Genomic DNA, 57,197 nt, shown 5'->3' with positions numbered 1-57,197 from the left:
CGCGGCGCGTCGACTTCACGGTGCGGACGATGACGGCCTTGACCACATCGCCCTTCTTGACGTTGCCGCCGGGGATGGCGTCCTTGACCGTTGCCACGATGGTGTCGCCGAGGCCTGCGTACCGACGGCCGGAGCCGCCGAGCACGCGGATGGTCAGGAGCTCCTTGGCGCCGGTGTTGTCGGCGACCTTGAGGCGGGATTCCTGCTGGATCACTGTTCTGTCTCCTTCTCGAGCCTCAGGCCTACTTGGCCTTCTCGAGGATCTCGACGATGCGCCAGCGCTTCGTGGCGCTCATCGGACGGGTCTCGGCGATGAGCACGCGGTCGCCGATGCCGGCGGCGTTCTGCTCGTCGTGCGCCTTGACCTTCGAGCTCTTGCGCAGCACCTTGCCGTAGAGGGGGTGCTTGACGCGGTCCTCGACCTCGACGACGACGGTCTTCTCCATCTTGTCGGAGACGACGTAGCCGATGCGGGACTTGCGGTAGCCGCGCTGCAGGGCGTCGCCCTGGTTCTGCTCGGTGGTAGCCATCAGTTGTCCTCAGCCTTCTGGTCGTCAGACGCCGGGGCCTCGTCGGCCTTCTTCGACTTCTTCTTGTCCGCGGCCTTCTCGACCGGCGCCGGCGAGGCGCTGATGCCGAGCTCGCGCTCGCGGATCACGGTGTAGAGCCGCGCGATGTCGCGCTTGACGGCACGCAGGCGGCCGTGCGACTCCAGCTGGCCGGTGGCCGACTGGAAGCGCAGGTTGAACAGCTCCTCCTTGGCCCGCTTCAGCTCGACGACGAGACGCTCGTCGTCCATGGTGGCGAGCTCGGCGGGCATGAGCTCCTTGGAACCGATCGCCATTATGCGTCAGCCTCCTCGCGCTTGATGATGCGTGCCTTGAGCGGCAGCTTGTGGATGGCTCGCAGCATGGCCTCGCGCGCGAGCTCCTCGTTGACGCCGGCGACCTCGAACAGGACGCGGCCCGGCTTGACGTTGGCGACCCACCACTCGGGCGAGCCCTTGCCGGAGCCCATGCGGGTCTCGGCGGGCTTCTTCGTGAGCGGACGGTCGGGGTAGATGTTGATCCACACCTTGCCGCCGCGCTTGATGTGGCGCGTCATGGCGATACGTGCGGCCTCGATCTGGCGGTTCGTGACGTACGCAGGCGTGAGCGCCTGGATGCCGAACTCGCCGAACGACACCTGCGTGCCGCCAGTTGCCTGGCCGCGACGCGACGGGTGGTGCTGCTTGCGGTGCTTGACTCGACGGGGGATAAGCATGATTTACGCCTCTGCTCCTGCTGCGGCCGGAGCGGCGTCGCGACGGGGTCCCCGACGCTCGCGCTGCGGCTTCTGGTTCGCCTGCTCGCGAGCCAGCTCGCGGTTGGTGAGCTCACCGTTGTAGATCCAGACCTTCACGCCGATGCGGCCGAAGGTGGTGCGGGCCTCGTAGAAGCCGTAGTCGATGTTCGAGCGCAGCGTGTGCAGCGGCACACGGCCCTCGCGGTACGACTCGCTGCGGCTCATCTCGGCACCGCCGAGACGGCCCGACACGCGGATCTTGACGCCCTTGGCGCCGGCGCGCTGCGCCGACTGGAGACCCTTGCGCATCGCGCGGCGGAACGCCACGCGGGCGCTCAGCTGCTCCGCGATGCCCTGCGCGACGAGCTGGGCCGAGCCCTCGGGGTTCTTGACCTCGAGGATGTTCAGCTGGATCTGCTTGCCGGTGAGCTTCTCGAGGTCGGCGCGGATGCGCTCGGCCTCGGCGCCGCGGCGGCCGATCACGATGCCCGGGCGGGCGGTGTGGATGTCGACGCGAACGCGGTCGCGGGTGCGCTCGATCTCGATGCGGGCGACGCCAGCGCGGTCGAGGCTCGTCGTCAGCATCTTGCGGATGCGGACGTCCTCGGCGACGTAGTCGGCGTAGCGCTGCCCCGGCTTGGTCGACTCGGCGAACCAGCGCGACACGTGGTCGGTGGTGATGCCGAGGCGGAAGCCGTACGGGTTGACCTTCTGTCCCATTACTTCTCGTCCTCCGTGGTCGGCGTCGCGAGCACGACGGTGATGTGGCTCGTCCGCTTGTTGATGCGGAACGCGCGACCCTGTGCACGCGGCTGGAACCGCTTGAGCGTGGTGCCCTCGTCGACGAATGCGCGGGACACGTAGAGGTCCTGCTCGTCGAGGAACTCGTTCGTCGCGTCGGCCTTGACCCGGGCGTTCGCCATCGCCGAGGCGACGAGCTTGTAGACCGGCTCCGAGGCGCCCTGCGGGGCGAACTTCAGGATCGCGAGGGCCTCCTCGGCCTGCTTGCCGCGGATCATGTCGACGACGCGGCGGGCCTTCTGAGGGGTCACGCGGATGTGACGAACGCGAGCGATCGACTCAACCATTGCCTTCTCCTTCTCCCGTCGCCGCTTAGCGGCGACGGCCCTTCTTGTCGTCCTTCACGTGACCGCGGAAGGTGCGGGTGGGCGCGAACTCGCCCAGCTTGTGGCCGACCATCGTCTCGGTGACGAAGACCGGGATGTGCTTGCGGCCGTCGTGCACGGCGATCGTGTGGCCGAGCATGGCCGGGACGATCATCGAGCGGCGCGACCACGTCTTGATGACGTTCTTGCTGCCGGCCTCGTTCTGGCGAACCACCTTGGTGAGGAGGTGGTCGTCGACGAACGGACCCTTCTTGAGGCTGCGGGGCATCGGACTCTCCTACTAGCGCTTCTTCTTGCCGGTCGAACGGCGACGGACGATGAGCTTGTCGCTCGGCTTGTTGGGGCGGCGGGTGCGACCCTCTGCCTGACCCCACGGGCTGACGGGGTGGCGGCCACCGCTCGTCTTGCCCTCGCCACCACCGTGCGGGTGGTCGACCGGGTTCATCGCGACACCGCGGACCGTCGGGCGCACGCCCAGCCAGCGCTTGCGGCCGGCCTTGCCCCAGTTGATGTTCGACTGCTCGGCATTGCCGACCTCGCCGATCGTCGCGCGGCAGCGCGCGTCGACGTTGCGGATCTCGCCCGACGGCAGGCGGAGCTGCGCGTAGGGGCCGTCCTTCGCGACGAGGCGCACCGAGGCACCCGCCGAGCGGGCCATCTTGGCCCCGCCGCCGGGACGGAGCTCCACGTTGTGGATCACCGTGCCGGTGGGGATGTTGCGCATCGGGAGGTTGTTGCCCGGCTTGATGTCGGCGCCGGCACCCGACTCCACGACGTCGCCCTGCTTGAGCTTGTTCGGGGCCAGGATGTAGCGCTTCGTGCCGTCCTCGAAGTGCAGCAGCGCGATGCGCGCCGTGCGGTTCGGGTCGTACTCGATGTGCGCGACGCGGGCGTTGATGCCGTCCTTGTCGTTGCGCTTGAAGTCGATGACGCGGTACTGGCGCTTGTGACCGCCGCCGATGTGGCGGGTGGTGATGCGACCGGTGTTGTTGCGGCCACCCGTCTTGGGCAGCGGCTTCAGCAGCGACTTCTCGGGCGTCGACCGGGTGATCTCAGCGAAGTCCGCGACGGATGAGCCACGACGACCCGGGGTCGTCGGCTTGTACTTGCGAATAGCCATGCTCTGGTTCCTTCCGTCCTCAGCCGACAGCCGTGAAGATGTCGATCGAGCCGGACTTCAGCTTCACGATGGCGCGCTTGGTGTCCTTGCGCTTGCCCATGCCGAAGCGGGTGCGGCGCGTCTTGCCGACGCGGTTGAGGGTGTTGACGCGCTCCACCTTGACGCCGAAGATCTTCTCGATCGCGAGCTTGATCTCGGTCTTCGAGGCGCGGGGGTCGACCTCGAAGGTGTAGCTGCCCATGTCGATGAGCGCGTAGCTCTTCTCCGACACGATCGGTCGGATGATGATGTCGCGAGGGTCCTTGTTGTAGCCGCTCATCAGTTGTCCTTGTCTGCCTTGTCAGCCTTCGAGGCCTTGCCGGCCTCGGTGAAGCCTGCGGCCTCGGCGGCCTCCGCGGTGCGGAACCACACCTCGGCCTCGGTCTGCTCGTACCAGCGGCCGTCGGGGCGGTGGAACTTCATGGAGTTGGCGTTGCCCTTGATCTCGAAGCCCTCGGGCGCCGAGCCGTCGGCGAGCGCGGCGTGCGAGTCGGGGCCGAAGTCGGCCGCGGCAGCGGCCGGCGCCTCCTCAGCGGTCTCGACCTCGACGGCCTCCTCGCCCGCGGGGGCCTCGTCGGAGACGACGGCGGGCGCGCCCGACTTCGCGGCGACGAACGCCTCGTAGGCGGTCTTCGAGAAGACGACGTCATCGCTCACGAGCACGTCGTAGGCGTTGAGCTGGTCCCACGCGAGCACGTGCACCTCGGGGAGGTTGCGCACCGACAGGAACGCGATCTCCTCGGAGCGGTCGAGCACGACGAGCACGTTCTTCGCCACGCCGAGCGCGCCGAGCATCTCGACGACGGCGCGGGTCTTGGGGGTCTCCCCCGCGAACGACTCGACGAGGTGCAGGCGGCCGCCGCGAGCGCGGTCGGAGAGCGCGCCGCGGAGCGCGGCGGCGATCATCTTCTTGGGGGTGCGCTGGGCGTAGTCGCGCGGCACGGGGCCGTGGACGATGCCGCCGCCGCGGTGCTGCGGCATGCGGACCGAGCCCTGGCGGGCGCGGCCGGTGCCCTTCTGCTTGAACGGCTTCGCACCGGAGCCGGAGACCTCGCCGCGGCCCTTGACGGCGTGCGTGCCCTGGCGGGCGGCAGCGAGCTGCGCGACGACGACCTGGTGGATCAGCGGAACGTTCGTCTGGACGTCGAAGATGCTCGCGGGCAGCTCGACCGAGCCGGCCTGCTTGCCCTCGGCGTCGACGATGGCGACCTGGGTGGTCATGCTCAGGCTCCCTTCACAGCGTTGCGGACGTACACGAGACGGCCGCGAGCGCCGGGGACGGCGCCCTTGACGAGCATCAGGCCCTGCTCGACGTCGATCGAGTGGACCGTGAGGTTGAGCACCGACACGCGGTCGCTGCCCATGCGGCCCGGCATGCGCTTGCCGCGGAAGACGCGGCTGGGCGTGGCCGAGGCGCCGATCGAGCCGGGCTTGCGGTGGTTGCGGTGCGCACCGTGCGACGCGGAGACGCCCGCGAAGTTGTGGCGCTTCATGACGCCGGCGAAGCCCTTGCCCTTGGACGTGCCGACGACGTCGATCTTCTGGCCGGCGGCGAACAGGTCGATCGCCAGCTCCTGGCCGAGCTCGTACTCCGCGGCGTTGTCGGTGCGGACCTCTGCGAGGTGGCGGCGCGGGGTGACGCCTGCGGCGTCGAAGTGGCCGGCCGAGGGCTTGTTGACCTTGCGCGGGTCGATCTGGCCGGCGGCGATCTGGATGGCCGAGTAGCCGTCCTTCTCAGGTGTGCGGATCTGCGTGACCACGTTCGGCGTGATCTCGAGCACCGTGACGGGGACGAGCTTGTTCTGCTCATCCCAGACCTGGGTCATCCCGAGCTTCGTGCCGAGCAGGCCGCGAGTCGTCGTGATCTTCGACATGGCGTTCCTTAGAGCTTGATCTCGATGTTGACGTCAGCGGGCAGGTCGAGGCGCATGAGCGAGTCGACCGCCTTCGGCGTCGGGTCGATGATGTCGATGAGTCGCTTGTGCGTGCGCTTCTCGAAGTGCTCGCGGCTGTCCTTGTACTTGTGAGGCGAACGGATCACGACGACCACGTTCTTCTCGGTCGGCAGCGGCACCGGGCCCACCACCGTCGCGCCCGCACGGGTCACGGTGTCGACGATCTTGCGCGCCGACGAGTCGATGACCTCGTGGTCGTACGACTTCAGTCGGATGCGGATCTTCTGTCCCGCCATGGCTGACTCTCTTCCTGTCGACGCAGCCGTTCCGGCTGCTCGCAACGCACTCTCGAGTGCACCGCTGTTCTTCTGTCAATGCCCGCGAGGGGCGCGCACCGCAGACGAGCACGGCTGCGCCGTGCTGGGCTTCGGTGAAGTTCGTGTCGGCTGCCCGCGGCCCAGGTTCGTGTGCGACCTGTGCACTGCCAGGGCAGTGAGCGACGGGGTGACCGCCGCGTTTGCAACCTGACGATTCTCGCACGGATCCCGATGTCCGTGCAACCCGGGCGTGTCGCGTCGACTCGCGCGTCGTGGCGCGGAAGTCGGCTGCGCGTGACGGCGCTTGCTACCGTCCCAGCATGGCACCGTCGCCCGCGCTCCCCCACGACCCGAGCTGGCCGCGCGCCGGCGACTGGCCCGCCCTCGGCGACGAGGGAGCGCTCGACGCCGTGCTCGTCGGCGTCGGCACGCACGCGACGTCGCTGAGCCCCACCCGGGCGCACACGACGCCGGCCGCCGTGCGCGAGGCGCTGCGCCGCTACTCGCCCCACGCGAGCGGGCCGGGCGCCCCGCTCGCCGGACTCCGCGTCGCCGACGCGGGCGACGCATCCGACCCCGACGGCGACGAGGCCGCGGCGACCGCGCTCGTCGCGCGCGCCGCGCGCCGCGCCCGGCTCACGATCGTGCTCGGCGGCGACAACGCCGCGACCGTGCCCGCGGCGCTCGGCGCGTGGGGCGACGACCTCGGCAGCGCCGGCCTCATCACGATCGACGCCCACCACGACCTGCGCGACGGCCGCTCGAACGGCTCCCCCGTGCAGCGGCTGCTCGACGCGGGGCTCGACGGCCGCCGGGTCGCGCAGATCGGCATCCAGGACTTCGCGAACTCGCGGCACTACGCCGAGCGGGCGCGCGACGCGGGCGTGCGCGTGTTCCCGCGCGACGAGCTCGAGTCGCGGGGCGTGCGCCAGGTGGCGTTCGAGGCGCTGCGCGTCGCGGGCGCCGCGGGCGGCCCCGTGCACCTCGACGTCGACGTCGACGCGTGCGACCGCGCCGTCGCGCCCGCGTGCCCCGCCTCCCTCCCGGGCGGGATGAGCGCGTGGCAGCTGCGCTCGCTCGTGCGGCACCTCGTCGCCGACGCCGCGGTGCGCTCGATCGACTTCACCGAGGTCGACGCCGCGGCGGACGCCCCGGACGGCCGCACGGTGCGGCTCGTCGCGCTCGGCGTGCTCGAGTCGCTCGCGGCCCTCGCCGCGCGCGAGTGACCGCGCGCGCTCGCCTCAGAGCCCGCGCATCGTGAACGCCCGCGCGAGCACCGAGCGCGCGGGCGGCAGCGCGAGCGCGCGCACCGCGGCGAGCCGCAGGGCGAGCGCGGGGCCCCGCGCGGGCGCGCCCATCGACATGTTCCACGCGGCGCGGCGCATCGCGCGCTGCGCGGCGCGGCGGCGGTCGCGGTCGTAGGCGGCCAGCGGGCCGTCTCCGGGTGCGGGCCGCGAGAGGGCGCGGTCGAGCGCGAGCGCGTCGAGCCAGCCGAGGCTCATGCCCTGCCCGCCGATGGGGCTCACCTCGTGCGCGGCGTCGCCGGCGAGCGCGACCCTGCCGCGCACGAGCGCCGACGCGAGGCGCTGCCGCGCCGTGAAGGCGCTCGGCACCGCGGTCGAGGGCAGCCGCGGCGGCTGCCGCAGCCGCGCGTCGAGGATCGCCTGCAGCTCGCCCGCCGACATCTGCGCGACGGGCTCGTCGAGGCGCACGACCCAGCGGCGCAGGCCGCCCGGCATGGGGAACGCCTCGACGATGCCGTCGGGCTCGAGGTGCAGCGCGGCCGCGTCTGCGACGCCGCCACCGCCGTGCACCGCGTCGTCCGGCGCATCCGCCATCGCGTAGCCCGCAGTGCCGGGGCGCGGCTGCCAGCCGATGCCGAGCAGCGCGCGCACCCTGCTGCGCACGCCGTCGGCGCCGACCGCCCACGCGGCCTCGACCACGCCGTCGGCGAGCTCGAGGACGACGGATCCGGGGCGCTCGGCGAGGCCCGTCACCTCGGCCCCCTCGCGCAGGGCGTCGGGCGCGAGCGCCGCGAGGCGCCGCCGCAGGAGCGCCTCGGTGCGGTGCTGCGGCAGGGCGAGGATCGGCTGCGGGGCGAAGCGCATGCGGGCCAGCTCGCGGGCGCCGCTGAGGGCGATGCCGCGGCGGATCGGGATCGCCTCGCGCCGCACGGCCTCGCCGATGCCGACGGCGTCGAGGGCGGCGAGCCCGGGCGGATGGATGCCGATCGCCCGCGCGCCTGTGGGCTCCGCCGTGCGGCGCTCGAGCACGACGACGTCGGCCCCGCGCTGGGCGAGGAGGCACGCGAGCAGCACGCCCACGGCGCCGCCGCCGACGACCGCGACGTCGTGGCGCGGGCTCATGGTGCCAGCCGCACGAGCTCGAGCCGCCACGGGATGCCGCGGCGCACGTGCCACCCCTGCGGTGCGGCGGCCGCGAGCTCGGACGCGGTGTGGCTGCGGCGGATCGACACGAGCCCGTCCGGCCGGATGAGCGAGCCGCGCAGGAGCGTGCCCTCGAGCGGCAGGGTCGCGAGCGCGAACGCGCCGTAGGCGAGCGGCGACCGCGCGATGTCGCCATGCACCGCGACGCCGCCGGGCGCCGTGAGCCGTTCGGAGTCGACGAGGATCGCACCGAGCTCGCGCGGCGTCAGGTGGTGCAGCACGTGGCCCGAGACGACGACGTCGAAGCGCTCGCCGGCGGCGACGAGCTCGCGCGTGGTCGCCTGCACGAGCGAGAGGCCGGGCATCGGGGGCAGGCTGCGGGCGTAGGCGATGGCGCGCGGGTCGGGGTCGAGCGCGACGACCTCGAGGCGGCCGGGCTCCCGAGCCGCCCAGCGCAGCAGCCGTCGCGGCAGGTCGGCGCCGCCCGTGCCGATGTCGAGCAGGCGCACGGCGTCGCCGGCGCGCAGCCGGGGCCGGATCCAGCGGCGGTAGAGCGCTCGGCGCCCCGACACGACGGCGTTCACGAGCTCGAAGCGCTCGTAGGTGCGCTCGAGCACCGCGGGATCGCACGCGGGGTCGTCCATCGCCTCCCGCGCATGCGCGTCGCGCTCCCGCAGCCCGGGCAGGCGCACGCGTCAGCCCCGCACGGTGAGCAGCGCCGACTCGACCGTGAGGCCCGGCCCGAACGCCATCGCCGCGACGCGGTCGCCGTCGGCCGCCGCGGTGTCGCGGAGGATGCGCTGCAGCACGAACAGCACGGTCGCGCTCGACATGTTGCCGTAGTCGCGCAGCGTCTCGCGCGCCGGGGCGAGCTGCGGCTCGGAGAGCGCGAGGGTCGACTCGACGCGGTCGAGGATGCTGCGGCCGCCCGGGTGGATCGCCCAGTGCTCGATGGCGCCGCCCACCTCGCCGTCCGCGAGCGCCGCGGCGAGCACAGGCTCCGGCTCGAGCAGCGGCGCGATCGCGCCGGTGATGTGCTCGCCGATGAGGGAGGGCACCGCGTTCGACAGCACCATCTCGAAGCCGTGGTCGCCGATGCGCCACGCCATCGCGCCCTCGCCGCGGGGCGTCGTCCGCGTCGCGAAGCCGTCGAGCTGCAGCGCGCGCTCGCCGTCGGCGGGAGGACGCGCGGTGACGAGCGCCGCGCCGGCCCCGTCGCCGAAGAGCGACGTCGCGACGATCGTGTCGGGGTCGTTCGAGGTGCGCAGGTGCAGCGTGCACAGCTCGACGCTCACGACGAGCACCACGGCCCGCGCATCCGCCTCGCAGAGCTGCCGCGCGAGCCGCAGCGCGGGCACCGATGCGTAGCAGCCCATGAAGCCGAGGTGGTAGCGCTGCACGCCGGCCGGCAGCCCGAGATCGCGCGCGAGCACGAAGTCCGGGCCCGGCGCGTAGAACCCGGTGCACGAGACGGTGACGACGTGCGTCACGTCCGCCGCGTCGAGCCCGTCGACGGCATCGAGCGCGGCGCGGCCCGCCTCGACGTAGAGGCGGCTCGCGTGCGCCTCGTAGCGGTCGTTGCGCAGCCGGGTGCCCGGATCGAGCAGCGCACCGCTCGCGCGGTCGAAGAACTCCGGCTCGGCCGGCGCGTCGCCGTCGAGGGTGAGCTCGTCGATCACCGTGTAGCGGCGCTCGATGCCGGAGGCCTCGCCGAACGACGTGGTGACGATGCGCTGCGAGAGCCGCGAGAGCCCCGGCTGCGCCGCGAACACCTCGGCGACGGCGGGCTGCGAGAGCTCCGTCGCCGGCACCACCGTGGACAGGCCCCGCATCGTCACCGTCATGCGGCGAGGCTAGTGCTGCGCTCCCCCGACGCACCAGGGCCGGTTCCGGCTCACACGACGCGCGCGCCCGCCCGCCACACGGCGCTCGTGAGCGGCACCCCGGGGCGGTAGGCGAGGTGCGTGATCGAGGGCGCGTCGAGCACCTGCAGGTCGGCGCGGGCGCCCGGGCGGATGCGGCCCACCGGCAGGCGGGCCCGGCCGGCGCCGCTCGCATCCGGCCCGCCGCCCGCGGGCTTCGCGCCGTCGAGGCCCAGCGCCACGGCGCCGCCGAGCGTCGCCGCGCGCACCGCCTCCTCGACCGTGAGCCCCATCTGCAGCACCGCGGTCGCGACGCAGAAGGCCATCGAGGTCGTGTAGCTCGTGCCCGGGTTGCAGTTCGTCGCGATCGCCACCACCGCGCCGGCGTCGACGAGCCGCCGCGCTGGCGCGAGCGGCATCCGGGTCGAGAGGTCGCACGCCGGCAGCACCGTGGCGACCGTGCCGGTGCCCCCCTGCCAGGTGTCGGCGAGCATCCGCACCTCGTCGTCGTCGAGGAACGCGACGTGGTCGACGCTCGCGGCTCCGAGCTCGACCGCGAGGCGCACGCCGGGGCCGGGGCCGAGCTGGTTGCCGTGCACCCGCAGCGCGAGGCCTCGGGCACGGCCCGCCTCGAGCACCCGTCTCGACTGCGCCTCGTCGAACGCGCCGCGCTCGCAGAAGACGTCGATCGCGTCGACGTGCGGCACGACCGCCTCGAGCATGTCGCCGACGACGAGGTCGACGTACGCGTCGGCGTCCGCTCCCTCCGGCACGAGGTGCGCGCCCAGGTACGTCACCGCATCCGCCCGGGTGCCGGCGATGCGGGCGCTGCGCAGCTCGTCGTCGACGGTGAGGCCGTAGCCGGTCTTCGTCTCGAACGCCGTCGTGCCGCCGCGCAGCAGCTCGTCGGCGAGCCGGTCGAGGTTGGCCGCGAGCGCGTCGTCGCTCGCCGCCCGGGTCGCGGCGACGGTCGTGGCGATGCCGCCCGCGGCGTAGGGCTCGCCCGCCATGCGCGCCTCGAACTCGGCGGTGCGGTCGCCGGCGAAGACGAGGTGCGTGTGGCTGTCCACCCAGCCCGGCAGCACCGCGCGGCCGCCGACGTCGACGCGCTCGTCGGCCGCGGGGGCGTCGGATGCGGCACCGACCCACGCGATGGCGTCGCCCTCGAGCACGACGGCCGCATCCCGCATCCGCCCCGTGGTGCCGCCGCGCGCCTCGTCGTTCGTGGTGAGCTCGCCGATGCCGGTGACGAGCGTGCTCATCCCGCGTCCCGCATGGGCACGCGCACGCCGTGGGCCGCCGCGTAGGCGGCCGCCTCGTCGTAGCCGGCGTCGACGTGGCGGATGACGCCCATCTCGGGGTCGTTCGTCAGCACGCGCTCGAGCTTCTCGGCGGCGAGCTCGGTGCCGTCGGCGACGGTGACCTGGCCCGCGTGGATCGAGCGGCCGATGCCGACGCCGCCGCCGTGGTGGAGCGAGACCCAGCTCGCGCCGGAGGCGGTGTTGACGAGGGCGTTGAGCAGCGGCCAGTCGGCGATCGCGTCGGAGCCGTCGCGCATCGCCTCGGTCTCGCGGTAGGGGCTCGCGACGGAGCCCGAGTCGAGGTGGTCGCGGCCGATCACGACGGGCGCCGAGAGCGTGCCGTCGGCGACCATCTCGTTGAAGCGCAGGCCGGCGCGGTGCCGCTCGCCGGCGCCGAGCCAGCAGATGCGGGCGGGGAGGCCCTGGAACTGCACGCGCTCCTGCGCCATGCGGATCCAGCGGCGCAGGTGCGCGTCGTCGGGGAAGAGCTCGAGGATCGCCTCGTCGGTGCGGCGGATGTCCTCCGGGTCGCCCGAGAGCGCCGCCCAGCGGAACGGGCCCTTGCCCTCGCAGAAGAGCGGGCGGATGTACGCGGGCACGAAGCCGGGGAACGCGAACGCGTCGTCGAAGCCGCCGAGCTGGGCCTCGGCGCGGATCGAGTTGCCGTAGTCGAACACCTCGGCGCCGGCGCGCTGGAAGCCGACCATCGCCTCGACGTGGCGCGCCATCGACGCGCGCGAGCGCTCCGTGAAGCCCTCGGGGTCGCGCTCGCGCTCGGCGTGCCAGTCGTCGAACGCGATGCCGCTCGGCAGGTACGCGAGCGGGTCGTGGGCGCTCGTCTGGTCGGTGACGATGTCGATCGGCGCGCCCTGCGCGAGCAGCGCCGGCACCACATCGGCGGCGTTCGCGTGCAGGCCGATCGAGAGGGGGCGCCCGGCGTCCCGGGCCTCGACGGCGCGCGCGAGCGCATCCGCCGCGTCGTCGGCCTCGACGTCGAGGTAGCGGTGCTCGATGCGGCGCTGGATGCGGCTGCGGTCGACCTCGACGCAGATGGCGACGCCGTCGTTCATCGTCACGGCGAGCGGCTGGGCGCCGCCCATGCCGCCGAGGCCCGCGGTGAGCGTGATGGTGCCGGCGAGGCTCTCGCGGCCGAGCTTCCGCGCGACGGCCGCGAAGGTCTCGAACGTGCCCTGCAGGATGCCCTGCGTGCCGATGTAGATCCAGCTGCCGGCCGTCATCTGGCCGTACATCGTGAGCCCGGCGGCCTCGAGTCGGCGGAACTCGGGCCACGTCGCCCAGTCGCCGACGAGGTTGGAGTTGGCGATGAGCACGCGCGGCGCCCACGCGTGCGTGCGCATGACGCCGACGGGGCGGCCCGACTGCACGAGCAGCGTCTCGTCGTCCTCGAGCCGGGTGAGCTCGCGCACGATCGCGTCGAAGCTCGCCCAGTCGCGGGCGGCCCTGCCCGTGCCGCCGTAGACGACGAGCTCGTCGGGGTGCTCGGCGACCTCGGGGTCGAGGTTGTTCATGAGCATGCGCAGGGCCGCCTCCTGCTGCCAGCCCTTCGCGGTGAGCTCGGGTCCGCGCGCTGCGCGGACGGGGCGTGCGCCTTCCATCATGCGTCTCCTCCTCGTGCGCCGAACATCGTCGTCTCGGCGGTGTACGTGTCGCTGCGCCGGGGCATCCACGCCTCGGCTCGCTCGCGCAGATCGGCTGCGATGAGCGCCCCGCCGCCGACGGCGAAGGCGACGGATGCCTCGATGTCGCGGGCGAGGAACCGGTCGGGCCCGCTGCCCGGCACGCGCTCGCGCAGCGCCTCGACGACGCGGCCGGTGCGGGGGCCGGGAGCGTCGTCGCGCAGCTCGATGCCGCGCGCGGCGGTCATGATCTCGATCGCGAGCACGCGCCCGAGGCCGTCGACCGCGCGCCGGAGCTTGCGCGCGGCGCCCCACCCCATCGAGACGTGGTCCTCCTGCATCGCGCTCGAGGGGATCGAGTCGACCGAGGCGGGCACCGCGAGGCGCTTGAGCTCGCTCACGATGCCGGCCTGCGTGTACTGCGCGATCATGAGGCCCGAGTCGACGCCGGGGTCGTCGGCGAGGAACGGCGGCAGCCCGTAGGAGCGCGCGGGGTCGAGGAAGCGGTCGCTGCGCCGCTCGCTCATCGAGGCGACGTCGGCGATCGAGATGGCGAGGAAGTCGAGCACGGCCGCGACGGGCGCGCCGTGGAAGTTGCCGTTCGACACCACGCGGCCGTCGGCGAGCACGACGGGGTTGTCGATCGCGCTTGCGAGCTCGAGCTCGGCGACCCGCGCCGCATGGGCGGCGGTGTCGCGGGCGGCGCCGTGCACCTGCGGTGCGCAGCGCAGCGAGTAGGCGTCCTGCACGCGCGTGTCCTCGGGGCCCTTGTGGCTCGCGACGATGGGGCTGCCGGCGAGAAGGGCCGCGATCTGCGCGGCGCTCGTCGCCTGGCCGGGGTGGGGGCGCAGCGCCATGAGCTCGGGGGCGAACGGCGCGTCGGTGCCGAGCAGCCCCTCGACGCTCATCGCGGCGGCGAGGTCGGCGGTGTCGAGCAGCTTGTCGAGGTCCGCGAGCGCGAGGCACAGCATCGCGAGCATGCCGTCGGTGCCGTTGACGAGCGCGAGGCCCTCCTTCTCGGCGAGCACGACGGGAGCGAGGCCCGCGCGCTCGAGAGCGACGGCCGCATCCATCGCCTCGCCGTCGGCGTCGCCCGCGCGGCCCAGCCGCACCGTGCCCTCGCCCATCGCCGCGAGCGCGACGTGCGAGAGCGGTGCGAGGTCGCCCGAGCAGCCGAGCGAGCCGTACTCCCCGACGACGGGGGTGATGCCGGCGTTCAGCATGCCCGCGTAGAGCTCGGCGGTCGCGCGGCGGATGCCCGTGCGGCCCGTCGCGAGGGTCTGGAGCCGCAGGAGCATGAGCCCGCGCACCACCTCGCGCTCGACCTCGGCGCCGCTCGAGGCCGCGTGCGAGCGGATGAGCGACTGCTGCAGCCGCGTGCGGTCGCCGGGGGCGATCGCGGTGTTCGCGAGCGCGCCGAAGCCCGTCGAGATGCCGTAGTGCGGGCGCACGTCGGCGGCGAGCCCGTCGATGACCGCGCGCGCGTCGTCGATGCGCTCCAGCGCTGCCCCGCTCAGCGCGACGGGCGCGTCGAAGCGTGCGACCTGCACGACGTCGTGCCGCGTGAGGGGGGCGTCTCCGATGACCACTGCCATGCCGCCATTCCAGCGCCCGGGGCGACCCGGCGCATCCGCTCGCGGCATACTGCTGTCTGAGATCTCAGACTCACTGGGAGCGATGCGGAGGCGATCGATGGGGACGCCGCGGATGCCCGCCGCGCGGAGCGCGCTGCGGGTGCTCGCGCTGCTGGCCGAGCAGCCGGGGCCCGTGCGCGCGGCGACGATCGCGCGCGAGCTCGCGCTGCCGCGCTCGAGCGCGTACCAGCTGCTGCAGGTCATGCGCGACGAGGGCTTCCTCGTGCACTACCCCGAGCTCGGGGCGTGGGGCGCGAGCGCGCGCGTGCAGCAGCTGGGCTCGCGCGTGGCCGCGGCGACGCGGCTCGAGCGGCTCGCGCAGCCGCTGCTCGACGGGCTCGTGCGCACGGCGCCCGTGCCGGTCACGAGCCACCTCGCGGTGCTCGCCGGCAGCGACGTCGCGTACGCCGGCCGAGGCGAGGGGCCGCGCTCCCCCGCGACGGTCTCGCGCGTCGGCGTGCGGCTGCCCGCGGTGCGCACCGCGACGGGCCGCGCGATGCTCGCGGCGCTCGGCGACGACCAGGTGCGCGCGATCATCCCCCACGACCGCGACCTCGCGGGCGAGCGGCCGGGCACCCGCGCGGCGCTCACCCGCCTGCTCTCCGCGGTGCGGCGGCGCGGCTGGGCGACCGAGGAGGGCGAGGTCGACGCCGCCTACGGCTCGGTCGCCGCCGCGGCGCGCGACGCGGCGGGCTATCCGTCAGCCGCGGTCGGCCTCACGTTCCGGCTCGCGGCGATCGAGCCGGAGCGCTGGGCCGAGCTCGGCGCGCAGTGCGCGGCAGCCGCCGCCGAGCTCACGCGGCGCCTCGGCGGGTGACCGCCGCGATCCGCCTCGCCGGCGGCTAGACGGGGCGGTCGTCCGCGTCGGGGCCCGGCGTCGACGACGCCGCCTGCGCGGCGACGGATGCGTCGTCGGGCTCGAGCTCGGGCTTGTCGAGGTCGTGCGCGCGGTCGATGACGGCCTGCGCGCGGTCGGCCTGCTCGTCGTAGGAGCGGCCGGTCACGTCGCCGACGAAGTCGGCGCTGCCGTCGACGTCCTCGCCCGGCACCACGATGTCCGGTGCCTCGTCGTCCTCTCGGCGGTCCTGCTCGGGCAGCTCGTAGTTGGCCATGGGTCCCACCTCCTGTGCGTCGCGGGCGGCGCGCCGCCGCCCTGCTGACAGCGAAGCATGCGGCGGCGCGCCGGGCAACGGGGCGGGATTCAGGAACCGCGCCTCAGCCCGCCAGGCGGGTCGTCACCGGCGTCGGGTTCGAGAACAGGTCGTGCACCGGGCAGTGCGCGTCGACGACGGCTCGCAGCCGCTCGTAGTCCTCGCGCGCGTCGGGCCCGTCGATGTCGATGACGACCTCGACGCCGGCGAAGCCCGCGCGCACGTCGTCGGCGCCGAAGAGGCCGCGCACGTCGAGCTCGCCCTCCGCGCGCAGCTCGAGCCGGTCGATCGAGAGGCCGAGCCGCTGCGCGTACAGCCGGTAGACGACGGTCTGGCACGCGAGCAGCGCGCCGAGCGCGGCCTCCACCGGGCTCGTGCCCGCATCGTCGCCGGCGAGGCCGGCCGGCTCGTCGATGAGCCACTCGTGGCGGCCGGCGCGGATGCGCGTCGCGACGGCGCCCTCTGCCGCGCCGGAGGCCGCGAAGACGAGCCGCGCGGCTCCTTCGTCGGCGGCGAGGCGCTCGCCCCAGGCCTGCTCGGCGCCCTCGAGGCGGGCGGCGCGCTCGGCGGCGGTGATGGCGGCGGCGGATGCGGTGGTGGTGGTCATGCGGATCTCCTCGGGTCGGGGATCCACACGGTACGAAGTGACGCGGCGGGCCCGGAAGCCCGCCGCGTCACGGGAAGTCACACCGCGTCTCGGCGCGTCACGCGGGGCCGCAGGACGTCACGCGGGCGCGCGACGTCAGCGGATCCACCCGCCCTCCTCCGGCGCCGTCTCCGGCTCCGGCTCGGTCGGCTCGGGCGGCGCGGTCGGCTCCATCGGCTCAGGACGCCCGGGATCGGGCGCCGTCGGGTCGGTCGGGATGCCCGGCACATCGGGCAGCATCGGCACGTCGGGCGCCCCGGGTGCACCCGGTGCCTCGGGCGCGCCGGGCGCCGTCGGGTCGATCGTCATGCCCGGCTCCTCCGCGCGGCCGGCGTCGCCGCTCACGCGGCACCGCCCGCGCCGTCGAACGGGTCGTCCGAGCCGCTCGCGCCGCCGGGCGGCGGGGCGATGCCCGTGTCGCTCGCGCCCGCGTCGTCGGCGTCGGCCCAGTTGCCGCCCGAGAGGTCGGAGTCCGTCGCGCCGGCGCCGAAGGCGTCCTCGCCGCCGAGGTCCGAGCCGAGCGGCTCGTTCGCCGGCGACTGCGCGCCCGGCGGCACGGCGTCGTCGTCCGCATCCAGCTGCTCGCCCGCAGCCTCCGCCTCCTCGCGCGCCTCCCAGTCGGGGCGCTCCCCCGGCCGCTCCACCAGCCGGTGCTCGTCGTCGAACGCCTGCATGCCCGCATCCGCGATGTCGTCGGCTCCGGTCATCGTGCACCTCCTGTCGCTCGCGAGCGACGGTCGCCCGCGCCTGTCACCCAATCCCATCGCGCGCGGCTGTGCCACCCCTGAGCGCGGGCGAGCGGTGCGCGGCTCACGCCGCGAGCCACCAGATGCCGACGGCGACCTGCGCGATGGCGATGACGAGCGCGATCGCGACGAGGGTCACGTGCACGGTGAGGAAGCGGGTCGGGCGCCCGTCGGCATCGCGCGCGCGGTCGTCGCGCGCGACCCGCCGGAGGAACGCCGGCCACACGACGAGGCTGAACGCGCCGCCGATCAGCAGCAGCACGGCGCCGGCGACGCCGACGGCGTCAGCCACGAGCGGGAGCGGGGTCGTCGTGCATCACGCCCCCAGGCTAGGGCAGGCCGGCCCGCCGAGCGCCGGCTCAGCGCCGGGGCGGGTCGTCCTGCCTGCCGTGCGCGATGCGCACGAGCCGCCGCAGCACCGCTTCGTCGATCGCGTCGAGGCGCTTGACGTAGACGCAGCCCGCGCCCTCGGTGTACTCGCCGAGGCCGGGCAGCAGCGCCGCGCCCTCCGGCAGGTCCTTCAGCCCGTAGAGCGAGATCGCGGCCTTCCGCGGCGAGAACGCGACCTTCGGCCACTCCCCCTCGGTGCGCGACGTCCTCGACGGCGAGACGTAGCGGTAGCTGCCGAAGCCCACCATCGACGGCCCCCACATGACCGGCTCCTCGCCCGTCTCCTCGCGCATGAGCGCGGCGAGGCGATGCCCCTCCTCGACGCGCCTGGCGGGCTGCGCGGCGTCGAGGAACGCCTCGACGGACGCGTCGGTGGGCAGGGTCTTCTGCGCGGCCATGGCCTCATCCTCCCCCGGGCGGTGCGGGACGTCCAGCCGCACCGGGCACGCGAAAGGGCCCCGCCGGAGCGGGGCCCTTCCTGGCAGTCGAGAGGACTACTTGATGATCTTCGTGACCGTGCCGGCGCCGACCGTGCGGCCACCCTCGCGGATGGCGAAGCCGAGGCCCTCCTCCATGGCGATCGGCTGGATCAGCTCGACCGACATGTCGGTGGTGTCGCCGGGCATGACCATCTCGGTGCCCTCGGGCAGCGAGATGACGCCGGTGACGTCGGTGGTGCGGAAGTAGAACTGCGGGCGGTAGTTCGTGAAGAACGGGTTGTGGCGGCCGCCCTCATCCTTGGCGAGGATGTACGCCGTGCCCTCGAAGTTCGTGTGCGGCGTGACCGAGCCCGGCTTCACGACGACCTGGCCGCGCTCGACGTCCTCGCGCTTCGTGCCGCGGAGCAGGAGACCGCAGTTCTCGCCGGCCCAGGCCTCGTCGAGCTGCTTGTGGAACATCTCGATGCCCGTGACCGTGGTCTTCTGCGTCGGGCGGATGCCGACGATCTCGACCTCGGAGTTGATCGCGAGCGTGCCGCGCTCGGCGCGACCCGTGACGACCGTGCCACGGCCGGTGATCGTGAAGACGTCCTCGATCGGCATGAGGAACGGCTTGTCGCGGTCGCGGACCGGGTCCGGGATGTTGTCGTCAGCGGCCTGCATGAGCTCGAGGATCGCGTCGACCCACTTCTCCTCGCCCTCGAGCGCCTTGAGCGCCGAGACGCGGATGACCGGGGCGTTGTCGCCGTCGAAGTCCTGGCTCGAGAGCAGCTCGCGGACCTCGAGCTCGACGAGCTCGAGGATCTCCTCGTCGTCGACCATGTCCGACTTGTTGAGCGCGACCATCAGGTAGGGCACGCCGACCTGCTTGGCGAGCAGCACGTGCTCGCGCGTCTGCGCCATGGGGCCGTCGGTGGCCGCGACCACGAGGATCGCGCCGTCCATCTGGGCCGCACCCGTGATCATGTTCTTGATGTAGTCGGCGTGACCCGGGGCGTCGACGTGCGCGTAGTGGCGCTTCGGCGTCTCGTACTCGATGTGCGAGATGTTGATCGTGATGCCGCGCTGGCGCTCCTCAGGAGCCGAGTCGATCGTCGCGAAGTCGCGCTGCACGTTGGTCGCCGACGGGTACTTGTCAGCCAGGACCTTCGAGATCGCTGCCGAGAGCGTCGTCTTGCCGTGGTCGACGTGACCGATCGTTCCGATGTTGACGTGCGGCTTGGTCCGCTCGAACTTGGCCTTAGCCACTGTGTCCTCCTAGGACTGTTCTCATGAGTGCACCGCCGCGTCCGCGGCGATCCTTCGGGGTGGTGTTGATCTATCGTACTTCGGCCACGGAGTCTACGAAAAACCGTGGCCCGGCGGTGGCCGGGGCGCCGTCCTGGCCGCCCCGGCGGATCACTCGCCCTTGCTCTTCTGGACGATCTCGTCCGAGACGGCCTTCGGCACCTCGGCGTAGGTCGAGAACTCCATCGAGTAGACGGCCCGGCCCGAGGTCTTCGACCGCAGGTCGCCGACGTAGCCGAACATCTCCGACAGCGGCACGAGGGCCTTGACGACCTTCACGCCCTGGGCGTCGTCCATCGACTGGATCTGCCCGCGACGCGAGTTGAGGTCGCCGATGACGTCGCCCATGTACTCCTCGGGCGTGCGCACCTCGACCGCCATGAGCGGCTCGAGCAGCACCGGCTGCGCCTTGCGGGCAGCCTCCTTGTACGCCATCGAGCCGGCGATCTTGAACGCCATCTCCGACGAGTCGACGTCGTGCGCCGCACCGTCGAGCAGCGTCGCCTTGACGCCGACCGTCGGGTAGCCGGCGAGCACACCGACCTGCATGGCGTCCTGGATGCCCGCGTCGACCGAGGGGATGTACTCGCGAGGCACGCGCCCGCCGGTGACGGCGTTCACGAACTCGTAGGTCTCCTCGCCCGAGACCTCCATCGGCTCGAGCTTGATCTGCACCTTCGCGAACTGACCGGAGCCACCGGTCTGCTTCTTGTGGGTGTAGTCGTACTTCTCGATGGTGCCGCGGATCGTCTCGCGATAGGCCACCTGCGGCTTGCCGACGTTCGCCTCGACCTTGAACTCGCGCTTCATGCGGTCGACGAGGATGTCGAGGTGCAGCTCGCCCATGCCCTTGATGACCGTCTGGCCCGTCTCCGGGTTGTTCTCGGTCCGGAAGGTCGGGTCCTCCTCCGCGAGCTTCTGGATCGCGGTCGAGAGCTTCTCCTGGTCGGCCTTCGTCTTGGGCTCGATGGCGACCTCGATGACGGGCTCGGGGAACGTCATCGACTCGAGCACGACCGGGTTCGCCGGGTCGGCGAGCGTGTCGCCCGTCGTCGTGTCCTTGAGGCCGATCACCGCGTAGATGTGGCCCGCGGTCATCGACTCGACCGGGTTCTCCTTGTTGGCGTGCATCTGGAAGATCTTCCCGATGCGCTCCTTCTTGCTCTTCGACGAGTTCGTCACGGCGGCGCCCGAGTCGACGTGGCCCGAGTAGACGCGCACGTAGGTGAGGCGGCCGAAGAACGGGTGCACGGCGACCTTGAACGCGAGCGCCGCGAAGGGCTCGTCGCGGTCGGCGTGGCGCTCCACGACGATCTCCTCATCCTTGACGTCGTGGCCCGGGATGGCCGGCACGTCGAGGGGGCTGGGGAGGTAGTCGACGACGGCGTCGAGCATGGGCTGCACGCCGCGGTTCTTGAAGGCCGAGCCGCACAGGACGGGGTAGATCTCCGAGTTCACCGTCATCTTGCGGATGGCGGCCTTGATCTCGGCGACCGTGAGCTCCTCGCCCTCGAAGTACTTCTCCATGAGCGCGTCGTCGGCCTCGGCGACCGTCTCGATGAGGGCCGCGCGGTACTCCTCGGCCTTCTCCTTGAGGTCGGCCGGGATCTCCTCGATCGCGTACTCGGCGCCCATCTTCACGTCGCCCTTGGCGTCGCCGCGCCAGGTCTTCGCGTTCATCTCGACGAGGTCGACGATGCCCTCGAACTCGCTCTCCGCACCGATCGGCAGCTGGATGACGAGCGGGCGGGCGCCCAGGCGGTTGATGATGGTGTCGACCGTGAAGTAGAAGTCGGCGCCCAGCTTGTCCATCTTGTTGACGAAGCAGATGCGCGGCACGTCGTACTTGTCGGCCTGGCGCCACACCGTCTCGGACTGGGGCTCGACGCCCTCCTTGCCGTCGAAGACGGCGACCGCGCCGTCGAGCACGCGGAGCGAGCGCTCGACCTCGACCGTGAAGTCGACGTGACCGGGGGTGTCGATGATGTTGATCTGGTTCTTGTCCCAGAAGCACGTCACGGCGGCGGACGTGATCGTGATGCCGCGCTCCTGCTCCTGCTCCATCCAGTCGGTGGTCGCGCCGCCGTCGTGCGTCTCGCCCATCTTGTGGTTGACGCCCGTGTAGAACAGGATGCGCTCGGTCGTGGTGGTCTTGCCGGCATCGATGTGCGCCATGATGCCGATGTTGCGGACCTTGTTCAGGTCGGTGAGCACGTCCTGTGCCACAGGGTTCCTCCGATGGGTGGATGGATGCGTTGAGTTCGGTGGATGCGGGCCGCCGGACGGCGGCCCGCACCGTGATCACCAGCGGTAGTGCGCGAAGGCCTTGTTCGACTCGGCCATCTTGTGCGTGTCCTCGCGGCGCTTCACCGCGGCGCCGAGGCCGTTGGAGGCGTCGAGGATCTCGTTCATGAGCCGCTCGGTCATGGTCTTCTCGCGACGCGCCTTGGCGTAGGAGACGAGCCAGCGCAGCGCGAGCGTGTTCGCGCGGTGCGGCTTGACCTCGACGGGGACCTGGTAGGTCGAGCCGCCGACGCGGCGCGACTTCACCTCGAGGGTCGGGCGGATGTTGTCGAGCGCCTTCTTGAGCACTGCGACCGCGTCCTGGCCCGACTTGGCGCCGACGCCGGTGAGGGCACCGTAGACGATGCGCTCTGCGAGGCCCTTCTTGCCGTCGAGGAGGATCTTGTTGACGAGCTGCGAGACGATCGGCGCGCCGTAGACGGGGTCAGCAACGACCGGGCGCTTGGGTGCGGGTCCCTTGCGAGGCATTACTTCTTCTCCATCTTCGCGCCGTAGCGGCTGCGAGCCTGCTTGCGGTTCTTCACGGCCTGGGTGTCGAGCGCGCCGCGCACGATCTTGTAGCGCACGCCGGGGAGGTCCTTCACACGACCGCCGCGGACGAGCACCATCGAGTGCTCCTGGAGGTTGTGGCCCTCACCGGGGATGTAGGCCGTGACCTCGGTGCCGTTCGAGAGCTTCACGCGGGCGACCTTGCGGAGCGCCGAGTTCGGCTTCTTGGGGGTGGTGGTGTAGACGCGGGTGCAGACGCCGCGCTGCTGGGGGTTCGCCTTGAGGGCGGGCGCCTTGGTCTTCGAGACCTTCGGCGTCCGGCCCTTGCGGACCAGCTGCTGGATTGTGGGCACGTTGCTTCTTCCTGCTGCACGGTGACAGCGTTTCGATGTGGTCTGCCGGCGGGGCCGGCGTCCATCGGTGATCCACCGAGCACGCGCTCGCGCGCCTGACGGGAGTGGTGGATATGCCGTGGGGGTCTCGGATGGTCCGGGACCCGAGTGAGCTCTCCCGCGCCTCGCGCATGACGCAAGGCGCGCTCGTGCGCACACCCGATCAAGGATAGGGCCAGCGCCCATGCACGGTCAAGCAGTCGCCCGCAGCCGCTCGGCGAGCCCGGCGGGTCGCTCGAAGCGCGCCGCGAACGCGATCGCGTCGGCGAGCGCGAGCAGCAGCGGCTCGGGTGCGACGAGCGGCAGGTCGAGGTGCAGCAGCACGACCCGGCGCGCCCCGGGCACCGTGATCCAGCAGTCGACCGCGAGCGACGGCGGCGCGCCCTCCTCGCTCTCGCCCTCGCCCTCGCTCTCGCCCGCGCGCACCGTCGCGCGCCGCAGGATGCGCGAGTCGCGGGTGCGCAGGATGCGGTCCCCGGGCCCCCGCAGCGGAGCACCGCCCCCGGCCACGTGCGCGGCCCGCAGGACGACGGGCTCGAGCGCGGCGAGCACCCCGTCGGGGTCGGCGCCGACGCCCGCGGCGGGCGGCACCGGCACGGCGGGGTAGACGGATGCGACGGCCGGCATCGGCACGCCGGTCTCGAGCGCGATCCCGAGGTGCACCTGCTCGGCGCGCGCCGCCTCAGCGCGCTCGAGCGCGGCCTCGAGCCGCCGCCGCAGCGCGATGCGGGCGCCGGCGCGGTCGTCGGCGGTGCCGTGCAGCTCACGCGCGAGCCCGGCGATGCGCTCGCGCGCCGCCGGCTCGCCGAGCGGGAGCGCGAACCAGCGCCCCGGGAGCGCGAGGACGAGCCTCACCGCACGGTCCAGCTCGTGCGCGGCCCGAACAGCACCTCGTCGCCGGCCGCCGCCGCGTCGAGCAGGCCGGCGGCCGCGAGCACCGCGCGCGGGGACAGCGGCTCGCGGGCGCCGCCGGCACCACGCCGCGCGAGCGCGATGCTGCCGGTCACGCCCGGCCCGTGGACGGCGCGGAGCGCGTCGATCGCGGTGCGCACGACGGCGCCGACCGCATCCGCACCCGTCTGGGCCGCCGGGTCGGTGCGCTCGCCCGCATCGGCTGCCTCGAGCAGCACGGCGACGCGCGCCGCGCGCGTGCCGGGCAGTCCCGCGACCGCGATCGCTGCCTCGACCGCGACGACGCCGTCGAGCGGTGCGAGCGCCGCCTCGGTCACCGGGTCCCTCCCGATCGCCGCCACGTCAGCCGTCCCCGCCGCGCGAGAAGACGGATGCGTGCGGTCGCTCGACGCCGACGAAGAAGCGGTCGAGGTCGTGCAGGGCCATCCACGTGCTCGCGCTCGAGCCGGGCAGGTCGCCCTGCTCCTGCATCGTCTGCTGGTAGCCGAGCGCGTGGTGCGGCACGACGCCGGCGATCGCGGGCGGCGCGACCCGCACGACGGTGCGGTTCGGATCGCCCGACCGGTCGGCGCGCGAGGGGTCCTCGGTGAGGGGCACCGGGTCGGCGATGCTCCCGGTGCCGCCGCTGTGCTCGAACGAGAGCATCGGGACGTGCGTCGGGACGCGGATGTCGTCGATGCTCGAGCCCGCGACGATGACGCCGTCGACGTCGTACGTGCTCGCGAACTCGGCGTCGGCGGCGAGCTCGGCGGCGACGATCCCGCCGAGGCTCCAGCCGCTCAGCAGCACGCTCGCGCCCTCGGGCACGCCCGCCTCCTCCATCGCGAGCACGACCGCCCGCTCGAGCTGCGTGCGCGTGTCGCCGAGCTTGACGGCGGCGTCGGCGTGCAGGTCGTTGATCGACTCGGTGCCGGGCAGCCACTGCTGCGTGCTCGGCACGCTCACCCGCCACACCGTCTCGCCGCCGGGTGCGGTCACGGCGGTGACGGCGACCATGCTCGAGCGCGCGGGGTCGCTGCCGGGGCCACCCGCGTGCGCGTCGACCGCGCGGTTGTCGGCCTGCAGCCGCGCGAGGTGGTCGCCCGCGGTCCCTGCCGCGCCGAGCCGCGGCTCGAGCGCGCCCGACCACTGCAGCACCGGCGCGCCCCGGTCGCCGTCGACGAGCCATGCCGCCGCCCACGGGAGCGTGCCGCGCAGCCAGCCGATCGTGCCGGCCACGAGCGCCGCATCGAGCGACCCGGTGCGGACGAGCGTGGCGACGAACGCCTCGGCGCCGCCGCCGGCGACCCACGTCGCGAGCGTCAGCAGCAGGAGGCCGCCGAGCAGCATCCCGATGAGGCCCGTGGCGATCAGCGCGATCGCGAGCGCCGCGGCGACGAGCGCGGCGGCCGCGACGAGCACGACCGCCCCGAGCCATCGCAGCGCCGTCAGGAGCGCATCCTCGACCGCCTCCATCGCATCCGTGATCGCGCCCCGCACGTCGTCCCACAGCGAGTCGTTCACGTCGGCGCCCGCGATCTCGTCGCGGATGCGCGCGGCCGCGAGCTCGGCAGCCTCCTCCTTGTGGTCGCGCGCGGCGCGCCAGGCCTCCTCCGCGGCCGCCATCGCGGCGGCGTGGGCGGCGAGCGCGCGCTGCTGCTCGGCGAGCGCCGAGGCCGTGCGGGCGGCGGCGGATGCGTCGTCCCCGGTGTCGAGGGACGCGAGCCGGCCCTGCTCGGCGCGCGCGTCGGCGGCCCGCGCCGCGGCCTCGCGCCAGTCGTCGATCGCGTCGTCGGCGCGGGCCTGCGCGAGGCGGAGGTCGTCGGCGTACTCGACGAGCGCGCGCCCGGTCGTGGCGTAGCGCGACGTCGCGCCGTCGAGCTGCGCGGCGACCTCGGCGGCCGACTCGCGCACGCGCTCGATCGAGCGGGCGACCGTCGCGTCCTCGTCGCGGATGGCGGCGAGGTGCTCGATCGCGCGCTCGATGGCCTCGGCTGTGCGCAGGTAGCCGTCGCCGTGGCCCTCGACGGCGGGCCAGTGGCCGGTGAGCGGCTCGAGCGTCATGCGTCGCCGACCAGGCGCACGTCGAGGTCTCGGAAGGCGGCGGCGATGCCCGCGACGGCGTCGGCGAGCTCCTCGGCCGCCTCCTGGAAGCGCTCGCGGTTGTCGTCCCAGCTCTCGGCAGCCTCCCGAACCCGGGCGGCGAGCCCCTCGTGGCCGGTCGCCGCCGCCGCGTCGCGGCTCGTGAGGTCGGTGCCCTCGAGCTGCTGCGCGACGAACCGCAGGTGCGAGACCGCGCCGTCGAGGTCGCCGTAGTCGATGCGGACGTCGTGCACGGTGCCTCCCCGCCGCCGGGGCCGGCCGTGGCGCCGCGCGGCACGGTCGACGCTACGTGCGCCGCCGCATCCGCAGAATGGGCAGGACTGCCCATCGCCGCGCACGCGTCAGGCGTCAGGCGTCGCGCGTGGAGCCCGCCCGTGCGTCGAGGAGGTACCACTCGCCCATCGGCGCGGCGGATGCGCGCACGGCGAGGCCGTCGTCGATGAGGCCGCGCTCGCGCAGCGCCTCGAGGATCTGCTGCCGCTCGTCGCGCAGCGCCTGCTGCTCGGCCTCCGGCAGCGCCTGCATGCGCTCGGCGATGCGCGCGCGGCGCGCGAGCCTCGCGTCGCCGCCGGTCGAGCGCGTCAGCCGCGCGACGAGCGCGACGAGGCCGACGAGCCCCGTGAGCACGATGGGCGCCAGCAGCGCGGGCAGCTGCGCCGGCTCGGCGCGGTCGACGTGCCACCAGGCGGCGAGCGCCGCGCAGACCACCGCGAGGGCCGCGGCCGCGGTGCCGAGCCCCGACCGCATCCGCCCGCCGCGCCACCACGCGACGAGGCCGACGAGCTGCCCGAGCGCGGCGACCCAGAAGCACAGCACGACGAGCGTGCGCGCCATGGCGGGGTCGAGGTTGCCCGTGCCGGCGAACGCGTCGACGTCGGCGCCGCCGAAGGGTGCGAGCACGCCCCCGAGCGGTGCGACGAGCGCGATGCCGAGGATGAGCGCCACGACGGCGTCGCGAGCCGCGCCGCCGCGCAGCGAGGGGGTCTCGACGGCCTGCTGCAGCTCGAGCGAGCCGAGGTCGACGCCCGCCGGGAAGTCCTCCTCGCGCGCCTGGCGCACGGCTTCGCTCACGCGGCTCATGCCCGCGCTCCCGCCCACCGGAGGCTCGACGCGCAGACGTCGAACAGCACGTGCAGGCCCTCGACGCGCTCGTCGTCGCGCGGCATGCTCTCCGGCCGCCCGTAGGTCGCGAGCAGCTCGACGGCCCGCTTGCGGCGCGAGCCCGGCATCGGTGTGAGGTAGTGCGTCGTCGAGAGCACGACGGGTGTGTCGTCGACGTCGCGCGTCGACTCGGTCTCGAACCGCAGGGTGCGCAGGTCGCCGTAGAGCGGCGCCGCCCCGAACCGCTGGATCACCTGGCGCGCGTAGTCGTCGAGCTCGGCGCCCGGCTCGCCCTTGCGCAGGTACGCGGTGATCGAGGTCGGCGCGCCCGTCTGGCCGAGGCCGCCGGGGTCGAGCGGCATGAAGAGCGCGATCGCGCCGTGCTCGGCCATGACCGAGAGGTTCTCGCGCAGCATGCGCCGCAGCTCGATCATGAGGTCGAGCCTGCCGACCTGCATCATGCGGCCGCTCAGCCGCTGCTCGAGCTGCGCGCGGCCGCCCTCGTCGACCGGCACGCGCTCCCAGCCGCGCGGCACGGCGATCGTGAACTCGGGCGGCGCTCCGGCGCCGAGCTCCTCACGCAGCGAGACGCGCTCGCGCGTGCCCTCGGCGGCGCCGGCCTGCGCGCTCACGCGGCGTCCTCCGGTCCGTCGGCGAGGCCCTCGGCCTGCATCCGCGCGGCCGGCCACTCGCCGTCGTCGTCCTGCAGCGCGAGCGCCGACGGACGCGCCGCGAAGGGCTCGCCGCTCGGCAGCGTCACCCGCAGCGACGTCACCATGCCGTGGAGCCCAGCGAGGATCTGCTGCAGGAAGAGCACGGGCACCGTGTCGACCTGCACGAAGAGCGCCCGTTCGCCGTCGTCGAAGACCGCGCCCCAGTCGATGAGCCGCAGGCCCTCCTCGGACTCGGAGTCGCGCTGGCGCGACACGGCGAGCCCGGGGCCCACCGCGGCCCCGTCGTACGGCACGACGTCGCAGCCGATCGCCTCCCAGTCGGGCAGCGAGGCGCGATCGACCATCGACACCTGCACGCGCGCGCGGGCCGGCAGCGCGAGCGGCCACACCTCGAACACGACGTGCGCGTCGGGGCGCTCGTCGAGCGACGCGCGCAGCATCTCCGGCACCATCTGCGCCGCGCGCGCATCCCACTGCTCGCCCCACGCGTCGCGCAGCTCGGCGACGCTCTCCTCGACCCATGCGGACCGCGCCTCGGGGGCGAGATCCTCGGGGATCCGCAGCCAGCCCGGCACGGTCGTCGTGGCCTCGATCTCGCCAGCTCCCGTCACGTCGGCGACCCTAGCAGCGCGGCCTGATCAGAACAGGAACCGGAGGACCGGGTTGCTGTTGCGCCAGCTCTCGATCTCGCCGCCGCTGATCGTCGACGTCCAGTTCTGCAGCTTGAAGCCGTTGTTGACGACGGTGAAGCCGCCCTCGAAGAGCACGCCGTTGAAGCGGATGACCTTCTCGGCAGCCCGGTCGATGAGGCCGGGGTTCGTCGCCGCCCGCCACGCCGAGGTGTCCATGTTGTCGGTCCAGAGCTTCGACCAGCCGGAGCTGTTCTTGCCCGTCACGAGCGCGAGCGCGCCGTCGCGGATGCCCTTCGACGCTCCCTCGCCGAAGCCGTCGAGCTTCTTGAGCGCGTTCCAGCCGTCCTTGTAGGTCTTGGGGTCGAAGTTCTTCCCCATCTCCTTGACGAACTTCATCTTCTCGCCGGCCTGGAACAGCTTGCCGAGCTTGCCGACCGGGATGACGTCGATCACCGCCCACGCGACGTCGCCCCACGAGCGATCCCCCTCGAACGCGAGGATGAGGGTGCCGACGAGCGCCACGACCGCGATCGCGGCGGCGATCGCAGCGAGGATGGGCCCGCCGATGACGAGGGCCAGGATGCCGACGATGAGGCCGGCCCACTTGAGCACCTCGAGCGCGACGTCGAGGAACTGCTTGAACTTCTCCCAGCGGGAGTCCTTGAGGTCGTCGCTGAAGCCGTCGTCGATCTCGTCGACGGCGGAGTTCCACGCCGTCTCCCACGTGTCGTACGCCGCGTCGTACGAGTCGGCCGCGTCGATCCAGTCGTTCCACGCCTGGAGCTTCGCCTGGTCCTCGGCCTCGTGCTGCTCCTCCTCGGGGCTGCCCTCCTCGGGCTTGCCGATGCCGAGGAAGTAGCTGCGGCCGTCCTTGTCGCCGGGCAGCGCGACGTACGTGTTCCAGGCGTCGCTCGCGGTCTGGTGCCGCGTGTTGATCTGCGGGCGGATGGTGTCGCGGACCTCGGCGCCGTAGTGCTTGAGCGCCGAGCCGATCGGCATGTAGAGCTCGCTCGCGAGGTGCAGCTGCACGTGGGCGTCGCCCACCTTCTTGCGTAGCTCGTCGACCGCCTCGCCCTGCTGGCCGTCGTCGCCGCTCGCGAGCTTCTGCATGATGTCGGCGGCGGTGTCCATGTAGAGCCCGAGGTACCAGATGTCCCAGCCGAGCGAGACGATGTCGCTGCCGTCCTGCTGGAACTCGACGATGTGCCGTGCCTTCGTGGTGTACGGCCAGGTGCTCATGTGCTCTTCCTCTGCGCTGGGTGGTGCCGGATCAGGACGACGGCGGGTTCTCGCCGGCCTCGAACTTCGCGGCGGCCTCGGCGTCGAACTCCTGGAACGCCTCGTAGACGGCCTGGCCGTGGTCGCGGATGCCGATGAGGGACTCGGTGAGCTTCGCGCGCTTGTAGCTCCAGCGCGACTCCGCCTCGCTCGCCTTCTCGGTGAGCTCGCTGCGGCCCCACGGGTAGCCGACCGCGCTGCGGATCTCACCGGTGCGGTCGCCGGCGCTCTCGAACTCGTCGATGATGCTTGTGAGCCGCTCGACCAGTCGCTCGAGCTCCCAGTACTTGATGAGCACGTCGTTCATCGGACTCCCTCTCCAACCGCAGGCCCGACGGGGCCGCGTGGTTCCAACCTAGGCACGCCGTCGGCGGCGGCCAATGGGGAGACCTCCCCATGCCGCACCGCGTCGGGACGCGGGAGGGGGGCCGCCGGGCGGCCCCCCTCCTGACGTGTGTGGGATCAGCCGCCGGCGAGCGCCGTGTCGGTGTCCTTGATCGCCTGCGACATGTCGCGCAGCGCCTGCGCCATGTCCTCGACGCCCTGGGCGGCCTCCTTGAGGCCGTCCGTGAGGTCCTGGTAGCCGTCGCGGAACTTGCCGGAGGCCTTCTCGGTCTTGAAGCCCTCCTCGACGAGCTCGTCGACGTAGCCCTGGAGCTTGTCGAGCAGGTCGTCGATGTCGGTCTTGCCCGTGTCGAGGTTGGAGGCCGTGGTCTCCATCTCGTCATATGTTGCACCGAAGTCGCTCATCGGTTCTCACCCTTTCTCAGCTGGAGTCGTGGCCCCGGTGAGGACCAACAGGCACAAATCTAGGAATCGCCCTCTGGGAGTTCAATGGGGAGACCTACCCATGCCCGAGCGCGGTCACGCGTCGGCGAGCACCTCCGCGGGCGCGGTCGGCAGCTGCATCGTGACGGATCGGCCGTGCTGCACGAAGATGCCGCGGCCGACGGGGAACTCCGAGCGCTTGACGCGCGGGAACGGCACCTTGAAGATGCTGTCGCCGTCGTAGGCGTCCGGCTGCAGCGCGATGCCCTGGCGGCCGGCCTTCCACTCGCCCATCGCGCCGCTGCTGCTGCCGGCGCGCGAGATGTCGGCCTCGCCGAAGAGCACGTGGTCGCTGTTGTTGACCGCCGACATGAGCGCCCGGATCGCGCGCTCGGCGGGCCCGTCGTTCAGCTGCGCGACGTCCTCGACCACGATCGCGATGCGCCCGGGGATCGTCTCGTCGACCACGAGCTCGGCGAGCTCCTTCGCGAGCGCCTCGACCTCGTCGGGGCGCACGGCGCTGCGCACCCACGGCCGGTCGTCGACGAGCTCGGCCCTGCGCCCGCCGAGGTGGAAGAGCTTGACGTCGGGATCGAAGCGCACCATCGCCGCGACGAGCGAGCGCAGCGCCGTCGTCCGGCCCGACTGCGGCGGCCCGACGATCGTGAACGTGCCGAGCGGCTCGAAGCCGCGCGGCGCGAGCGTGTCCTCGGCGACGCCGAACACGGGCATGCCGTCGACGGATGCGGGCAGCTCGGCCTGCGAGAGGCTCGTCGGCAGCGCACCGATCTCCTCGACGTCGACGGCGCCGCGCTCGCGGAGGCCCGCGCCGAGCTCGTCGAGCATCGCCGCCTGCTCGGCGACGTTCGCGGTGCCGCCGATGATCGCGAGCTGCGTCTCGGCGCCGTCGAAGAGCGCGCGGCCCGCGGGCGACGCGTCGTCGAGGACGTCCCGGTCGACGCCGAGGAAGAGGTAGCCGTTCGGGTCGGCGAGCCGGAGCACCACGCGTCGCGAGATGTTCGACGAGACGTTGCTCGAGAGCGAGCCCGGGCGGTCGGCCGAGATGACCGCGTGCACGCCGAGGTTGCGCCCCTCGCTGATGATGCGCATGAACATCCGGTAGTAGGTGGATCGGCCGGTCTGGATCTCCCAGTCCTTGCGGAACTCGGGGAAGCCGTCGACGAGCACGAAGATGCGCGTGGCCTCCGGATCGGCGATGTCGCGGTACTCGGCGAGGTTCGCGGCGTCGGCGGCGGTGAACGCGCGGGCGCGGCGATCCATCTCGCGGTCGATCGAGCGCAGCAGCCGCTGCACGCGCTCGACGTCGTCCCCCTCGATGACCGAGCCGACGTGCGGCAGCCGCTCGATCGCGCGCAGCGACCCGGAGCCGAAGTCGAGGCCGTAGACCTCGGCGCGGCCGAGCTCCGGCCGCATGCCCGCGACCGTGCCGATCGTCTTCAGCAGCGCCGACTTGCCGGCGCCCGATGCGCCGAAGACGAGCATCGAGCCGTCCTTGTCGGGCTCGAAGTAGGCGGGCAGCTGCTGCTGCCGCTGCGGGAGGTCGGAGAGCCCGAGGAGCACCTTCGAGTCGCCCTCGATCGGCAGCTGCCGGAGGTCGATCGTCGTCGGCAGGTCGTCGAGCCACGGGCGCCGGGGGGCGGGGATGCCCGCGTGCTCGGCCGCGCCGATGAGCGTCTGCACGATGCGCTTCTGGTCGTTGGGGCCGAGGTCCTCGTCGTGCGCGTCGGATTCGGCGACCCGCTCGACCTCCCACACCGAGATCGAGCCGAAGCGCAGCTCGGCGACCCGCACCTCGGCGGCGACGACCTCGTCCTTGGACGACCAGCCGCCCGCGTAGGCCGACTGGAAGGGCACGAGCCTGCCGGGACCCGTCTTCGCGATGCCGCGGCCCGGGATGCGCGGGTCGAACGACGCCGCGACCGGATCGTCGACGACATCCTTCGAGTCGGCCTCGTCGGCCATGCGCAGGGCGACGCGCAGGTTGGTGTTGGCGCGCAGGTTGTCCTTGATGACGCCCGCGGGGCGCTGCGTCGCCATGATGAGGTGGATGCCGAGGGAGCGACCGCGCTGCGCGATGTCGACGACGCCGTCGACGAACTCCGGCACCTCCTTCGCGAGCGCCGCGAACTCGTCGATCACGAGCACGAGCGCCGGCGGCGTCTCGGGGTCCTGCCGCTTCTCGAGCTCGAGCAGGTCCTTCGCCTTCTTGCGGTTGAACAGGTGCTCGCGGTGGTGCAGCTCGGCCTTGAGGCTCGTGAGCGCCCGGCGCACGAGGTGCGGGCTCAGGTCGGTGACGAGGCCCACGCAGTGCGGCAGCTCGACGCAGTCGGCGAAGGCGCTGCCGCCCTTGTAGTCGACGAACAGGAACGTGACGCGATCGGGGCTGTGCGCTGCCGCCATGCCGAGCACCCACGCCTGCAGGAACTCGGACTTGCCGGCGCCGGTCGTGCCGCCGACGAGCGCGTGCGGTCCCTGCGTGCGCAGGTCGAGGGTCATGACGTCGCTCGCGCCCTGTCCCATGACCGCGCGCAGCGTGCCCGCCCGCTTGAGCCGCGGGAGCTTCGCGCCGCTGCGGTCGATGATCGTCGAGTTCTGCCGCCAGCGGTCGACGACCGCCGCCGGATCCTCGGCGACCTCGTCGCCCACGAGCGAGAGGAGCATGACGGCGTTCGGGATGTCGGAGCTGTCGTTGATGACGATGCTCGAGTCGACGACGGGCGCGAGGCGCTTCGCGAACACGCTCATGTACTCGAGCGAGACGCCCTCGACGGCGACGCCCTCCTTCGCCTCGCCCGCGCGCACGGACCCGGCCCGCGCCGCATCCAGCCCGCCCGTGACGTCGACGAAGCTGCGGCACGCGGCGGGGAGCGACTCGACGGTCGGAGCGACGAAGACGCCGTGGACGCCGACGTCGGCGCCGCGCTCGAGGATCTGCGTGAGGCGCGGGCGGTCGACGGGCGCGTCGTTCGTGATGATGACGATGACGCTCGTGGGGATCTTGGTCTGCGTGACGCCCGCGGCGCGCTCGACGTCGGTGCCGAAGTCCATCGGCGTCCAGCGATCGGCCATCGGGCCGCGGTGGTCGGGCGTCTGGGTGCGGCGCATGATGTGCTCCTCGAGCGCGTTGAGGAGCGCGGCGCCCGCGGGCGCGGAGTCGGCGAGCGGCAGCTGCTGGAAGGGGCTCGTCTCGCTCGTGGTGTGCGGGAGCCACTTGAGCCAGTCGAGCTCGGCCGTCCAGTCGGGGTCGCACAGCGCGACCGCGACGACCTCGTTCGGCGCGTGCAGGCCGAACAGCTGCACCGAGATGCCGCGCAGCACGTCGGCGGCGAGCCCCTTGGGGCCCGCGATGCCGATCGAGCCCGACACCGGCAGGGACTCGAACACCGGCACGCCGTCGACGTAGCGGAAGCGCTCGCGCAGGCGCTCGACGCGCTCGATGTACTGCGGGAGGCCCTGGCCCTCGTCCTCCTCCGACTCGCGGATGGTGAGGCGCGACTCGTCGCGACACGTGCCGAGGCGGAGGCCGAGGAAGTTCCAGTGCTCGGGCCGGCGGGTCCAGAGCATCGGGCCGAGGCGCATCGCCTGCTCGAAGACCTCCGCGACGGGCGGCGCCTCCTGGCCCCGCACCTCGACCTCGTGCGGCTGCTCGCGGTGGAATCGCTCCTCGAGCGCCTCGAACTGCTGCTCGAAGACCTGCACCTCGACCTTCTGGCGCTGCCCGGACTGGCGGCGAGAGTTGATGAAGTTGCCGAGGAACATGAGCGGGGTCATGAACGCGATGAGGATCGAGCGCGCGCGGCCCGTCATCGCGTAGAGCGCGCCGGCCATGAGGATCGGCGTCATGAGCATCGGCCAGGGGAAGAGCTTGTCGGTGATCTCCTTGGGGATCCTCGGCGGCTTGAGCGCCTCGCCCGGGTAGCGCGGCTCGACGCGCGGGCTGCGGTTGAACATGAGCGCGCCGCCGCGCTCGAGCACGGGGTCGTCGCCGGAGGCGTCGAACGAGCCGACGAGGTGCACGACGAAGTCGGACTCGCCGATCGTGAAGGGCTGGCCGGGGATGACGGTGAGGCGCGTGATGTGCTGGCCGTCGACGAGGATGCCGTTGGACGACCCGAGGTCGACGACCTCGATGTGCGCGCCGACCTCGATGCGCGCGTGCCGCTTCGACACGAGCGGATCCTGGAGCACGACGTCGTTCGCCGCGTCGCGGCCGATGCGCCAGTGCCCGCGGGCGAGCTGGAACTCCTGGCCGCGCAGGGGGCCGCGCACCGCGCGCAGCACGGCGACGGCGTCGACCGCGGAGCCCGCCACCCCGCCGCGCCGCTTGCCCGCGCCGAGGTTGACGACCTGGGCGTGGAAGCCGGAGCCGATGGGCGCCTCGGCCATGAGCGCGTCGGACTGCAGCTCGACGAGGCGCGACTCGGTGGGCGGCGCGACCGCGAGCGAGAGCGTGTCGTGCTCGCCGAAGACCGTCGAGCGGGTCGGGTCGGCGAGCGCGATCTGCCGCGCGACATCCTCGACCGTCGCGGTCGAGTCGGCCGTGATGACGACGTCGGTCGGCTCGGCGGCCGGCCGGTGGAGGGTGAGCTTGACCTTCATGGAGCCTCCGGGTCAGTCCTGGCTGTCGTCGGCGTCGCGCAGCGCCGGGTCGTCGAGCAGCGCGAGGTCGGAGCGGGTGACGAGCTGCGACGAGACCGCGTACTCGACGAGCCGGGCGCGCCGGTTGCTCGCGAGCTTCCCCACGCCGCCCCGCAGCCCCTGCACGCCCATCCGGTCGAGCTTGTCGCACACGTTGTCGAGCTTGCGGTTGAAGCGGCTCATCGTCCAGCCGAGCCGCTCGGCGGCCGCGCCGCTCGAGGGCAGCTCGCTCACGCCCACGCCGTCCCGGCGCAGCATCGGCTCGGCGAGCGCGACGATGAGCAGCTTCTGCAGCTGCGTGAGCCCCACGGGCATCACTGTCGTCTCGCCCGACGAGCGGCGGCGGTGCTCGGTCGACATCGCGAAGGCCGCCTCATCGGAGTGGACGCCGATCTCGTAGGTGGTCGGGCCCGCCGTGAACACGATCGAGCACTCCGAGAACACGATCGGCAGGCGCGCGCCGGGCGACAGCCACGACTGCACGGCGCCGCCGCCCGAGGATACGGTCGCCGAGAGCCGCGTGCCGACGTTCGAGAGCCACCAGAGGCCGTCCTGGTTGCGGATCTCGAGGAACTGCCGGTGGAGGTACTGGTTGTCGTCGACCGTGAGGTCGCCCTCGCGGCCGATGACGAACGGCCGCTCGGGGTCGAGCGTGATCCACTCCCCCGCGAACTCGATCTGCAGCTCGGTCACCTGATCACCCATCCACGCATCCCGTCGCATCGTTCGACGACCGGCCGTCGGCGCGCACGAGCCTCACCAGGATGCACGACTCGCCGTCGGCGTCCCGCTCGAGCACGACCTCGGGCGTCGCCACCTGGGCGGTGACGGGGTCGGCGTCGCTGCGCTCGTACCGGTACTGGAACGCATCGCCCTCCTCGGGCTGCGCGTTCGTCCACGAGAACGCGACGGTGTCGCCGTCGACCGCTCCCGTGATGTTGATGGGCGCGGGCGGACGCTGCGCGGCGGGCGGCGGCGCGACCGTCTGGCTCGGGTTCGCCTGCGGCTGCGAGCGGTCGCCCGCGGTGAGCGCGAGCCACACGATGCCCGCGCCGGCGATCGCGACGACCGCCGCTCCGGCGACCGCGAGCGCCGTCGCGCGGCGCGAGCGCCGGGCGCGCGGCGCGGCCTCGGCCTCGGCCGGCGCTGCGGCGGACGCTGCGGGGAGCCCCGGGGCGGGCGCGCGGCGGATCGTCGCGTCCGAGAGGCCCGTCGGCTGCGGCTGCGCCGGCTCGCCCGCATGCGGGTCGATCGAGACGACGCCGCGGATGCGCGTCGCGCCGCCGTCCTCCTCGTCGACGACGTCGGGGTCGACCGAGTCGTCGAGCACGTCGAGCGGCGTGACCGGCAGCGCCATCTCGGCCTCGACCTGCTGCAGCGCGCGGCCGAGCGCCATCGCGCTCGCGTGCCGGCGCGACGGCTCGGGATCCATCGCCGACGCGAGCACCGCCTCGAGCCGCTGCGGCACGTCGTGGCGCGCGAGCGGCGACACCTCGCCGCGCTGGATGCGGTCGATGAGGTCGACGCTCGTGTTGCTGCCGCCGGGCAGCTCGAACGGCGTCCGGCCCGCGAGGAGCGTCCACAGCGTCGCGGCGAGGGAGAAGACGTCGGATGCGGGGCTCGAGCGCGGCGGCTCGAGGAACGACTCGGGCGGGGACCACGGGATCGACATGCCGCTCGCGTCGTCGGCGACGCCCGACGTCGTGGCGATGCCGAAGTCGGTGAGCGCCGGCCGGCTGTACGCGGTGACGAGGATGTTGGCCGGCTTGATGTCGCGGTGCAGGATGCCCGCGCGATGGGCGGTCTCGACCGCGCCCGCGATCTGCACGCCGAGCGCGAGCACCTCGGGCACCGAGAAGCGCTCGCGCCGGTACCGCACGCCCAGGTTGGGCTTCGGGCAGTACTCCATCGCGAGGTACGGCCGGCCGTCGGGCGCGACCGCGGCGCCGAAGATCGTCACGATCGACGGATGGCTCGAGAGCTGGGCCATGACGTTGGCCTCGTGCCGGAAGTTCTCGATGAGCTGCCGGTTCACCGCGTCCGGCAGCAGCACCTTGATCGCGACCTTCCGCGACGGCAGCAGCTGCTGGTAGAGGAACACGTCGGCGAAGCCGCCCGAGCCCAGCAGCGACACGTAGTCGTAGCCGGGCAGCTCGGGCGGCGCCGAGGGTGCGCGCTTGGGGCTCACGGCGCCGCCTCGATCGTGAGCACGACGCCGTCGCCGAGGTCGAGGCGGTCGCCGAGCTGCAGGATCGTCGACGCCTCGGGCCGCAGGCGCTGCGGCGCCGTGCCCTCGCGCAGCAGCAGCGTGCCGTTGGTCGAGCTCAGGTCGACGGCGACGAGGTTCCAGTCCTCGACGCGCAGCTCGAGGTGGCTGCGCGAGATGTCCTCCCCGGGGCTCTCGACGGTGACGAGGCGCGGCACCCGGCCGTCCTCGACGCGGCGCGAGCGGGGCCGCCGGCCGATCACGACGCCGCGGCCGAGCGGCACGCGCTCACCCGAGGGCAGCACGGCGACCGCGATCTCGGGACGGTTGCGCTGCGCGGCCGTGCGCTCGTCGACGGGTGCGCCGCACTGCGCGCAGCTGCCGCCGCCGGGGGCGTTGACGTGGCCCGCCGGGCACAGGGTCGAGAGCACGAGCGGTCCGGTCGCCGGGGCCGGCTGCGGCCGCTCGCGCTCGGCGAGGAGCTCGCGGGCGCGCTCGGCGGTGACCGTCATGCCGTCGTGGTCGCCGAGGTCGGGCGCGGAGGCGGCAGGGGGCGCCGGCGCGGCGGCCGGGGCGGGAGCCGGGACCGGAGCGGACGGTGCCGGGACGGCGGGCGACGCGGCGGCGGGCGACGCGGCGGCGGGCGGGACGCCCGCGTCGCCGTCAGGCTCGTGGTGGCCGACCGTGTCGCCGTCGACCGCGCGCACGTCGACCGCGGGCTTGATGAAGCCCGGCACCGAGTCGATGAGGCCGCCGATGGGGTTGCCGGTGTCGGCGAGCGGATCGCCGTGCGGCGCGGGCGCGGCGGCCGGCACGGGCGCGGCGGTCGGTGCGGGGCGCAGCGGCGGGGCGGGCGCTGCGGCGGGCTCCTCGGGCACCGGGATGCCGCCCGCCGAGTCGTCGAGGGGCGTCGCGCGAGGCGGCTGCGTCTGGCCGAACGCGCCGAGCGCCGCCTCGGGCTGCGGGGCGGCCTCGGCGTCGGGGCCGGGCTTCGCGGGGACGGGACCCGACGCATCCGCGGGCCTCGGTGCGACGCGCACCGCCGCGACCCGGGCGACGCCGCCCTCGAGCGGCAGGGTCGGCCCGTCGAGCGCGGCGAGCCCGCCCGCCGCGACGACCGCGCCGAGCGCGGCGTCGTCGCGGCCCCACGCCTCACCGAACCGACCGGGCAGCGCGGCGTCGTCGGCGGAGGCCGGGACGCCGTGGCGGCGCAGCAGCGTCCGGCCTCCCGCGACGTCCACGAGCCCGAGGAGCGCTGCGGGCTCGGCCTCGACGAGCGCCGCGAGCGCGGCAGCGGTCTCGACCGCCGCGGCCTCCCTGTGCAGGGCAGCCGCGCGCTCGGGCGCGAGGTCGCGCTCGCACACGAGCACGACGCGGCCCGATGCGACGCACCACGCCTCGCCCGGCGCGTACTCGATCCGCGCGCGCAGCGGCTCTGCGGTCATCGCCGCACCTCCCCCGGGATGGTGTCGTCGAACGACGGCACGTTGGTGTCGAAGAGCTCCTCGTCGGCGAGGGCCACGGCGTCGACGTCCACGACGACGACCGAGACGTTGTCGGGCGCCCCCGCGTCGAGCGCGCGCCGCATGAGCAGCGCCGCGGCCGCTGCGGGCGAGGCGACGTCGCCGAGGACCTCGGCGATCTCGGCGTCGTCGACCTCGCCGGTGAGCCCGTCGGAGCACACGAGCAGCCGCTGCCCGCGCTCCGCGGGGCGCAGCCACACGTCGGGCGGCTGGCGCTCCCCCGCGCCGAGCGCGCGCGTGATGACGTTGCGGCTCGGATGCGTGCGGGCGTCGGCACGGCGCAGTGCCCCGGCCTCGACGAGCTCCTGCACGACCGAGTGGTCGACCGTCACCTGCTGCAGCGCGCCGCGCTCGAACAGGTAGGTGCGCGAGTCGCCGATGTTCATGATCAGCCAGTGCGCGACGCCCCGCACGTCGACGAGCACCGAGCCCGAGAGGGTCGTGCCGCCGACCGGCTCGCCGGCTGCGCGGGCGAGCACGTCGTCGAACGCGCGCTGCACCGCCGCCTCGACGCACTCGACGTCGGCGAGCGTGCGGCCCTTGAGGCTGCGGAAGGCCTCGACCGCGAGCGCACTCGCGACGTCGCCCGAGGCGTGGCCGCCCATGCCGTCGGCGACGACGAAGACGGGGAAGGAGGCGAAGACGGAGTCCTCGTTCACGGTGCGGCGCATGCCGGGGTGCGTCGCACCGGCCCAGCGGAGCGAGATCGAGGGATGGCTGAAGCGGAACTCCCCCACCGCGCCCAGGTCGCTCACCTCGGCGCCTCGACGGTGAGGCTGCGGTCGCCGAAGCGCACGACGTCGCCCGCTTCGAGCTCGAACGCCTCGCCCGGCGCGAGCGGGTGCTCGGCCCCCGCGCGCACGACGCTCGAGCCGTTCGTCGAGGCGCGGTCGACGGCGGCGAGCGGCTGGGCCGTGATGAGCAGGTGGGTCTTCGAGATCGAGCGCGTGTCATCGGCGATCGGCAGCAGGTGCTCGACGACCTCGCCCGCTGCGGGCGCGGGGTTGCGGCCGACGAGCGCGGCGCCGGTGATCGCGAAGCGCTCGCCGTGGTCGAACGCGAGGGTCGCGACGGATGCGGCGGGGCGCGGCCGCGCACGCGTCGCGTCGAGATCCTCGTCGGCCTCGACGACCTCGACGCGCCGCACGGTGCGGTCGTCGATGCCGCCCTCGAGCTCGGGATCCATGATCGTCTCGTCGCTGATGGGGCTCGGCTCGACGGGCCGATGCGCCGGTGTCGCGGGCGCCGGTGCCGCGGGCGCGGGGGTCGCAGGCGCGGGCGCGGACGCGGGCGCGGGCCCACCGCCAGCCGCGGCGGGAGCGGCCACCGGCGGCGCGGGCAGCCGGCCATCGCGCCCCGGGATGCTGTCGACGATGCCGCCGGCGAGCGGGGCGGCCGGCGGCTCGGGCGCCGAGGCGCGCGGCCGGCCGCTCAGGTCGCCCGGGCGGTAGCCGCCGAGGCGCGCGCCGCCGGGCGTGGCCTGCGGCGAGGGAACGGCGGGCTCGGTGCCCGGCGCGCCGGTCGCGACACTCGGCGCCGCAGCGGGCTGCGCGGGCCGGGCGACGCCGACGACGCCCGAGCTCAGCCGCGCACCGGGGCGGTAGCCGGTCGCGTCGCCCGCGATGGGGGTCGCGAGCGACGGCAGCTGCGACTTCGCCGACTCGGGCTCGGCAGCGACCGTCTTCCGCGCGATGCGCATCCGTTTCTCGTGGTACGGATCGAGCCCGTGCCGCACGTCGACGAACCACGTGCCGGCGGCCTTGTCGAGCCAGCCTCGGCCGCGCTTCTCGCCGTCGAGGAGCGGCGAGGCGAAGAAGAGCGCCGGTCCGATCACGGGCACGAGGAAGCTCGCCCACAGCAGCACGCCGCGCAGCAGCGCCCGGCCGAACCCTGGCTTCGCGAGGCGCTTGACGTCGACGCTGCGGATGCCCGTGAACGCCTTGCCGAGCGTGACGCCGCGGCGGGCGTGCAGCGCGAGCTGGGTGATGACGAACGCGAGCGTCAGGACGAAGGAGACGCTCGCCGCGACGATCATCCACACGAGCGATGGATGGTTGAGGAGTCCGTAGAGGCTGAGCGATCCGGTCGCGACGGCGACGAGCGACGGGAGCGCGACGAGCCAGTACGGCAGCTGCAGCACGGCGTAGACCGCGAACTCGATGATTGACGCGAGCGCGCGGCGGCCGAGCGGGGCGGGGCGCAGCCCGAGCGCCGCGGCGTAGGCGGGGTCGGGCCGGCCGTCCTCGTCGAGTCCCTCGATGACCTCGCGCTCCTCGTCGATCTCCCAGATCATCGGCGCCTCCGCTCTCTCCTCCGCCTCGCGAACGACCGCAGCGAGAGCCTGCCCAGCAGCCGCTGCATCGGCGTCGCCTCCGCACGCATGCCCTTGACGCTGCGGTCCACGTCGCGCCAGAACGCGTCGACGTCCTCCTTGACCGGCTCCCCGGGGCCGAACACGCCCTCGTCGACGAACTCGCCGATCTCGGTCGCCCGCGATCGAGGGTAGCGAGCCTCCACGGCTCCGGCGACCTCGCGCCGCGTGACGCCCGCGGGCACGGGGAGGCCGAGGTCGACCGCGTGGTCGACGACCTCGTGCCAGCCGCCCGAGAGGCGGTCGCTCTCGCGCGCGGCCCGGTAGCGTCGGCGCCAGCGCGCGGCCTTGATCGCCCCGACGACGAGGAACGGCGAGGCGAGCAGCAGCACGAGGAGCAGCGAGCCGCCGCCGATCCACAGCCACAGCATCCACGAGGTGTCCTCGACCTCGTCGTCCTCCTCCTGGCCCTCGTCCGCGACGGTGTCGGGCGACATGTCGGCCGGCTCCTCGGGCGGCTGCGGGGGCTGCAGCACCTGCGGCTTCGGGTCGGGCTCCGGCTCGGGCTCGGGCTGGATGTCGTCGTTGTCCTCGGGCGGCGTGGGGTCGAACCGCACCCACCCGTGCCCCTCGAACGGCACCTCGACCCAGGCGTGCACGTCGCCGCCGGTGAGCTCCACCGGGTCGCTCGAGCCCGTGAACCCGTCGTCGGGGTAGAGCCCCATGACGACGCGCGCCGGCACGTTGATCCGCTCGAGCGCGAGGGCGAACGCGGTCGCGTACTGCTCGTCGTCGCCCACGAGCACGTCGCGCTCGAACATCGCCTGCAGGCGGGCCGCCCCGTGCCCGGCGAGCGACGGGATGGTGTCGTCCTCGAGCCCGTGGCTGAAGCTGCCGTTCTGCATGAGGCGCTGCATGTTCAGCAGGTTCTCGAGCTGGTCCTGCCCCTCGTTGCCCCACGTCGAGACCCACGCCTGCAGCAGGTCGGGCACGACGACGGGGTCGGGCAGCTGCACGTCGGTGATCCTCGCGCCCTCGAGCTCCTCGTGCTCCGGCTGCGCCGGCACGATCGCCTCGAGCTCGTACGAGTCGCCCGGGCCGAGGCCCTCGAGCGCGATCGCCGTGCCCGTCTGGCCGTTGTAGTGCAGCGAGGACTGCAGCGCCGCCTCGCGCTCGCCGCCGAAGCGCAGCGACTGGATGTAGCCGACCTCGGGCACCCAGATGCCCGAGTAGTCCTGCACCTCGACGCGCACGGTCGCGGGCGTGCCGGACTGCTGCACGAGCACCTCGTCGCCGATGCGCGCGAACGATCCCGAGCCCGACGACTGCTGCGAGCCCGCGACCGCGTAGACGGTGCCGTCGTAGTAGTCGAAGGTCGCGAGCCGCAGGCGCGAGCCCTCCGGCATCCCGCTCACCGTCATCAGCGGCGTGTCCTCGTAGTTCTTGTACCAGTTGCGGAAGCCGGCGAGCGGGCTCGGGTACTCGGCGAGCTCGATCGGCGGCTCGACCGTGTCGCGCAGCACCGCGCGGCTCTGCGGCTGGATGGGCAGGCTGATGAGGCCGCCCACCAGCAGGGCCGCGGCCACCATGCCGACCGCGCCGCGCGTGCGCTGCCTGCGCGCGCGACCGCGGAACCGGGAGTCGTTCGTCACCTCGACGTCCTCGTTGAGGCCGCTGCGCCACGAGGCGCGGCGCCACGCGCACCACCCGACGATGACCCCGGCGACGACGATGCCGAGCGCCGCGGGCCAGAACGCGATCTTGGTGCCGAACGCGATGCCCACGACGAGCGCGACGACGCCGGGGAGCATCGCGAAGGGCGCGCCGCGTCGCAGCCGCAGCGCGAGCACGGTCGCGACGGCGGAGCACACGAGCAGCGTGAGGAACGGCACGACGAGCAGGCTCGGGAAGCCCTCGGCGGGCGGCTCGGCGGTCAGCAGGCCCTTCCACGAGAAGACGACGCCGAGCAGCAGCTCCTGCCACGCCTCGAGCGTCGGCAGCACGCCCCCGAGCGCCTTGCGCGGCACGGCGAGCGCCGGGCCGAACAGCACGAGCGCGAGCACGACGCCCGCGGCGGTCAGCAGCCAGCCGCGCAGCGGCCGCAGCGACGTCACGACGCCGACCGCGATGCCCAGCAGCGTGCCGCCGAGGCCCGCGGCGAGGTAGGCGACGCCGCCGAAGACCGGTCCGAACGACAGCGTCGCGGCGAGCCCGACGATGAGGATCGCGCCGCAGTCGATGAGCGCCTGCGCCGTGGTGCGCGGCAGCATCCGCTCGTCCTTCACTGGAGCGCCACCCCTCGCATCACGCGCGGCAGGTCGCTCACGCTGCCGATCGTGGCGAGCGCCGTGTCGCCGATCGGCTGCAGCCTGGGCTTCGCGTCCTTGACGACCGTGAAGACGATCACGCGCGCCTGCGACGGCAGCAGCGTGCGGGCGCGCCGCACGAGCGCGGGATCGACCGTCGCGCCCGCGTGGAGCATGATGACGGATGCGCCGGCGTGCGCCTGCGCGACCGTCGCAGCGAGGTCGAGGAAGCGGTCGTCGCGGGACGACCACTCGACGCCCGAGAGCGCGTCGAGGAGGCGTTTGCCGGTCGTCGCGGGGAGCGTCTGCCGCGAGGTCTGCACGACGACGTCCATCTCGTCGCGCACGGCCTGCACGCCGAGCGAGCCGAGGATCGAGATCGCGGTCTCGAACTCGGCGGCGTCGGCGTAGTCGTCGGGGCTCGTCGAGAGCCCGAGCGCGAGCACGCTGCGGCGCGTCTGCTCGAACTGGCGCACCATGAGCGTGCCGGTGCGCGCCGACGACTTCCAGTGGATGTAGCGGCGGTCGTCGCCCGCGACGTAGTCGCGCAGCGCGTGGAACGCGATGTCGCTGCTGGTGAGGTCGCGGGTCGTGATGCCCTCGAGGTCGCGGATGAGGCCGGGCGCCGTCTCGTCGAGCTGCACCGTCTTCGGGTGCACGAAGAGCTCGACGGGGTCGGTCCACTTCACCTGCCGGCGCAGCAGCCCGACGGGGTCGCCGCGCACCGACCGCACGGGGCCGACCTGCAGGATGGTGCGCCGGCTCGTGGGGATGGCGAAGACGTCCTCGTGCACGTCGCCCGGCTTCATGCGCGGCAGGTGGAACGAGGCGAGCGCCTTGCCGACCGGCACCTCGATCGTCGCGGGCAGCAGCGGCTTCTGCGCCGCAGAGTGGATCTCGATGCGGCCGAGCGCGCGCTCGCCGACGACGACGCGGGTGTAGGCGAGGTCGAGCTCGATGCGGTAGCGGTTGCGCCCGACGATGAAGACCACGGCGGCGCCGAGGAGGAGCGCCCCGACGAGCCCGATGACGATGAGCTCCTTCCAGCCGAGCAGCACGCCGGCGGTGAGCATCGCCGCGGTGCCGACGAGCACCGCCCACCCGAAGCCCGTGATGGGCTCGACCACCGGCAGCAGCGTGCGGCGCGCCCAGCCGGCGGCCGATTCCGCCCACGCGCCGACGACCGACTGCTCGCCGACCACGCGGTCGACGACCCGCTGCACGGGCGTGCGCTCGCGCTCGACGACGCGGCGCAGCCGGGTGGTGCCGGATGCCGCGGTCGAGTCGCCGGGCCTCGTGCCGGTGTCGGGGTCGGGGGCGGGGGTGGACGTCGCCCGCTCGGGCGCCGTCGTCATGCCGCGTTCTGCCGGTCCTGCGGTGCTGCGACGTCGGCGATGGCGCGGTCGATGATGCGATCGCCCGTGACGCCCGAGAACTCGGCCTCGGGGTCGATGACGACGCGGTGGGCCCACACCGACTGCGCGAGCTCCTTGACGTCGTCGGGCAGCACGAACGCGCGGCCCTTCGCCGCCGCCCAGACCTTGACGGCGCGCATGAGCGCCATCGCGCCGCGCACGGACACGCCCAGGCGCGTGTCCTTCGAGTCGCGCGTGTGCTCCGAGAGCTGGGCGACGTAGTCGAGCACCGCGTCGTCGACGTGGACCGTCGCGGCGAGGTCGATCATCTCGGCGATCGCGCCGGTCGTGATGACGGGCTGCACGCCCGCCGACGCGTTGCGCTTCGAGGCGCCGGCGAGGATCCGCACTGTCTGCTCGCGGCCGGGGTACCCGATCGACGTCTTCATGAGGAAGCGGTCGAGCTGCGCCTCGGGGAGGCGGTAGGTGCCGGCCTGCTCGATGGGGTTCTGCGTCGCGATGACCATGAAGGGGCGGCCGACCTCGTAGGGCGTGCCGTCGACCGTGACCCGGCCTTCCTCCATGACCTCGAGCAGCGCCGACTGCGTCTTGGGGCTCGCGCGGTTGATCTCGTCGGCGAGCACGATCGAGGCGAAGATCGGGCCCTTGTGGAACTCGAACTCGCCCGTCTTCTGGTCGTAGACCGTGACGCCCGTGACGTCCGACGGCAGCAGGTCGGGCGTGAACTGGATGCGGTGGTTGGTGCCCTGCACCGTCGCGGCCATCGACTTCGCGAGCTGCGTCTTGCCGGTGCCGGGCGCGTCCTCGAGCAGCAGGTGGCCCTCCGAGAGCATCGCGGTGAACGCGAGCCGGATGACGTCCTCCTTGCCGAGCACGACGGATCCGACGTTGTCGACCAGTCGCGTGAAGGTCTCGGCGAACCAGGCGGCCTGCTCGCGGGTCATGGTGCTCGTCATCGTGTTCCCATCTTCGTCATGGCCAGTTCACTCTCGGGGTGTTGAGGTCGACGCCGTTGCCCCACACGCGCATCCACGCCTGACCGGCGAAGCCCGAGTAGCAGGTCCTGTCGTCACCGGGCTCGCCCTGGTACTCGGCGATCGTGCTGCCGTTGCGCGACGTGATGTTCACCCGGCCGGTCTCGAACGGGTTGTTCGCGCCGTTGGCCGAGCCGGTGTTGTGGCACGTGAAGTTGTAGATGCCGGGCTCGAAGTCTTCCCAGTTCAGCTGGTACCACTGGCACGTCTCGCCGTTGTTGCCGCGGCACTCCCCCGGGTACGCGGGCCCGCCCTTGCTCAGCGTGACGCCGGGGTTGAGCCGCCGCTCGGCGGTCGCCTGCGCGGTCGCCGTGCGGGTCTGGGTGCCGTGACCGGCCTCTGCGGCGCCCGTCGACGACTCGACCGTGATCTGCACCGTCTGGCCGCCGCGCGCCGCCTGGGTGACCGCGCCGCCGGTCCACGTGACCCAGCCGCCGTTGCCGATCCGGTAGCGCGTCGTGATGTCGCGCCCGTTCCGGCCGGGCGGCGAGATGGTGAAGCGCACCTGCTCGACCTCGCCCGTCCCGCTCACCGAGACGCCGCCGATCTGCCCGTAGGGGCGCACCGCAGCGGCTGCCGCCGTCCAGTCGCTCGCGTAGCTCGTGCCGTCGACGATGGCCGTCGCACGCACCTCGAACGTGTAGGGCCCGCCGTTGTTGTTCATGCCGGTGTAGGTGCCACCGGGTCCGAACGACTGCGTGCCCGCGCCGCCGCCGCGGATCTCGAAGCGCACCTCGTTCTCGCGCAGGCCATTCGACGAGCCCGGCGTCCACGTCACGACCGAGTTCGTGTCGCCGTCGGTCGCCGTCACGTTCGTCGGCGCGTCCGGTGCCGTGTACGTGCGCACCGCCGCGGAGGGCGCCGAGGGCTGGCTCGTGCCGGGCTCGTTCGTCGCGGTGACGGTGAAGGTGACGTTCTCGCCCTGCGCATCGAACTTGAAGTTCGCGGTCGTGCCCGTCACCTGCGCGGGTGCCGCGCCGTTCGACGGCGTCACGGTGTAGTACCGGATGGTGTCGCCGTTCTCGCTCGCGGGCTGCCAGGTCACCTGCACCTGCACCTCGCCCGGGATCGAGCGGTCGGGCGTCGCGGAGACGCCCTGCACCTGGGTCGGCGGACCGGCGGGGATGGCCGGGGCAGAGTAGCCGGAGAACTCGCTCGGCTCGAGCGCGCGGTTCACGGCCTGGATGCGGAAGGTGTAGGCCGTGCCGTTCGTCAGGCCCGTCCACGTGTGGTTCAGGCCCTGCACCTGCGCCTGCACCTGGCCGTTCGGCGCGGGCGGCGAGATCTCGACGACGTAGTGCTGGATGCGCGAGCCGCGGTTGGCGGGCTCGGCCCACGTGAGCGCGACCTGCGTGTCGCCGCGCACGGCGGTCGGCGCCGCCGGCTGCTCGGGCGGCACGTCCGGCCGCGCCTCGTTCGACGGCGTCGACGGGTCGGAGTCGCCGACCTCGTTCTGCGCGAGCACCTGGAACCGGTAGGTCACGTCGTTCTGCAGCCCCGTGATGACGCAGGTCGTCGACGCGCACGCCTGTGAGAACCCGCCGTCGACGGAGCGCACGACGTAGCCGGTGATCGGGGCGCCGTTCGAGGGAGGCGGCGCCCACGTGAGCGTGACCTGCGAGTCGCCGACGGCGTCGACGTTCGGCCGCGGCGGCGCGTCGGGCCGGCCCTTGACGTTGAGCGTGAGCGTGCCGGTCACCCGCCGCTGCGTCAGCTCGGTCGCGTCCTCGACGGTGTAGCGCACCGTCAGCACGCCCGAGAAGTCGCCGCCGGGCGTCACGGTGACCTCGCGGTCGGTGAACGACGACGCGCCGTCGCCCGAGACGACCTGCGCGTCGACGACCCGCAGCGGCAGGCCGTCGTTCGCGAACGGGTTGAAGTCGTCGCGGATGACGTCGGTCGTCGTGGGGATGCCCTGCGTCGCCTCGCCCGTGTTCGGCCGGGCGATCGCGAGCGGCCGGTTCGTCGCGACGACCTCGACGACAACCGTGCCGGCCGCTTCGTTGCCGTGCGGGTCGATCGCGGCGATCTGGAACGAGCCCGTCGTGCCCGGCGGGGTGTTGACGGCCGCCTCCGCGGTGAAGATCCCGTCGCGCAGGGTCGTCGTGACGCCCGCCATCGACCCGCCGCGCGCCTCGAAGACCATCGCCTCGAGGTCGCCCGGGTCGGGGTCGCGCGTCGCGCTGCGCAGGTCGAAGCTCGTCGAGCCCTCGCCAGCCTCGGGGCGCACGACCGCTCCCGCGAAGGTCGGCGCGATCACGCTCGAAGGGATGACGTCGATCGCGATCGTGAGCGTCGCCATGTTGCCGTCCTCGGGCCCGTCCCCGTCCGTCACCTCGAAGGTGATGGAGGCGGGGCCGACGTAGCCCTGCGGCGAGCGGAACTGCAGCGTGCGCTCGTCGGCGACGAGGCCGCTGTCGTCGGCATTGACGGCCGTGACCTTCTCGCCCGACGTGATGCGCGGTGCGGCGCCGTTCGACGTCGTCACGTAGTCGCGCAGCGGCAGCTCGAGCAAGATGCCGGAGCCGACCTGCACGGGCTCGGTCCGCGCGAGGAACGGCGCGCGGTCGCGCACGGGCGGCACCGCGACGAACGCCTCGGCCGTGAGCCCGTCGAGGTCCGTCACGCGGTAGGTGACGACCTGGAACTCCTCGCTCGGCACGACCTGCACGGCGCCGTCGACGACCGTGCCCGGGCCGGTGACGATCGAGAGCTCGAGCTCGCTCGGGTCGCCGTCCGGGTCGAGGTCGTTCTCGAGCACGGGCACGTCGAGCGGCACGTCGAGCTCGACCTCGTCGCGCGGCAGCGCGTCGTCGCGGGCGATCGGCGGCAGCAGCGGCGCCTCCTCGGCGACCGTCAGCAGCACCGTGCCCGTCGTGGACGCGCCGCGCGCATCCACCACCGCGTACGTGAACTGGTAGTCGCCCTCGGCCGACGGCGAGCGGAGGTCGACGGTGTGGCGCTCGCGGTTGACGACGGCGCCGGAGAGCTCGTCCGGCAGCTCGAGGCCGTCGGAGACGAGGGTCAGGGCGTCCTGATCCGGGTCGGAGTCGTTCTCGAGCACCGGGATCGCGACGGCCCGGTCCGGGCGCACGGTCACGAGGTCGGTCTGCGCGAACGGCGTCTGGTTCACGTCCGCGGCCTGCGCGATGCCGATGATCGCCGTCGCCGTGCCCTCGGCGCCCCAACGGTCGCGCACGCGGTAGGTGAACTCCACCGTGCCCGCGGCATCCGGGTAGGCCTCGAAGTCGAAGTAGTCGGGCCCGACCTCGGGCAGGATGCGGCCGCCCTCGGGCGCGGTGTCGTAGCCGACGAGCTCGACGCCGTCGCCATCGGGGTCGATGCCCTGGAGCGGGATCGGGATGCGCACGGTGGCGCCCGCGAGGACGCGGCTCGTCACCGTCTGCGGCGCGGGCGGGGTGTTGCGCTCGGCGTCACGCGGCACGATCGTGAGCGCGACCGTCGCGGAGTCGCGGTTGCCGTGCTCGTCCTCGATCTCGTAGGCGACCGTCGCGCGCGTCGGCGCGTCGACGAGCGCGTGCACGCGCAGCTTGCCCTCGGCGACGAAGGCGACGCCCTCCTCCTCGGAGGCGAAGCTCGCGTCGACGATGCGCTCCGAGAGCGTGAAGGGCGTGCCGTCGGGCGAGAAGTCGTTGCGCAGCACGTCGATCGTGGCGTAGTCGCCCGCGCGCACCGTCGCGCTGTCGTCGACGGCCTTCGGCGCCCGCGGCTGCGCGGGCGGCGCGACCGGGATCACCTCGACGGTGCCGGTCTCGGAGAAGCGGCCGTTCGAGACGGTGTAGGTGAAGCGGTACGGCTCCTCGAGCCCGTTGTCGACGATGCTCACGACGCGCCGATCGCGCAGCTCGACCGTGACGGGCGCGGCGTTCTCGATCGTCACCTGCTGCACGACGAGCACGCCGCCGGCGGGGTCGACGTCGTTCGCGAGCAGGTCGACGAGCGCGGAGCCCTGCTGCGGCAGGAGCGCCGTGTCGCGCACCGCGACGGGGCGCGCCTCGTCGTCGGGCGTGCGGATGTCGACGCGGATGCGCCCCGACTTCGAGTGACGTCCCTCCGCGATCATGTACGTGAGGTAGTAGGTGCCGACCGCGCCGTCGAGGATGCGGACCGTGCCCGTGGTCGCATCCCACTCCGTCTCGAGCCCGGGCGCGGGCTCGACCGAGGCGAGCCGCAGGGGCCTGCCGGAGGGCGAGAAGTCGTTGAGCAGCGGCCGGATCGTCGCCTCGCGACCTTCGATCGTGCTGACGAAGTCGGCGTTCGCGAGCGGAGGGGCATCGCCGCGCTCGAGCACCTCGACGTCGATCTCGCCGGTCGTCTCGCCGAAGCCGTCGGAGATCGTGACGGTGATCGACTGCGGCCCGGCGTCGCCGGTCGCGGTGTAGACGAGGCGGCCCGACGGGTCGGTCTGGATGGTGTCGCCCGAGTCGGTCACGGCACCCGTGAGGTACATGTCGTCGCCGTCGGGGTCGATCCAGTCGGCGAGGACCTGGTACTCGTACTCGCCGCCCTGCTCGACCGCGAACGCCTGCGCGCGCAGCAGCTCGGGCACGGAGTTCTCGCCCTCGCCGCGCACATCGACCCGCACCGAGGCCGTGTCGGTGCCGCCGCGGCCGTCAGCGACCTCGTAGTTGAAGGAGAAGCCGCCGCTGAAGCCGTCGGGCAGCTCGAGCTGCAGCTGGGAGTCGTTCGCGACGGGGGCGAGCTGCACCCCGCTCGGCACGTCGCCCACGACGCGGACGGTCAGCACGTCGCCGTCGGCGTCGCTGTCGTTCCAGAGCACCGGCAGGATCGTCGAGCGGCCCGCGCGCGCGCCGAACCGGTCGTCGTTCGCGTCCGGTTCGGTGTTCTCCTCGTTGACGGGCGGCGGCTGGTTCGTCAGCAGGTCCTCGGTCGACTCGGAGTCGTCGCGATCGGTCGTCTCGTCGGACTGCTCGGGCAGCAGGTCGTCCCAGTTGTCGACGAGCACGAGTGTGTCGGCGAGCAGCCACGACGAGCCCTCGACGTGCTGGTTGAGCACGACCGCGTCGCGGTTGATGCGGAAGGTCGCGGGCGAGCCGTCCATCTCGGGCACCTGCTGCTCGACGCGATCCTGCCCCGCGCACTCGCGCAGGTACTGGGCGCTGCCGGGCCACACCGCGTGCACGCAGCCGCCGAGCTGCACGGGGCGCACGGCCTCGCCGCCGCCCTGGCGCTCCTCGACCGTCGCGTCGCCGCCGCCCATCGGCTGGCGGATGAGCTGGGTCGGGGTCGCGAGCACGACGTCGCCGGAGTCGTCGCCGACGAGCTGCACCGCCGCGCCCTCGGGCACCTCGACCGCGCCGCCCGGCACGAGCAGCGCATCCGTGGCCGCGTCGTGCACGACCGCCTGCGAGCCCACGACCGTGACGAGCGGGTCCTCCATCGCGCGCAGCTCGCCGCGGTCGCGCATGCTCGGCTCGGCGAAGCCGCCCTCCTCGAGCCGCTGGATCGTGAGCTGGCGACCCTCGCTCGGCGAGACGGCGTGCACGGTGCCGTCGCGGCCGACGGCGACGGCGGCGCCCTCGCCGAGCTCGGCGACGGGCTCGGTGCCGTCGGTCGAGAACGAGCCGATGTCGACGAAGTCGGTGATCCAGAGCATGCCGTCGGCGGGGTCGAGGATCGCGACGGTGCCGGCGCCCATCGCGATCTCGCCCTGGGGCGGCAGCTGCACGCTCGTGCCGGTGACGACCTGCACGGGGTCGACGACGATGACGGCGGATGCCTCCTCGTTGTGGAGCAGCACGTCGTCGCCGTCCTGCAGCACGTCGAAGCGCGCAGTCGGCGAGATCAGGCCGCCGTCGAGCTCCTCGGCCTGGATGTTGATGCGGCCGAGCTGCTGGCTCGACTGCTTGGTGACCCACACGCCGCCGTCGTTGAGCTCGACGTCGGTCGTCGTGAAGCCGTCATAGGTGAGCGCGAGGATGCCGAGCGCGACCGAGATCGCCGTGACCATGGCGCCGGCGATGGTCGACTTGCGATGGCGCGTGACCCACCGAAGCACTCGACATCCCCTCCCCGCCGCTCCCACGGGGGGAGATCAGGGGACATTGTGCCAGACCTCAGCCAACGCGAACCTGCGCGTGAGGAAGGGGCCGCCCGCGCGCGGAACGGCCCCTTCGACGCGTCGGATCAGCCGCGCGCGCGCTCGTAGGCGGCGAGGCGCTCGGCGTTCTCGGCGTTGTACTCGTCCATCGCCTGGCGGTTCCACTCGCGGGCCTTCCGGCCCCGGCGGGCGACGATGCCGCCGACCCACACGGGCACCTCGCGGGCGATGACGAACGCGAGCACCGACAGCGGCGCGAGCAGCAGCTGCCCGAGCGACTGCGGGTCGATGCCCGGCAGCGCGGTGTAGCCCGTCCAGCCGCCCTGCTCCTCCATGAACGCGCCGCCGATGTGGGCCGCGTAGACGAGGAGCGCGACGATGAAGGCGCCGAGCACGTGCGCCCACCAGCCCGCGCGGTTCACGATGAGCGTCACGATCCAGTAGGCGAGGAAGAAGACCGCGACCGGTAGCAGGAACGAGGGCCGGAGCCACACCGTCTGCAGCGTCTCGACGAGGTCGAAGCCACGGTCGAAGAGGTAGCCGACGGCGAGGAACGCGGCGGCGAAGAGCGCGGCGAAGATGAGCGTCGCGAGCAGCGCGACGGCGAAGCCGACGCCGCGGGCGCCCTTCCGGCGCGGCGGCAGCGGCTCCTCGACGAGCACGATCGGGGTGCCGCCCGCGGCGGCGCGCGCCGTCTCGTCGTCGACCTGGATCGACGACGCCGGCACCTCGTCGCGCACGATGCCGAAGCGCTGGCGCTCGGTGTCGGGCTGGGCGTCGAGCACGCGGGTCTGCGCACCGGTCTCGTCGCCGGGTGCATCGATCGCCTGCGTGCGGTCGTCACGCTGCGCGTCCATCGCCTGCGTGGGGTCGTGACGATGCGCGTCCATCGCCTGCGTGGGCTCCGGCTCGACGAACTCGCGCGCTCGCGCGCGCTCCGCGCCCGCGCCGACTGCGGCGCCCGCGGCCCCGCCCGCGACGGCGGCGCCGGCACCCGCGCCGCCGGCGCCACGGGCCGCGTCGCCATCCGCGTCGTGCACCGCACCGTGGTCGGCGTCCGCATCCGTCCGGCGCCGGAGGCCGAAGGACGGGCGGCGGGGCTCGACGAGCTCGGGCGGCGCGGCCGCGTCCGAGGCCGCGTCGGTCTCGGGCTCGCGCTCGAGCGAGCTGTCGGCGGCGTCGCCGTGGGCGGCGTCGGCGCGGCGGCGGCTCGCCGTCGCATCGCCGGTGGGCGTGTCGTCCGGGTGCGCGGCGGAGTGCGACGGGCCGCGCAGGGTCGACGGCGCGATCACCGTCGGCTCGATCGGGCTCTCGCGGTCGCCGAGCTCGGCGGTGTCGGTCGACGGCTCGTGCTCGACGAGGCTCTGGTGGTCGTCGTGCTCCGTGACCGACTGCGAGGCCACCTCCGAGGAGTCCGGCGCCGACTCCGCCGAGTGGGGGTCGGTCCCCCGCTCGTCAGCAGGCGCGTCCTCCGAGGGCGTGGTCGCCGGCGCGGTGCCGAAGAACCGCTCGCGCCACGAGGTGGGCTGCTCGTCGCTCATGCTGTGACCTCCTCCGCGGCACGGTGCCGCGTCGTCGGCTGATTCTAGGCACGCCGAGCGGTGCGTCCCCTGCGGCGCTCCGCACGCAGGCGCATCCGGCGGACGCGGAAGGGGCCGCACCACGCGTGTGGTGCGGCCCCTTCGAGCAGTCGGCGTCAGACGTACTGCCCGGGCTCCTCGCCGAACTCGCCGCCGGTGAAGGCGTCGAAGTCGAGGTAGGAGAGGTCGGACTCGTCGACCCCGCCGGCGTCGGCGAACAGGCGGTTCGGGTAGCGCTCCGCCTTTGCCTCCTCCGTGGCCTCGACCGAGACGTCGCGGTAGCGCGACAGGCCGGTGCCCGCGGGGATGAGCTTGCCGATGATGACGTTCTCCTTGAGGCCCAGCAGCGGGTCGCGCTTGCCGGCGAGCGCCGCCTCGGTGAGCACCTTGGTCGTCTCCTGGAAGGAGGCGGCCGAGAGCCACGACTCCGTCGCGAGCGACGCCTTCGTGATGCCCATGACCTCCTGGCGGGCCGAAGCGGTCTTCTTGCCCTCGGTCAGCGCGGCGCGGTTGAGCTCGTTGTACCGCGAGCGGTCGACGAGCTCGCCCGGCAGCAGGTCCGTCTCGCCGTGGTCGACGACCGTGACCTTGCGCAGCATCTGGCGCACGATGACCTCGATGTGCTTGTCGTGGATCGGCACGCCCTGCGAGCGGTACACGTCCTGGACGCCCGAGACCAGGTGCTTCTGCACCTCGCGGACGCCGCGCACGCGCAGCACCTCCTTGGGGTCGACCGCGCCGACCTGGAGCTGCTGCCCCTGCTCGACGTGGTCGCCGTCGCCGACCTCGAGGGTCGCGCGGCGGAGCACCGGGTAGGCGATCTCCTCATCCCCGTTGTCGGGGGTGATGACGATGCGCTTCGACTTCTCGTCCTCCTCGATGCGCACGCGGCCCGCCACCTCGGCGATGGGCGAGGCGTTCTTGGGCGTGCGCGCCTCGAAGAGCTCGGTCACGCGGGGCAGACCCTGCGTGATGTCGCTCGCGCCGACCGAACCACCGGTGTGGAACGTGCGCATCGTGAGCTGCGTGCCGGGCTCGCCGATCGACTGGGCGGCGATGATGCCCACCGCCTCGCCGATGTCGACGAGCAGGCCCGTCGCGAGCGAGCGGCCGTAGCAGTGGGCGCAGACGCCGACCGCCGACTCGCACGTGAGCACCGAGCGCACCTTGACCGTCTCGACGCCCGCGGCGATGAACGCGCGGATCTCGCGGTCGCCGATGTCCTGGCCCGCGGTCGCGAGCACCGTGCCGTCGGATCCCACGACCTCGGTCGCGAGGTTGCGGGCGTAGACCGCCGATTCGACGTTCTCGTGCAGCACGAGCTGGCCGTCGATCGTCTCGGCGATCGGCACCTCGAGGCCCCGCTCGGTGCCGCAGTCGTCCTCGCGGATGATGACGTCCTGCGACACGTCGACGAGACGACGCGTCAGGTAGCCCGAGTCGGCCGTGCGGAGCGCGGTGTCGGCCGAGCCCTTGCGCGCGCCGTGCGTGGCGATGAAGTACTCCGCCACGGTGAGGCCCTCGCGGTACGACGAGATGATCGGGCGCGGGATGACCTCGCCCTTCGGGTTCGTCACGAGGCCGCGCATGCCGGTGATGTTGCGCACCTGGATCCAGTTGCCGTTCGCGCCGGCGGTGACCATGCGGTAGATGGAGTTGTCCTCGTCGAACGCCTCCTGCGTGGCCTTCTGCACGTCGTTCGTGGCCTTGGTCCAGAGCTCGGTGAGGTCGCTGCGACGCTCGGCGTCGGTGATGAGACCCTTCTCGAACTTGTCCTGGATCTTGCGGGCCGACTCCTCGGCCGCGCCGACGATCTCGTCCTTGCGCTCCGGCGTGATGACGTCGGAGAGCGCGACCGAGATGCCCGAGCGCGTGGCCCAGTAGAAGCCGGCGTCCTTGATCTTGTCGAGCGTCGCCGCGACCACCGTCTTGGGGTAGCGCTCGGCGAGCGCGTTGACGATGAGCGAGATGACCGGCTTGGTGGCGGCCTCCTGCACGAACGGGAAGTCCTCCGGCAGCAGCTCGTTGAAGAGCGCGCGGCCGAGGGTCGTCTCGAGCAGGAACGGCTCGCCGTCGACGAAGCCCTCCGGGCGGTCCTGGTCGCGGAAGACCAGGCCCGACAGGCGGATGCGCACGGTCGCGCCGAGGTCCAGGGAGCCCTGGTCCATGGCCATGATCGCCTCGGCGACCGAGGAGAACGCGCGGCCCGAGCCCGTCGCATCCGCCTTCACCGTGGTGAGGTGGTGCAGGCCCGAGACCATCTCGTGCGAGGGCAGCGTGACCGGACGGCCGTCCGACGGCTTGAGGATGTTGCTCGAGGCGAGCATGAGCACGCGGGCCTCGGCCTGCGCCTCGACCGAGAGCGGCAGGTGCACGGCCATCTGGTCGCCGTCGAAGTCGGCGTTGAACGCCGCGCAGACGAGCGGGTGCAGCTGGATGGCCTTGCCCTCGACGAGCTGGGGCTCGAACGCCTGGATGCCGAGGCGGTGCAGCGTGGGCGCGCGGTTCAGCAGCACGGGGCGCTCGCGGATGATCTCCTCGAGCACGTCCCACACCTGCGGCTTCGAGCGCTCCACCATGCGCTTGGCGTGCTTGATGTTCTGGGAGTGGCCCAGGTCGATCAGGCGCTTGATGACGAACGGCTTGAACAGCTCGAGCGCCATCTGCTTGGGCAGGCCGCACTGGTGCAGCTGGAGCTGCGGGCCGACGACGATGACCGAGCGGCCCGAGTAGTCGACGCGCTTGCCGAGCAGGTTCTGGCGGAACCGGCCCTGCTTGCCCTTCAGCATGTCGGAGAGCGACTTGAGCGCGCGGTTGCCGGTGCCCGTGACGGGACGGCCGCGGCGGCCGTTGTCGAACAGCGCGTCGACGGCCTCCTGCAGCATCCGCTTCTCGTTGTTCACGATGATCTCGGGAGCCCCGAGGTCGAGCAGGCGGCGCAGGCGGTTGTTGCGGTTGATGACGCGGCGGTACAGGTCGTTGAGGTCGGAGGTCGCGAAGCGGCCGCCGTCGAGCTGCACCATCGGACGCAGCTCCGGCGGGATCACCGGCACGACGTCGAGCACCATCGCGGCCGGGCTGTTGCCCGTCTGCAGGAACGAGTTGACGACCTTGAGGCGCTTGATCGCGCGGATCTTGCGCTGGCCCTTGCCCTCGGCGATCTGCTGGTGCAGGTCCTCGGCCTCGGCGGCCAGGTCGAACGACTCGAGGCGCAGCTTGATCGCCTCAGCGCCCATGTGGCCGTGGAAGAACTCGCCGTACAGGTCGACGAGGTCGTGGTACGTCGCGTCCTCGGCCTTCAGGTCACCGACCTTGAGCGTGCGGAAGTCGTCGAAGACCTTCTCCATCTGGGCGATCTCGTCGTCGGCGAACTTGCGCAGCTGCGCCATCTCGCGCTCGCCGGCGTCCTTCACCTTGCGCTTCTGGTCGGCCTTCGCGCCCTCCTCCTCGAGCTGGGCCACGTCGGCCTCGAGCTGCGAGAGGCGGGCGGCGATGTCGGCGTCGCGGCGCTTCTCGACCTCGGCGACCTTGAGCCGCAGCTCCTGCTCGAGCGCGGGAAGGCGCTCGTGGCGGGCGTCGGTGTCGACGCTGATGATCATGTACGCGGCGAAGTAGATGACCTTCTCGAGGTCCTTCGGCGCCATGTCGAGCAGATAGCCGAGGCGGCTGGGCACGCCCTTGAAGTACCAGATGTGCGTGACGGGTGCGGCGAGCTCGATGTGGCCCATGCGCTCGCGGCGCACGGACGACTTCGTGACCTCGACACCGCAGCGCTCGCAGACGATGCCCTTGAAGCGCACGCGCTTGTACTTGCCGCAGGCGCACTCCCAGTCGCGGCTGGGGCCGAAGATCTGCTCGCCGAACAGGCCGTCCTTCTCCGGCTTCAGCGTGCGGTAGTTGATGGTCTCGGGCTTCTTCACCTCGCCGTACGACCATCCGCGGATGTCCTCGGCCGTCGCCAGGCCGATCCGCAGCTCATCGAACGTAGTCGCGTCGATCAATGCAATTCCCTCTTGTCGAAATTCTCTTCAGCTGCCGGATCAGATGTCGTCGATCGACGACAGCTCAGGGCGGGAGATGTTGATGCCGAGCTCCTCGGCCGTGCGGAGCGCCTCGTCCTCGTCGTCGCGCAGCGTGACGACGTCGCCGGCTGCGTTGAGCACCTCGACGTTCAGGCAGAGCGACTGCATCTCCTTCATGAGCACCTTGAAGGACTCGGGGATGC

Annotated in this window: 53 protein-coding genes (2 of these 53 only partly in view); 2 read left to right on the top strand and 51 right to left on the bottom strand. The window is 73.0% G+C overall.

Annotated elements, in window-relative coordinates; translation table 11 throughout:
- The 12 genes in view from rplN to rpsJ are tightly spaced (at most 28 nt apart) and all read right to left on the bottom strand, a layout consistent with a single transcriptional unit that may run on beyond the window.
- Positions 1–214: the 5' portion of a 50S ribosomal protein L14 gene (gene rplN, locus BLT67_RS09425; RefSeq protein ID WP_092666779.1), read on the bottom strand. Its footprint begins 155 nt before the window's first position; the window shows 214 of its 369 coding nt (coding positions 1–214); the start codon lies at positions 212–214; the stop codon falls past the left edge of the window.
- A 28-nt stretch (positions 215–242) separates the two neighbouring features.
- Positions 243–530 (bottom strand): 30S ribosomal protein S17, encoded by a 288-nt coding sequence (rpsQ, locus tag BLT67_RS09420; protein ID WP_092666778.1) that lies wholly within the window; start codon positions 528–530, stop codon positions 243–245.
- Entirely contained in the window at positions 530–844 is a 315-nt protein-coding gene (gene rpmC, locus BLT67_RS09415; RefSeq protein ID WP_092666777.1) for a 50S ribosomal protein L29, read from the bottom strand. The genes rpsQ and rpmC overlap by 1 nt, the downstream gene beginning before the upstream one ends.
- Positions 844–1,263, bottom strand: a complete 420-nt coding sequence (gene rplP, locus BLT67_RS09410) for a 50S ribosomal protein L16 (protein ID WP_092666776.1) — start codon at positions 1,261–1,263, stop codon at positions 844–846. The genes rpmC and rplP overlap by 1 nt, the downstream gene beginning before the upstream one ends.
- A 3-nt stretch (positions 1,264–1,266) precedes the next feature.
- Complete coding sequence (gene rpsC / locus BLT67_RS09405; protein WP_092666775.1) at positions 1,267–2,004, bottom strand: 30S ribosomal protein S3; 738 nt, start codon at positions 2,002–2,004, stop codon at positions 1,267–1,269.
- On the bottom strand, positions 2,004–2,372 hold the full coding sequence (gene rplV, locus BLT67_RS09400; RefSeq protein ID WP_092666774.1) for a 50S ribosomal protein L22: 369 nt from the start codon (positions 2,370–2,372) through the stop codon (positions 2,004–2,006). Before rplV ends, rpsC begins: the two co-directional genes overlap by 1 nt.
- A 25-nt stretch (positions 2,373–2,397) precedes the next feature.
- Positions 2,398–2,679, bottom strand: coding sequence for a 30S ribosomal protein S19 (rpsS, locus tag BLT67_RS09395; RefSeq protein ID WP_021010891.1), 282 nt, complete (start codon positions 2,677–2,679; stop codon positions 2,398–2,400).
- Between the two features lie 12 nt (positions 2,680–2,691).
- Positions 2,692–3,531, bottom strand: a complete 840-nt coding sequence (rplB, locus tag BLT67_RS09390; RefSeq protein ID WP_092666773.1) for a 50S ribosomal protein L2 — start codon at positions 3,529–3,531, stop codon at positions 2,692–2,694.
- Positions 3,532–3,550: 19 nt separating this feature from the next.
- Positions 3,551–3,850, bottom strand: a complete 300-nt coding sequence (gene rplW / locus BLT67_RS09385; protein ID WP_092666772.1) for a 50S ribosomal protein L23 — start codon at positions 3,848–3,850, stop codon at positions 3,551–3,553.
- On the bottom strand, positions 3,850–4,791 hold the full coding sequence (gene rplD, locus BLT67_RS09380) for a 50S ribosomal protein L4, sunset domain variant (protein WP_092666771.1): 942 nt from the start codon (positions 4,789–4,791) through the stop codon (positions 3,850–3,852). Before rplD ends, rplW begins: the two co-directional genes overlap by 1 nt.
- 2 nt (positions 4,792–4,793) lie before the next feature.
- Positions 4,794–5,444, bottom strand: coding sequence for a 50S ribosomal protein L3 (gene rplC / locus BLT67_RS09375; protein ID WP_092666770.1), 651 nt, complete (start codon positions 5,442–5,444; stop codon positions 4,794–4,796).
- 8 nt (positions 5,445–5,452) lie between these two features.
- The gene (gene rpsJ, locus BLT67_RS09370) at positions 5,453–5,761 is read right to left on the bottom strand and encodes a 30S ribosomal protein S10 (protein ID WP_021010896.1); all 309 of its coding nucleotides are present in this window, start codon (positions 5,759–5,761) and stop codon (positions 5,453–5,455) included.
- Positions 5,762–6,102: 341 nt separating this feature from the next.
- Here rpsJ and BLT67_RS09365 point away from each other — a divergent pair, with 341 nt between their 5' ends.
- Positions 6,103–7,008, top strand: a complete 906-nt coding sequence (locus BLT67_RS09365; RefSeq protein ID WP_092666769.1) for an arginase family protein — start codon at positions 6,103–6,105, stop codon at positions 7,006–7,008.
- A gap of 15 nt (positions 7,009–7,023) precedes the next feature.
- On the opposite strand, the gene BLT67_RS09360 is transcribed toward BLT67_RS09365, so the two are convergent.
- From BLT67_RS09360 to hutH, 6 genes are read right to left on the bottom strand one after another with little or no spacing between them, the layout of a single operon-like run.
- On the bottom strand, positions 7,024–8,148 hold the full coding sequence (locus BLT67_RS09360; RefSeq protein WP_092666768.1) for an FAD-dependent oxidoreductase: 1,125 nt from the start codon (positions 8,146–8,148) through the stop codon (positions 7,024–7,026).
- Entirely contained in the window at positions 8,145–8,861 is a 717-nt protein-coding gene (locus tag BLT67_RS09355; RefSeq protein WP_231945460.1) for a methyltransferase domain-containing protein, read from the bottom strand. The genes BLT67_RS09360 and BLT67_RS09355 overlap by 4 nt, the downstream gene beginning before the upstream one ends.
- A 3-nt stretch (positions 8,862–8,864) precedes the next feature.
- Positions 8,865–10,013 (bottom strand): type III polyketide synthase, encoded by a 1,149-nt coding sequence (locus BLT67_RS09350; RefSeq protein WP_092666767.1) that lies wholly within the window; start codon positions 10,011–10,013, stop codon positions 8,865–8,867.
- Between the two features lie 50 nt (positions 10,014–10,063).
- A complete protein-coding gene (gene hutI, locus BLT67_RS09345; RefSeq protein ID WP_092666766.1) occupies positions 10,064–11,293 on the bottom strand; it encodes an imidazolonepropionase in 1,230 nt (409 codons plus the stop codon).
- Positions 11,290–12,948 (bottom strand): urocanate hydratase, encoded by a 1,659-nt coding sequence (gene hutU, locus BLT67_RS09340; RefSeq protein WP_092666765.1) that lies wholly within the window; start codon positions 12,946–12,948, stop codon positions 11,290–11,292. Before hutU ends, hutI begins: the two co-directional genes overlap by 4 nt.
- Complete coding sequence (gene hutH, locus BLT67_RS09335) at positions 12,948–14,564, bottom strand: histidine ammonia-lyase (RefSeq protein ID WP_092666764.1); 1,617 nt, start codon at positions 14,562–14,564, stop codon at positions 12,948–12,950. The genes hutU and hutH overlap by 1 nt, the downstream gene beginning before the upstream one ends.
- A gap of 97 nt (positions 14,565–14,661) precedes the next feature.
- On the opposite strand from hutH, the gene BLT67_RS09330 reads away from it, so the two are divergent.
- On the top strand, positions 14,662–15,420 hold the full coding sequence (locus BLT67_RS09330) for an IclR family transcriptional regulator (protein ID WP_092666763.1): 759 nt from the start codon (positions 14,662–14,664) through the stop codon (positions 15,418–15,420).
- A gap of 25 nt (positions 15,421–15,445) precedes the next feature.
- On the opposite strand, the gene BLT67_RS09325 is transcribed toward BLT67_RS09330, so the two are convergent.
- The 33 genes from BLT67_RS09325 to rpoB form a co-directional block, all read right to left on the bottom strand.
- Positions 15,446–15,715 (bottom strand): hypothetical protein, encoded by a 270-nt coding sequence (locus BLT67_RS09325; protein ID WP_092666762.1) that lies wholly within the window; start codon positions 15,713–15,715, stop codon positions 15,446–15,448.
- A 103-nt stretch (positions 15,716–15,818) separates the two neighbouring features.
- The gene (locus tag BLT67_RS09320; protein ID WP_092666761.1) at positions 15,819–16,361 is read right to left on the bottom strand and encodes an OsmC family protein; all 543 of its coding nucleotides are present in this window, start codon (positions 16,359–16,361) and stop codon (positions 15,819–15,821) included.
- Positions 16,362–16,496: 135 nt separating this feature from the next.
- Entirely contained in the window at positions 16,497–16,709 is a 213-nt protein-coding gene (locus BLT67_RS09315) for a hypothetical protein (protein WP_092666760.1), read from the bottom strand.
- Between the two features lie 32 nt (positions 16,710–16,741).
- Positions 16,742–17,107: a hypothetical protein gene (locus BLT67_RS09310; protein ID WP_092666759.1), complete on the bottom strand. Its 366-nt coding sequence runs from the start codon at positions 17,105–17,107 to the stop codon at positions 16,742–16,744.
- Between the two features lie 103 nt (positions 17,108–17,210).
- Positions 17,211–17,438, bottom strand: coding sequence for an SCO4848 family membrane protein (locus BLT67_RS09305; RefSeq protein ID WP_092666758.1), 228 nt, complete (start codon positions 17,436–17,438; stop codon positions 17,211–17,213).
- Between the two features lie 67 nt (positions 17,439–17,505).
- A complete protein-coding gene (locus tag BLT67_RS09300; RefSeq protein WP_092666757.1) occupies positions 17,506–17,934 on the bottom strand; it encodes a DUF1801 domain-containing protein in 429 nt (142 codons plus the stop codon).
- 96 nt (positions 17,935–18,030) lie between these two features.
- Entirely contained in the window at positions 18,031–19,224 is a 1,194-nt protein-coding gene (gene tuf / locus BLT67_RS09295; RefSeq protein ID WP_092666756.1) for an elongation factor Tu, read from the bottom strand.
- A 150-nt stretch (positions 19,225–19,374) separates the two neighbouring features.
- A complete protein-coding gene (fusA, locus tag BLT67_RS09290; RefSeq protein ID WP_092666755.1) occupies positions 19,375–21,489 on the bottom strand; it encodes an elongation factor G in 2,115 nt (704 codons plus the stop codon).
- A gap of 75 nt (positions 21,490–21,564) precedes the next feature.
- Positions 21,565–22,035, bottom strand: a complete 471-nt coding sequence (rpsG, locus tag BLT67_RS09285; RefSeq protein WP_092666754.1) for a 30S ribosomal protein S7 — start codon at positions 22,033–22,035, stop codon at positions 21,565–21,567.
- Positions 22,035–22,409 carry a 30S ribosomal protein S12 gene (rpsL, locus tag BLT67_RS09280; RefSeq protein WP_047561483.1) on the bottom strand — a complete coding sequence of 125 codons (375 nt, stop codon included), beginning with the start codon at positions 22,407–22,409 and terminating at the stop codon, positions 22,035–22,037. Before rpsL ends, rpsG begins: the two co-directional genes overlap by 1 nt.
- Before the next feature lie 231 nt (positions 22,410–22,640).
- Positions 22,641–23,303 (bottom strand): hypothetical protein, encoded by a 663-nt coding sequence (locus tag BLT67_RS09275; protein ID WP_092666753.1) that lies wholly within the window; start codon positions 23,301–23,303, stop codon positions 22,641–22,643.
- Positions 23,300–23,677, bottom strand: a complete 378-nt coding sequence (locus BLT67_RS09270; protein ID WP_157674304.1) for a hypothetical protein — start codon at positions 23,675–23,677, stop codon at positions 23,300–23,302. Before BLT67_RS09270 ends, BLT67_RS09275 begins: the two co-directional genes overlap by 4 nt.
- A gap of 25 nt (positions 23,678–23,702) precedes the next feature.
- A complete protein-coding gene (locus BLT67_RS09265; RefSeq protein ID WP_092666751.1) occupies positions 23,703–25,403 on the bottom strand; it encodes a hypothetical protein in 1,701 nt (566 codons plus the stop codon).
- Positions 25,400–25,675, bottom strand: a complete 276-nt coding sequence (locus BLT67_RS09260; protein ID WP_092666750.1) for a hypothetical protein — start codon at positions 25,673–25,675, stop codon at positions 25,400–25,402. Before BLT67_RS09260 ends, BLT67_RS09265 begins: the two co-directional genes overlap by 4 nt.
- A gap of 115 nt (positions 25,676–25,790) precedes the next feature.
- The gene (locus BLT67_RS09255) at positions 25,791–26,513 is read right to left on the bottom strand and encodes a hypothetical protein (protein WP_157674303.1); all 723 of its coding nucleotides are present in this window, start codon (positions 26,511–26,513) and stop codon (positions 25,791–25,793) included.
- A 5-nt stretch (positions 26,514–26,518) separates the two neighbouring features.
- A complete protein-coding gene (locus BLT67_RS09250) occupies positions 26,519–27,175 on the bottom strand; it encodes a hypothetical protein (protein ID WP_092666748.1) in 657 nt (218 codons plus the stop codon).
- A complete protein-coding gene (locus BLT67_RS09245; RefSeq protein WP_092666747.1) occupies positions 27,172–27,828 on the bottom strand; it encodes a hypothetical protein in 657 nt (218 codons plus the stop codon). Before BLT67_RS09245 ends, BLT67_RS09250 begins: the two co-directional genes overlap by 4 nt.
- A 27-nt stretch (positions 27,829–27,855) precedes the next feature.
- Positions 27,856–29,088: a hypothetical protein gene (locus BLT67_RS09240; protein ID WP_092666746.1), complete on the bottom strand. Its 1,233-nt coding sequence runs from the start codon at positions 29,086–29,088 to the stop codon at positions 27,856–27,858.
- Positions 29,089–29,119: 31 nt separating this feature from the next.
- Entirely contained in the window at positions 29,120–29,434 is a 315-nt protein-coding gene (locus BLT67_RS09235) for a hypothetical protein (protein WP_092666745.1), read from the bottom strand.
- Positions 29,435–29,589: 155 nt separating this feature from the next.
- Positions 29,590–29,877: a WXG100 family type VII secretion target gene (locus BLT67_RS09230; RefSeq protein ID WP_092666744.1), complete on the bottom strand. Its 288-nt coding sequence runs from the start codon at positions 29,875–29,877 to the stop codon at positions 29,590–29,592.
- Positions 29,878–29,991: 114 nt separating this feature from the next.
- Positions 29,992–34,515 (bottom strand): FtsK/SpoIIIE domain-containing protein, encoded by a 4,524-nt coding sequence (locus BLT67_RS09225; protein ID WP_092666743.1) that lies wholly within the window; start codon positions 34,513–34,515, stop codon positions 29,992–29,994.
- Positions 34,516–34,527: 12 nt separating this feature from the next.
- Entirely contained in the window at positions 34,528–35,247 is a 720-nt protein-coding gene (locus tag BLT67_RS09220) for a hypothetical protein (RefSeq protein WP_407922522.1), read from the bottom strand.
- Positions 35,248–35,251: 4 nt separating this feature from the next.
- Positions 35,252–36,742: a serine/threonine-protein kinase gene (locus BLT67_RS09215; RefSeq protein ID WP_092666741.1), complete on the bottom strand. Its 1,491-nt coding sequence runs from the start codon at positions 36,740–36,742 to the stop codon at positions 35,252–35,254.
- Entirely contained in the window at positions 36,739–38,205 is a 1,467-nt protein-coding gene (locus BLT67_RS09210; RefSeq protein ID WP_092666740.1) for an FHA domain-containing protein, read from the bottom strand. The genes BLT67_RS09215 and BLT67_RS09210 overlap by 4 nt, the downstream gene beginning before the upstream one ends.
- Positions 38,202–39,038 carry a PP2C family protein-serine/threonine phosphatase gene (locus BLT67_RS09205; RefSeq protein ID WP_092666739.1) on the bottom strand — a complete coding sequence of 279 codons (837 nt, stop codon included), beginning with the start codon at positions 39,036–39,038 and terminating at the stop codon, positions 38,202–38,204. Before BLT67_RS09205 ends, BLT67_RS09210 begins: the two co-directional genes overlap by 4 nt.
- Positions 39,035–40,576, bottom strand: coding sequence for an RDD family protein (locus BLT67_RS09200; protein ID WP_092666738.1), 1,542 nt, complete (start codon positions 40,574–40,576; stop codon positions 39,035–39,037). The genes BLT67_RS09205 and BLT67_RS09200 overlap by 4 nt, the downstream gene beginning before the upstream one ends.
- Entirely contained in the window at positions 40,573–42,864 is a 2,292-nt protein-coding gene (locus BLT67_RS09195; protein WP_157674302.1) for a transglutaminase family protein, read from the bottom strand. Before BLT67_RS09195 ends, BLT67_RS09200 begins: the two co-directional genes overlap by 4 nt.
- 11 nt (positions 42,865–42,875) lie before the next feature.
- The gene (locus tag BLT67_RS09190; protein WP_092666736.1) at positions 42,876–44,255 is read right to left on the bottom strand and encodes a DUF58 domain-containing protein; all 1,380 of its coding nucleotides are present in this window, start codon (positions 44,253–44,255) and stop codon (positions 42,876–42,878) included.
- On the bottom strand, positions 44,252–45,232 hold the full coding sequence (locus tag BLT67_RS09185; RefSeq protein WP_092666735.1) for an AAA family ATPase: 981 nt from the start codon (positions 45,230–45,232) through the stop codon (positions 44,252–44,254). Before BLT67_RS09185 ends, BLT67_RS09190 begins: the two co-directional genes overlap by 4 nt.
- A gap of 16 nt (positions 45,233–45,248) precedes the next feature.
- Positions 45,249–51,302, bottom strand: coding sequence for an Ig-like domain-containing protein (locus BLT67_RS09180; protein ID WP_092666734.1), 6,054 nt, complete (start codon positions 51,300–51,302; stop codon positions 45,249–45,251).
- Between the two features lie 176 nt (positions 51,303–51,478).
- Positions 51,479–52,933 (bottom strand): hypothetical protein, encoded by a 1,455-nt coding sequence (locus BLT67_RS09175; protein ID WP_092666733.1) that lies wholly within the window; start codon positions 52,931–52,933, stop codon positions 51,479–51,481.
- A 155-nt stretch (positions 52,934–53,088) separates the two neighbouring features.
- Positions 53,089–56,973: a DNA-directed RNA polymerase subunit beta' gene (gene rpoC, locus BLT67_RS09170; protein WP_092666732.1), complete on the bottom strand. Its 3,885-nt coding sequence runs from the start codon at positions 56,971–56,973 to the stop codon at positions 53,089–53,091.
- A gap of 39 nt (positions 56,974–57,012) precedes the next feature.
- Positions 57,013–57,197: the final stretch of a DNA-directed RNA polymerase subunit beta gene (rpoB, locus tag BLT67_RS09165; RefSeq protein WP_092666731.1), read on the bottom strand. Its footprint extends 3,286 nt past the window's final position; 185 of the gene's 3,471 nt are visible here — the last part of the coding sequence; the start codon falls outside the window, past its right edge — the gene reads right to left on this strand; the stop codon is at positions 57,013–57,015.

It is taken from the genome of Agrococcus carbonis (assembly GCF_900104705.1).
GTDB classification, from domain to species: Bacteria; Actinomycetota; Actinomycetes; order Actinomycetales; family Microbacteriaceae; genus Agrococcus; species Agrococcus carbonis.
Note: the sequence above shows the minus strand (reverse complement) of the source record. Positions and strands in the feature narration are given on the sequence as shown.

Excerpts from the sequence above, each read along its gene's own strand:
- BLT67_RS09320 (WP_092666761.1), bottom strand. The coding sequence starts at position 16,361 with ATGACCACCACCACCGCATCCGCCGCCGCCATCACCGCCGCCGAGCGC.
- rpsS (WP_021010891.1), bottom strand. The coding sequence starts at position 2,679 with ATGCCCCGCAGCCTCAAGAAGGGTCCGTTCGTCGACGACCACCTCCTC.
- BLT67_RS09230 (WP_092666744.1), bottom strand. The coding sequence starts at position 29,877 with ATGAGCGACTTCGGTGCAACATATGACGAGATGGAGACCACGGCCTCC.
- BLT67_RS09190 (WP_092666736.1), bottom strand. The coding sequence starts at position 44,255 with ATGACGACGGCGCCCGAGCGGGCGACGTCCACCCCCGCCCCCGACCCC.
- hutU (WP_092666765.1), bottom strand. The coding sequence starts at position 12,948 with ATGGAAGGCGCACGCCCCGTCCGCGCAGCGCGCGGACCCGAGCTCACC.
- BLT67_RS09360 (WP_092666768.1), bottom strand. The coding sequence starts at position 8,148 with ATGAGCCCGCGCCACGACGTCGCGGTCGTCGGCGGCGGCGCCGTGGGC.
- BLT67_RS09200 (WP_092666738.1), bottom strand. The coding sequence starts at position 40,576 with ATGATCTGGGAGATCGACGAGGAGCGCGAGGTCATCGAGGGACTCGAC.
- hutH (WP_092666764.1), bottom strand. The coding sequence starts at position 14,564 with ATGGCAGTGGTCATCGGAGACGCCCCCCTCACGCGGCACGACGTCGTG.
- rpsC (WP_092666775.1), bottom strand. The coding sequence starts at position 2,004 with ATGGGACAGAAGGTCAACCCGTACGGCTTCCGCCTCGGCATCACCACC.
- rplD (WP_092666771.1), bottom strand. The coding sequence starts at position 4,791 with ATGACCACCCAGGTCGCCATCGTCGACGCCGAGGGCAAGCAGGCCGGC.
- rpsJ (WP_021010896.1), bottom strand. The coding sequence starts at position 5,761 with ATGGCGGGACAGAAGATCCGCATCCGACTGAAGTCGTACGACCACGAG.
- rplP (WP_092666776.1), bottom strand. The coding sequence starts at position 1,263 with ATGCTTATCCCCCGTCGAGTCAAGCACCGCAAGCAGCACCACCCGTCG.
- BLT67_RS09365 (WP_092666769.1), top strand. The coding sequence starts at position 6,103 with ATGGCACCGTCGCCCGCGCTCCCCCACGACCCGAGCTGGCCGCGCGCC.
- BLT67_RS09235 (WP_092666745.1), bottom strand. The coding sequence starts at position 29,434 with ATGAACGACGTGCTCATCAAGTACTGGGAGCTCGAGCGACTGGTCGAG.
- rpsQ (WP_092666778.1), bottom strand. The coding sequence starts at position 530 with ATGGCTACCACCGAGCAGAACCAGGGCGACGCCCTGCAGCGCGGCTAC.
- rplB (WP_092666773.1), bottom strand. The coding sequence starts at position 3,531 with ATGGCTATTCGCAAGTACAAGCCGACGACCCCGGGTCGTCGTGGCTCA.
- hutI (WP_092666766.1), bottom strand. The coding sequence starts at position 11,293 with ATGAGCACGCTCGTCACCGGCATCGGCGAGCTCACCACGAACGACGAG.
- BLT67_RS09175 (WP_092666733.1), bottom strand. The coding sequence starts at position 52,933 with ATGAGCGACGAGCAGCCCACCTCGTGGCGCGAGCGGTTCTTCGGCACC.
- rplV (WP_092666774.1), bottom strand. The coding sequence starts at position 2,372 with ATGGTTGAGTCGATCGCTCGCGTTCGTCACATCCGCGTGACCCCTCAG.
- BLT67_RS09300 (WP_092666757.1), bottom strand. The coding sequence starts at position 17,934 with ATGGCCGCGCAGAAGACCCTGCCCACCGACGCGTCCGTCGAGGCGTTC.
- BLT67_RS09210 (WP_092666740.1), bottom strand. The coding sequence starts at position 38,205 with ATGACCGCAGAGCCGCTGCGCGCGCGGATCGAGTACGCGCCGGGCGAG.
- rpmC (WP_092666777.1), bottom strand. The coding sequence starts at position 844 with ATGGCGATCGGTTCCAAGGAGCTCATGCCCGCCGAGCTCGCCACCATG.
- BLT67_RS09325 (WP_092666762.1), bottom strand. The coding sequence starts at position 15,715 with ATGGCCAACTACGAGCTGCCCGAGCAGGACCGCCGAGAGGACGACGAG.
- BLT67_RS09240 (WP_092666746.1), bottom strand. The coding sequence starts at position 29,088 with ATGAGCACCTGGCCGTACACCACGAAGGCACGGCACATCGTCGAGTTC.
- BLT67_RS09315 (WP_092666760.1), bottom strand. The coding sequence starts at position 16,709 with ATGACGATCGACCCGACGGCGCCCGGCGCGCCCGAGGCACCGGGTGCA.
- BLT67_RS09265 (WP_092666751.1), bottom strand. The coding sequence starts at position 25,403 with ATGACGCTCGAGCCGCTCACCGGCCACTGGCCCGCCGTCGAGGGCCAC.
- rpsG (WP_092666754.1), bottom strand. The coding sequence starts at position 22,035 with ATGCCTCGCAAGGGACCCGCACCCAAGCGCCCGGTCGTTGCTGACCCC.
- BLT67_RS09310 (WP_092666759.1), bottom strand. The coding sequence starts at position 17,107 with ATGACCGGAGCCGACGACATCGCGGATGCGGGCATGCAGGCGTTCGAC.
- rplW (WP_092666772.1), bottom strand. The coding sequence starts at position 3,850 with ATGAGCGGCTACAACAAGGACCCTCGCGACATCATCATCCGACCGATC.
- BLT67_RS09180 (WP_092666734.1), bottom strand. The coding sequence starts at position 51,302 with ATGGTCACGGCGATCTCGGTCGCGCTCGGCATCCTCGCGCTCACCTAT.
- BLT67_RS09330 (WP_092666763.1), top strand. The coding sequence starts at position 14,662 with ATGGGGACGCCGCGGATGCCCGCCGCGCGGAGCGCGCTGCGGGTGCTC.
- rplC (WP_092666770.1), bottom strand. The coding sequence starts at position 5,444 with ATGTCGAAGATCACGACGACTCGCGGCCTGCTCGGCACGAAGCTCGGG.
- BLT67_RS09225 (WP_092666743.1), bottom strand. The coding sequence starts at position 34,515 with ATGAAGGTCAAGCTCACCCTCCACCGGCCGGCCGCCGAGCCGACCGAC.
- BLT67_RS09350 (WP_092666767.1), bottom strand. The coding sequence starts at position 10,013 with ATGACGGTGACGATGCGGGGCCTGTCCACGGTGGTGCCGGCGACGGAG.
- BLT67_RS09185 (WP_092666735.1), bottom strand. The coding sequence starts at position 45,232 with ATGACGAGCACCATGACCCGCGAGCAGGCCGCCTGGTTCGCCGAGACC.
- BLT67_RS09195 (WP_157674302.1), bottom strand. The coding sequence starts at position 42,864 with ATGCTGCCGCGCACCACGGCGCAGGCGCTCATCGACTGCGGCGCGATC.